This window comes from Silvimonas terrae (genome assembly GCF_014202765.1).
Classification (GTDB): domain Bacteria; phylum Pseudomonadota; class Gammaproteobacteria; order Burkholderiales; family Chitinibacteraceae; genus Silvimonas; species Silvimonas terrae.
In genome coordinates this window covers 623,735-680,669 of sequence record NZ_JACHHN010000001.1, presented here as the reverse complement: position 1 = coordinate 680,669, position 56,935 = coordinate 623,735, and the positions used below count along the sequence as shown (strand labels likewise).

At 58.7% G+C, this 56,935-nt stretch carries 54 protein-coding genes and 3 tRNA genes (1 of these 57 only partly in view); 23 read left to right on the top strand and 34 right to left on the bottom strand.

The annotated features are described in order from the left end of the window. The 9 genes from HNQ50_RS02775 to HNQ50_RS02735 form a co-directional block, all read right to left on the bottom strand. Positions 1 to 423: the 5' end (the start) of a peptidylprolyl isomerase gene (locus HNQ50_RS02775; RefSeq protein ID WP_184097311.1), read on the bottom strand. The gene continues 1,425 nt to the left of window position 1, outside the view; only the first 423 of its 1,848 coding nucleotides appear in the window; it begins with the start codon at positions 421 to 423; the stop codon falls past the left edge of the window. 141 nt (positions 424 to 564) lie between these two features. Beyond that, positions 565 to 641: transfer RNA gene (locus tag HNQ50_RS02770), tRNA-Asp, on the bottom strand. A gap of 63 nt (positions 642 to 704) precedes the next feature. Next, a tRNA-Val gene (locus tag HNQ50_RS02765) sits at positions 705 to 781 on the bottom strand. Between the two features lie 45 nt (positions 782 to 826). Further along, positions 827 to 1,099: an HU family DNA-binding protein gene (locus HNQ50_RS02760; RefSeq protein WP_184097309.1), complete on the bottom strand. Its 273-nt coding sequence runs from the start codon at positions 1,097 to 1,099 to the stop codon at positions 827 to 829. Positions 1,100 to 1,184: 85 nt separating this feature from the next. Then, positions 1,185 to 3,614 carry an endopeptidase La gene (lon, locus tag HNQ50_RS02755; protein ID WP_221302963.1) on the bottom strand — a complete coding sequence of 810 codons (2,430 nt, stop codon included), beginning with the start codon at positions 3,612 to 3,614 and terminating at the stop codon, positions 1,185 to 1,187. A gap of 222 nt (positions 3,615 to 3,836) precedes the next feature. After that, positions 3,837 to 5,129, bottom strand: coding sequence for an ATP-dependent Clp protease ATP-binding subunit ClpX (clpX, locus tag HNQ50_RS02750; RefSeq protein WP_184097307.1), 1,293 nt, complete (start codon positions 5,127 to 5,129; stop codon positions 3,837 to 3,839). 86 nt (positions 5,130 to 5,215) lie between these two features. Beyond that, positions 5,216 to 5,842 carry an ATP-dependent Clp endopeptidase proteolytic subunit ClpP gene (clpP, locus tag HNQ50_RS02745; RefSeq protein ID WP_184097305.1) on the bottom strand — a complete coding sequence of 209 codons (627 nt, stop codon included), beginning with the start codon at positions 5,840 to 5,842 and terminating at the stop codon, positions 5,216 to 5,218. Positions 5,843 to 5,909: 67 nt separating this feature from the next. After that, positions 5,910 to 7,223: a trigger factor gene (gene tig / locus HNQ50_RS02740; protein ID WP_184097303.1), complete on the bottom strand. Its 1,314-nt coding sequence runs from the start codon at positions 7,221 to 7,223 to the stop codon at positions 5,910 to 5,912. A 95-nt stretch (positions 7,224 to 7,318) separates the two neighbouring features. After that, positions 7,319 to 7,403, bottom strand: a tRNA-Leu gene (locus tag HNQ50_RS02735). Positions 7,404 to 7,654: 251 nt separating this feature from the next. On the opposite strand from HNQ50_RS02735, the gene gspL reads away from it, so the two are divergent. The 4 genes from gspL to HNQ50_RS02715 all read left to right on the top strand — a co-directional run bounded on the left by gspL (position 7,655) and on the right by HNQ50_RS02715 (position 10,354). After that, a complete protein-coding gene (gene gspL / locus HNQ50_RS02730; RefSeq protein ID WP_184097301.1) occupies positions 7,655 to 8,746 on the top strand; it encodes a type II secretion system protein GspL in 1,092 nt (363 codons plus the stop codon). Further along, a complete protein-coding gene (locus HNQ50_RS02725; protein WP_184097299.1) occupies positions 8,743 to 9,216 on the top strand; it encodes a type II secretion system protein M in 474 nt (157 codons plus the stop codon). Before gspL ends, HNQ50_RS02725 begins: the two co-directional genes overlap by 4 nt. Beyond that, positions 9,213 to 9,932, top strand: a complete 720-nt coding sequence (gene gspN / locus HNQ50_RS02720; protein WP_184097297.1) for a type II secretion system protein N — start codon at positions 9,213 to 9,215, stop codon at positions 9,930 to 9,932. The genes HNQ50_RS02725 and gspN overlap by 4 nt, the downstream gene beginning before the upstream one ends. 83 nt (positions 9,933 to 10,015) lie before the next feature. Continuing rightward, positions 10,016 to 10,354 (top strand): P-II family nitrogen regulator, encoded by a 339-nt coding sequence (locus HNQ50_RS02715; protein WP_184097295.1) that lies wholly within the window; start codon positions 10,016 to 10,018, stop codon positions 10,352 to 10,354. Between the two features lie 108 nt (positions 10,355 to 10,462). On the opposite strand, the gene HNQ50_RS02710 is transcribed toward HNQ50_RS02715, so the two are convergent. The 5 genes from HNQ50_RS02710 to HNQ50_RS02690 all read right to left on the bottom strand — a co-directional run bounded on the left by HNQ50_RS02710 (position 10,463) and on the right by HNQ50_RS02690 (position 18,255). Further along, positions 10,463 to 12,649, bottom strand: coding sequence for a primosomal protein N' (locus HNQ50_RS02710; RefSeq protein ID WP_184097293.1), 2,187 nt, complete (start codon positions 12,647 to 12,649; stop codon positions 10,463 to 10,465). A gap of 323 nt (positions 12,650 to 12,972) precedes the next feature. Then, a complete protein-coding gene (hemE, locus tag HNQ50_RS02705) occupies positions 12,973 to 14,040 on the bottom strand; it encodes a uroporphyrinogen decarboxylase (protein ID WP_184097291.1) in 1,068 nt (355 codons plus the stop codon). A gap of 28 nt (positions 14,041 to 14,068) precedes the next feature. Further along, on the bottom strand, positions 14,069 to 15,805 hold the full coding sequence (locus HNQ50_RS02700; protein WP_184097289.1) for an ABC transporter ATP-binding protein/permease: 1,737 nt from the start codon (positions 15,803 to 15,805) through the stop codon (positions 14,069 to 14,071). A gap of 168 nt (positions 15,806 to 15,973) precedes the next feature. Continuing rightward, entirely contained in the window at positions 15,974 to 16,450 is a 477-nt protein-coding gene (locus HNQ50_RS02695) for a hypothetical protein (protein ID WP_184097287.1), read from the bottom strand. 116 nt (positions 16,451 to 16,566) lie between these two features. Beyond that, positions 16,567 to 18,255 (bottom strand): glutamine--tRNA ligase/YqeY domain fusion protein, encoded by a 1,689-nt coding sequence (locus tag HNQ50_RS02690; RefSeq protein ID WP_184097285.1) that lies wholly within the window; start codon positions 18,253 to 18,255, stop codon positions 16,567 to 16,569. Positions 18,256 to 18,484: 229 nt separating this feature from the next. On the opposite strand from HNQ50_RS02690, the gene HNQ50_RS02685 reads away from it, so the two are divergent. The 3 genes from HNQ50_RS02685 (at position 18,485) to HNQ50_RS02675 (ending at position 20,941) form a co-directional block, all read left to right on the top strand. After that, positions 18,485 to 19,060, top strand: a complete 576-nt coding sequence (locus tag HNQ50_RS02685; protein ID WP_184097283.1) for a Yip1 family protein — start codon at positions 18,485 to 18,487, stop codon at positions 19,058 to 19,060. Positions 19,061 to 19,146: 86 nt separating this feature from the next. Further along, positions 19,147 to 20,058 (top strand): LysR family transcriptional regulator, encoded by a 912-nt coding sequence (locus HNQ50_RS02680; protein ID WP_221302962.1) that lies wholly within the window; start codon positions 19,147 to 19,149, stop codon positions 20,056 to 20,058. A 103-nt stretch (positions 20,059 to 20,161) separates the two neighbouring features. Then, positions 20,162 to 20,941, top strand: coding sequence for a class I SAM-dependent methyltransferase (locus tag HNQ50_RS02675; protein WP_221302961.1), 780 nt, complete (start codon positions 20,162 to 20,164; stop codon positions 20,939 to 20,941). A gap of 72 nt (positions 20,942 to 21,013) precedes the next feature. On the opposite strand, the gene HNQ50_RS02670 is transcribed toward HNQ50_RS02675, so the two are convergent. Continuing rightward, entirely contained in the window at positions 21,014 to 21,424 is a 411-nt protein-coding gene (locus HNQ50_RS02670) for a bleomycin resistance protein (RefSeq protein ID WP_184097281.1), read from the bottom strand. A gap of 142 nt (positions 21,425 to 21,566) precedes the next feature. Between HNQ50_RS02670 and HNQ50_RS02665 the strand changes: the two genes are divergently transcribed. The 6 genes from HNQ50_RS02665 (at position 21,567) to HNQ50_RS02640 (ending at position 27,043) form a co-directional block, all read left to right on the top strand. Next, positions 21,567 to 22,304: a dienelactone hydrolase family protein gene (locus tag HNQ50_RS02665; RefSeq protein WP_184097279.1), complete on the top strand. Its 738-nt coding sequence runs from the start codon at positions 21,567 to 21,569 to the stop codon at positions 22,302 to 22,304. Positions 22,305 to 22,449: 145 nt separating this feature from the next. Next, positions 22,450 to 23,322, top strand: coding sequence for a ZIP family metal transporter (locus HNQ50_RS02660; protein WP_184097277.1), 873 nt, complete (start codon positions 22,450 to 22,452; stop codon positions 23,320 to 23,322). A gap of 263 nt (positions 23,323 to 23,585) precedes the next feature. Further along, positions 23,586 to 24,197, top strand: coding sequence for a paraquat-inducible protein A (locus HNQ50_RS02655; RefSeq protein WP_184097275.1), 612 nt, complete (start codon positions 23,586 to 23,588; stop codon positions 24,195 to 24,197). Further along, on the top strand, positions 24,194 to 24,823 hold the full coding sequence (locus HNQ50_RS02650) for a paraquat-inducible protein A (RefSeq protein ID WP_184097273.1): 630 nt from the start codon (positions 24,194 to 24,196) through the stop codon (positions 24,821 to 24,823). The genes HNQ50_RS02655 and HNQ50_RS02650 overlap by 4 nt, the downstream gene beginning before the upstream one ends. Continuing rightward, positions 24,816 to 26,459, top strand: coding sequence for a PqiB family protein (locus HNQ50_RS02645; RefSeq protein ID WP_184097271.1), 1,644 nt, complete (start codon positions 24,816 to 24,818; stop codon positions 26,457 to 26,459). The genes HNQ50_RS02650 and HNQ50_RS02645 overlap by 8 nt, the downstream gene beginning before the upstream one ends. Then, entirely contained in the window at positions 26,456 to 27,043 is a 588-nt protein-coding gene (locus HNQ50_RS02640) for a PqiC family protein (RefSeq protein ID WP_184097269.1), read from the top strand. Before HNQ50_RS02645 ends, HNQ50_RS02640 begins: the two co-directional genes overlap by 4 nt. Before the next feature lie 75 nt (positions 27,044 to 27,118). Here the strand turns inward: HNQ50_RS02640 and HNQ50_RS02635 are convergent, their stop codons facing one another. Further along, complete coding sequence (locus HNQ50_RS02635; RefSeq protein WP_184097267.1) at positions 27,119 to 29,323, bottom strand: mechanosensitive ion channel family protein; 2,205 nt, start codon at positions 29,321 to 29,323, stop codon at positions 27,119 to 27,121. Positions 29,324 to 29,632: 309 nt separating this feature from the next. Here HNQ50_RS02635 and HNQ50_RS02630 point away from each other — a divergent pair, with 309 nt between their 5' ends. Both HNQ50_RS02630 and HNQ50_RS02625 read left to right on the top strand, forming a co-directional pair. Continuing rightward, positions 29,633 to 30,496 carry a tetratricopeptide repeat protein gene (locus HNQ50_RS02630; protein ID WP_184097266.1) on the top strand — a complete coding sequence of 288 codons (864 nt, stop codon included), beginning with the start codon at positions 29,633 to 29,635 and terminating at the stop codon, positions 30,494 to 30,496. A gap of 188 nt (positions 30,497 to 30,684) precedes the next feature. After that, entirely contained in the window at positions 30,685 to 31,188 is a 504-nt protein-coding gene (locus HNQ50_RS02625) for a GNAT family N-acetyltransferase (RefSeq protein ID WP_184097264.1), read from the top strand. Between the two features lie 538 nt (positions 31,189 to 31,726). Here HNQ50_RS02625 and HNQ50_RS02620 read toward each other — a convergent pair. Genes HNQ50_RS02620 through HNQ50_RS02610 form a run of 3 tightly spaced genes read right to left on the bottom strand, consistent with a single transcriptional unit; the run spans position 31,727 to position 34,463 of the window. Continuing rightward, a complete protein-coding gene (locus HNQ50_RS02620) occupies positions 31,727 to 32,314 on the bottom strand; it encodes a LutC/YkgG family protein (RefSeq protein WP_184097261.1) in 588 nt (195 codons plus the stop codon). After that, positions 32,311 to 33,717 (bottom strand): lactate utilization protein B, encoded by a 1,407-nt coding sequence (locus HNQ50_RS02615; protein WP_184097259.1) that lies wholly within the window; start codon positions 33,715 to 33,717, stop codon positions 32,311 to 32,313. Before HNQ50_RS02615 ends, HNQ50_RS02620 begins: the two co-directional genes overlap by 4 nt. Positions 33,718 to 33,719: 2 nt before the next feature. Next, entirely contained in the window at positions 33,720 to 34,463 is a 744-nt protein-coding gene (locus HNQ50_RS02610; RefSeq protein WP_184097257.1) for a (Fe-S)-binding protein, read from the bottom strand. A gap of 148 nt (positions 34,464 to 34,611) precedes the next feature. Here HNQ50_RS02610 and HNQ50_RS02605 point away from each other — a divergent pair, with 148 nt between their 5' ends. Further along, a complete protein-coding gene (locus tag HNQ50_RS02605) occupies positions 34,612 to 35,400 on the top strand; it encodes a mechanosensitive ion channel family protein (RefSeq protein ID WP_184097255.1) in 789 nt (262 codons plus the stop codon). An 84-nt stretch (positions 35,401 to 35,484) separates the two neighbouring features. Here HNQ50_RS02605 and rhaS read toward each other — a convergent pair whose 3' ends face one another. From rhaS to HNQ50_RS02555, 10 genes are all read right to left on the bottom strand, one after another. Then, positions 35,485 to 36,486 carry a rhamnose ABC transporter substrate-binding protein gene (gene rhaS / locus HNQ50_RS02600; protein ID WP_184097253.1) on the bottom strand — a complete coding sequence of 334 codons (1,002 nt, stop codon included), beginning with the start codon at positions 36,484 to 36,486 and terminating at the stop codon, positions 35,485 to 35,487. 646 nt (positions 36,487 to 37,132) lie between these two features. Further along, positions 37,133 to 38,134: an ABC transporter permease gene (locus HNQ50_RS02595; RefSeq protein ID WP_184097251.1), complete on the bottom strand. Its 1,002-nt coding sequence runs from the start codon at positions 38,132 to 38,134 to the stop codon at positions 37,133 to 37,135. 182 nt (positions 38,135 to 38,316) lie between these two features. After that, positions 38,317 to 39,372: an ABC transporter permease gene (locus HNQ50_RS02590; RefSeq protein WP_184097249.1), complete on the bottom strand. Its 1,056-nt coding sequence runs from the start codon at positions 39,370 to 39,372 to the stop codon at positions 38,317 to 38,319. Next, positions 39,369 to 40,895 carry a sugar ABC transporter ATP-binding protein gene (locus HNQ50_RS02585; RefSeq protein WP_184097247.1) on the bottom strand — a complete coding sequence of 509 codons (1,527 nt, stop codon included), beginning with the start codon at positions 40,893 to 40,895 and terminating at the stop codon, positions 39,369 to 39,371. Before HNQ50_RS02585 ends, HNQ50_RS02590 begins: the two co-directional genes overlap by 4 nt. Before the next feature lie 206 nt (positions 40,896 to 41,101). Further along, on the bottom strand, positions 41,102 to 41,995 hold the full coding sequence (locus HNQ50_RS02580; protein WP_221302960.1) for an amidohydrolase family protein: 894 nt from the start codon (positions 41,993 to 41,995) through the stop codon (positions 41,102 to 41,104). Between the two features lie 9 nt (positions 41,996 to 42,004). Further along, positions 42,005 to 42,319 carry an L-rhamnose mutarotase gene (gene rhaM, locus HNQ50_RS02575; protein WP_184097245.1) on the bottom strand — a complete coding sequence of 105 codons (315 nt, stop codon included), beginning with the start codon at positions 42,317 to 42,319 and terminating at the stop codon, positions 42,005 to 42,007. A 102-nt stretch (positions 42,320 to 42,421) separates the two neighbouring features. Next, a complete protein-coding gene (gene lra1, locus HNQ50_RS02570) occupies positions 42,422 to 43,174 on the bottom strand; it encodes an L-rhamnose 1-dehydrogenase Lra1 (RefSeq protein WP_184097243.1) in 753 nt (250 codons plus the stop codon). Between the two features lie 445 nt (positions 43,175 to 43,619). Beyond that, positions 43,620 to 44,804 carry an L-rhamnonate dehydratase gene (gene rhmD / locus HNQ50_RS02565; protein WP_184097241.1) on the bottom strand — a complete coding sequence of 395 codons (1,185 nt, stop codon included), beginning with the start codon at positions 44,802 to 44,804 and terminating at the stop codon, positions 43,620 to 43,622. Between the two features lie 138 nt (positions 44,805 to 44,942). Then, on the bottom strand, positions 44,943 to 45,695 hold the full coding sequence (locus HNQ50_RS02560; protein ID WP_184097239.1) for an SDR family NAD(P)-dependent oxidoreductase: 753 nt from the start codon (positions 45,693 to 45,695) through the stop codon (positions 44,943 to 44,945). Positions 45,696 to 45,710: 15 nt separating this feature from the next. Continuing rightward, positions 45,711 to 46,568: a fumarylacetoacetate hydrolase family protein gene (locus tag HNQ50_RS02555; protein ID WP_184097237.1), complete on the bottom strand. Its 858-nt coding sequence runs from the start codon at positions 46,566 to 46,568 to the stop codon at positions 45,711 to 45,713. 230 nt (positions 46,569 to 46,798) lie between these two features. On the opposite strand from HNQ50_RS02555, the gene HNQ50_RS02550 reads away from it, so the two are divergent. From HNQ50_RS02550 to HNQ50_RS02540, 3 genes are all read left to right on the top strand, one after another. Beyond that, positions 46,799 to 47,752, top strand: a complete 954-nt coding sequence (locus HNQ50_RS02550; RefSeq protein ID WP_184097235.1) for a LysR family transcriptional regulator — start codon at positions 46,799 to 46,801, stop codon at positions 47,750 to 47,752. A 125-nt stretch (positions 47,753 to 47,877) separates the two neighbouring features. Continuing rightward, positions 47,878 to 48,525, top strand: coding sequence for an alpha/beta hydrolase (locus HNQ50_RS02545; protein ID WP_184097233.1), 648 nt, complete (start codon positions 47,878 to 47,880; stop codon positions 48,523 to 48,525). 7 nt (positions 48,526 to 48,532) lie between these two features. Continuing rightward, entirely contained in the window at positions 48,533 to 49,195 is a 663-nt protein-coding gene (locus tag HNQ50_RS02540; RefSeq protein WP_184097231.1) for an energy-coupling factor ABC transporter permease, read from the top strand. A gap of 211 nt (positions 49,196 to 49,406) precedes the next feature. Here HNQ50_RS02540 and HNQ50_RS02535 read toward each other — a convergent pair whose 3' ends face one another. Then, positions 49,407 to 49,955, bottom strand: a complete 549-nt coding sequence (locus HNQ50_RS02535) for a DUF1415 domain-containing protein (RefSeq protein ID WP_221302959.1) — start codon at positions 49,953 to 49,955, stop codon at positions 49,407 to 49,409. 66 nt (positions 49,956 to 50,021) lie between these two features. Then, positions 50,022 to 50,495: a hotdog fold domain-containing protein gene (locus HNQ50_RS02530; protein ID WP_184097227.1), complete on the bottom strand. Its 474-nt coding sequence runs from the start codon at positions 50,493 to 50,495 to the stop codon at positions 50,022 to 50,024. 99 nt (positions 50,496 to 50,594) lie between these two features. On the opposite strand from HNQ50_RS02530, the gene HNQ50_RS02525 reads away from it, so the two are divergent. Beyond that, entirely contained in the window at positions 50,595 to 51,404 is an 810-nt protein-coding gene (locus HNQ50_RS02525) for an NAD-dependent protein deacylase (protein ID WP_308419126.1), read from the top strand. Between the two features lie 140 nt (positions 51,405 to 51,544). Here the strand turns inward: HNQ50_RS02525 and HNQ50_RS02520 are convergent, their stop codons facing one another. Continuing rightward, complete coding sequence (locus HNQ50_RS02520; protein ID WP_184097225.1) at positions 51,545 to 52,198, bottom strand: hypothetical protein; 654 nt, start codon at positions 52,196 to 52,198, stop codon at positions 51,545 to 51,547. Positions 52,199 to 52,437: 239 nt separating this feature from the next. Between HNQ50_RS02520 and HNQ50_RS02515 the strand changes: the two genes are divergently transcribed. Continuing rightward, positions 52,438 to 53,052 carry a heme-binding beta-barrel domain-containing protein gene (locus HNQ50_RS02515; protein ID WP_184097223.1) on the top strand — a complete coding sequence of 205 codons (615 nt, stop codon included), beginning with the start codon at positions 52,438 to 52,440 and terminating at the stop codon, positions 53,050 to 53,052. Positions 53,053 to 53,174: 122 nt separating this feature from the next. Here the strand turns inward: HNQ50_RS02515 and HNQ50_RS02510 are convergent, their stop codons facing one another. Together HNQ50_RS02510 and HNQ50_RS02505 are read right to left on the bottom strand one after the other, a co-directional pair. Beyond that, the gene (locus HNQ50_RS02510; RefSeq protein WP_184097221.1) at positions 53,175 to 53,579 is read right to left on the bottom strand and encodes an NUDIX hydrolase; all 405 of its coding nucleotides are present in this window, start codon (positions 53,577 to 53,579) and stop codon (positions 53,175 to 53,177) included. 51 nt (positions 53,580 to 53,630) lie between these two features. After that, positions 53,631 to 54,389, bottom strand: coding sequence for a FadR/GntR family transcriptional regulator (locus HNQ50_RS02505; protein WP_184097219.1), 759 nt, complete (start codon positions 54,387 to 54,389; stop codon positions 53,631 to 53,633). Between the two features lie 242 nt (positions 54,390 to 54,631). Here HNQ50_RS02505 and HNQ50_RS02500 point away from each other — a divergent pair, with 242 nt between their 5' ends. After that, complete coding sequence (locus HNQ50_RS02500) at positions 54,632 to 54,952, top strand: UxaA family hydrolase (protein ID WP_184097217.1); 321 nt, start codon at positions 54,632 to 54,634, stop codon at positions 54,950 to 54,952. After that, positions 54,936 to 56,162, top strand: coding sequence for a UxaA family hydrolase (locus tag HNQ50_RS02495; protein ID WP_184097215.1), 1,227 nt, complete (start codon positions 54,936 to 54,938; stop codon positions 56,160 to 56,162). The genes HNQ50_RS02500 and HNQ50_RS02495 overlap by 17 nt, the downstream gene beginning before the upstream one ends. The last annotated feature ends 773 nt before the right edge of the window (positions 56,163 to 56,935 follow it).

Here is a 56,935-nt window from a genome sequence, read left to right as displayed (position 1 = left end):
CAGATCACTGGAGACTTCCTGCTGGAAAGACGCCGGGGTTTTCTGGGAAGCAGCCAGCATTTCCTGATAACGCGCCGGGCTGAACTGCCCGTTGTCCTGGAATGCCGGAATAGTGGAAATCACTTCACGCAACTGGGCGGCGGAAGGTGTCAGACGCAGATCGGTGGCCTGATTCAACATCAGTTGACGACGGATCAGGCTTCTCAATACTTCAGGCTTCTGGTCGTCCGAAATAGCCTGACCACGCGTGGCAGCATCAATGTCCGCCTCAGTGATGGATTTGCCACCTACTTTGGCCAGCCAGTTGGGGCCACTTTCCATGGCGGTATAGCTGGACAGACCGAAACCGACGACCAAACCCAACGAAACCAGACCCAGTAGGAGCTGTACAGCCGTTTTATTTTTTTGTACCAGATCAAACATGAGATACCACGCTCCAAAAGAGATTCGCGCAACATGATGCCAGAACCTGCGTGATGCGTCTCGGGTCGTTGTGACAAACGTTTGACTTGTGCAGCCAAAAACAAAAAAGCCAAGCTTGCGCTTGGCTTTTTTGATTCAATCTGGCGGAGCGGACGGGACTCGAACCCGCGACCCCCGGCGTGACAGGCCGGTATTCTAACCAACTGAACTACCGCTCCAGAGAGACAGCGATTGTAGCATGCTTTTTGTATTTTGCAACAACTTTCATGCATCGCTATTTTTGGTGGGTAGTAGTGGATTCGAACCACCGACCTCCTGCGTGTGAAGCAGGCGCTCTAACCAACTGAGCTAACCACCCCCGGTCTTATGCCGCTTCGTTATTTACCTGAAGCAGCAAAGACAATCATTGTACTGCATCTTTCAGAGATTTACCAGCCCTGAATTTCGGTTGCTTTGCAGCAGCGATTTCAATGGTCTGGCCAGTACGCGGATTGCGACCGTTACGTGCCTCACGTTCGGCAACGTAGAAAGTGCCAAAGCCAACCAGCGTTACTTCATCGCCGCCTTGCAGGGCTTTGGAAACAGCTTCGATGGTGGCATCAAGCGCCTTGCCAGCAGCAGCCTTGGACAGGCCTGCGGATTCGGCGATAGCGTCGATCAGTTCGGATTTATTCACTTATGTGTCCCCTTTCGTTCTGGTTGGATAGGTCCGGTCAGCCGATTGCTTGAGCTTTATAGCAAGCGGCAAAAACACGTGTCAACTAGTGTTTGGTGGGCTGTGTGCCCGTTTCCACGCTTGGACGATCGCCGGCTTGCGCCACGATGCCTTCTGCGTTATCAGCTTTGCCAGCGTCCGATTCGGGCTGGCTTTCAAGTGCGTGCCCCAATACCTGGTCAAACCACTTGACCGGATGGATCGTGAGCCCCCGCTTGACGTTGTCAGGAATCTCGATCAGATCCTTGACGTTACCTTCCGGAATCAATACATGCTTGATTCCACCACGATGCGCTGCCAGCAGTTTTTCTTTCAAGCCACCAATGGGCAGGACCTCGCCACGCAGGGTGATTTCACCCGTCATGGCAACATCGCAACGCACCGGCACATTCGTCAGAATCGAGGTCATTGCAGTGGCAATGGCAATCCCGGCGGATGGACCGTCTTTTGGTGTTGCGCCTTCCGGCAAGTGAATGTGGATGTCATTCTTCTGGTAAAACTCGGGATCAATCCCCAACTGCGCCGCACGGCTGCGTACTACTGACAGCGCGGCCTGGATGGATTCCTGCATCACTTCACCCAGTTTACCTGTCTGAATAACCTTACCCTTGCCCGGCAACTTCACGGCTTCAATGGTCAGCAGTTCGCCACCCACTTCAGTCCATGCCAGACCCGTCACCTGCCCGACCTGGTTTTGCTGCTCGGCCATACCGTAGTCATAGCGACGCACACCCAGATATTTATCCAGATTTTTGGTGGTCACCTGTTGTTTTTTGTCAGATGGCTTGAGCAACAAGTTCTTGACCACCTTGCGGCAGATTTTGGCGATTTCCCGATCCAGACTACGCACGCCGGCTTCACGCGTGAAATAGCGCACGATGTCACGCACGGCAGAGTCCTGGATCACCAGTTCGCCTTCTTGCAAACCATTGGCTTTCATCTGCTTGGGTACAAGGTACTTGAGCGCGATGGCCACTTTTTCGTCTTCGGTGTAGCCAGACAGACGGATCACTTCCATCCGGTCCAGCAGCGCCGGCGGAATGTTCAGCGTGTTGGCCGTAGCCACAAACATCACGTCAGAAAGATCGTAATCGACTTCCAGATAGTGGTCGCTGAACGAGTTGTTCTGTTCCGGGTCGAGCACTTCGAGCAAGGCCGAAGACGGGTCGCCACGGAAATCAGCGCCCATCTTGTCCACTTCATCCAGCAAGAACAATGGGTTTTTTACCCCTGCCTTGGTCATGGATTGCAAAATCTTGCCAGGCATGGAGCCGATATAGGTACGGCGATGGCCACGAATCTCAGCCTCGTCTCGCATACCGCCCAGCGCCATACGCACGAACTTGCGGTTCGTGGCACGGGCGATCGACTCGCCCAAAGAGGTTTTACCCACGCCAGGAGGACCTACAAGGCACAGAATCGGGCCTTTGAGCTTCTCGACACGGCTTTGTACGGCGAGGTACTCAAGAATGCGTTCCTTGACCTTCTCAAGGCCGTAGTGCTCGGCATCAAGCACCTCATCGGCGGCCGCCACATCCTTGCTGATCTTGGTTTTTTTCTTCCAGGGCAAGGCCAGCATGGTGTCGATATAGTTGCGTACCACGGTGGCCTCGGCCGACATGGGCGACATCATGCGCAGCTTTTTGAGTTCGGCCTCAGCCTTCTCGCGCGCTTCCTTGGACATACCGGCGGCCTTGATGCGCTTTTCCAGCTCATCCAGATCCGCGTTTTCATCCAGTTCACCCAGTTCTTTCTGGATGGCTTTGACCTGCTCGTTGAGGTAATACTCGCGCTGGCTCTTTTCCATCTGGCGCTTGACGCGACCACGGATGCGCTTTTCTACCTGGAGGATATCGAGCTCGGTTTCCAGCTGCTTGAGCAGATGCTCCATGCGGCGCTTGACGTCACCCATTTCCAGCACGGCCTGCTTTTGATCAAGCTTGAGCGGCAAATGCGCGGCAATGGTGTCCGCAAGCCGACCGGCAATTTCAATGCCGGACAACGAGGTCAGCACCTCTGGCGGAATTTTCTTGTTCAGTTTGACGTACTGGTCAAACTGCGACAGCAGCGCACGGCGCATGGCTTCGGCCTCATGGCCTTCATCTTCGCCCGGCTCGTGCGGCAGCGCTTCGGCGCTGAAATAGCCGTCTTCATCCTTGAGGCTGAGCATATCGGCACGCTGCAGGCCTTCTACCAGCACCTTGACGGTACCATCGGGCAATTTAAGCAGCTGCAGCACGGTGGCAATCGTGCCTACCGGATAGATGTCCGCCATGGCAGGCTCATCTTTCTGCGCATTTTTCTGCGCCACGAGCAGGATATGGCGACCACCTTCCATGGCCGCTTCCAGCGCGCGAATAGACTTGGGACGGCCCACAAACAGCGGAATCACCATGTGCGGAAAGACGACGACGTCTCTGAGCGGCAACATGGGGAAACTGGCAACTTCAGCGGGCAATGCGTGGTTTTCTGACATTTTGAGAGCCCTGTGATGAGTGGGAACTGGATCAATAATGTGGCTTGCAGCGCTGAAATTCAACGCTTGCCAGCCATTTAGCCAGAGAAATCCGGCCGCCAGCACTCTTGAAGCGGCCTTGAAAGCAAAGTGCCAGACCGCTAAGGGTCTGGCAGCATTGAAGAAATGGCTGCACACCGGCTGGTGTGCAATCTTTTCAGAGCATGATCAAAAAATGACGTATCAGGCTGCAGCGGGCTCGGCAGGCTCTGCCGGAACACGTTGCGGCTGCGCACCTTCCAGAATCACCGACTCGTCCACCACCACGCGTGCAACGCCTTCCAGCGCTGGCAACTCGTACATGGTATCGAGCAAGGACGACTCCAGAATCGAGCGCAGACCCCGCGCGCCGGTCTTGCGTTCCATTGCTTTGCGGGCAATGGCTTGCAAGCCTTCCTGCGTGATGTCCAGCTTCACATCTTCCATCTCGAAGAGGCGCTGGTACTGCTTGACCAGTGCGTTCTTCGGTTCTGTCAGAATGTTAACCAGCGCAGCTTCATCCAGCTCATCCAGCGTGGCAATCACCGGCACACGACCCACAAATTCCGGGATCAGACCAAAGCGGATCAGGTCATCCGGCTCAACATCATGCAGCAACTTGCCTACGCTGCCCTGATCGTCTTTGCTGGCCACTTCTGCCCCAAAACCGATACCGCCCTTTTCCGAGCGATTGCGGATGATCTTCGCCAGGCCTTCAAATGCACCACCCACAATAAACAGGATGTTGGTGGTATCTACCTGCGGCATTTCGTGGTTCGGGTGCTTGCGGCCACCGTGCGGCGGCACCGACGCCACCGTGCCTTCGATCAGCTTCAACAATGCCTGCTGTACGCCTTCGCCAGACACATCACGGGTAATCGACGGGTTTTCGCTCTTGCGGGCGATCTTGTCGATTTCATCGATGTACACGATGCCGCGCTGGGCCTTCTCGATATCGTAGTCACATTGCTGCAACAGCTTGGCGATGATGTGCTCAACGTCTTCACCCACATAACCGGCTTCGGTCAGTGTAGTGGCGTCGGCAATCACAAATGGCACGTCCAGCTTCTTGGCCATGGTCTGTGCCAGCAACGTTTTGCCGGAGCCCGTCGGGCCGATCAGCAAAATGTTGGATTTGGACAGTTCCACTTCACCAGAGGCTTTTTCACCTTTGGTGGAAAGACGCTTGTAGTGGTTGTACACCGCCACGGCCAGAATCTTCTTGGCGCGCTCCTGACCGATCACGTATTGATCCAGCGTATCGCGGATCTCCGTGGGCAGCGGCAGGCGCTTGCCCGTCGGCGTTTGTGCCTCAAGGGCAGCGCCAATCTGCGCCGTCCCTTCTTCGGTGAGGATGTCGTTGCACAGTTCGATACACTCGTTGCAGATAAACACCTGCGGACCAGCGATCAGTTTGGTCACTTCATGCTGACTCTTGCCGCAAAACGAGCAATACAGCAGCTTTTCCTTGGATTTGTCTTTGGGCTTGTCAGTCATATCCCCCCCTCTTGGAAGAAGAGCGAGAAAAAAATAAAACCGCCAGCTTGTTTAAGACAGTCTGGCGGTCAGAATGGATTACCGGATCAGGCTGTGCCTGCCCGCTTCACCAACACTTCATCAATCAGACCGTAGGACTTGGACTCATCCGCGCTCATGAAATTATCGCGGTCCGTGTCACGTTCAATGGTTTCAAGAGACTGGCCAGTATGAAATGCCAGACGCTCGTTCAGTGTACGCTTGGTCTTCAGGAGTTCGCGAGCATGGATTTCGATATCCGACGCCTGACCCTGCAGCCCGCCAATCAGCGGCTGATGGATCATGATGCGTGAATGTGGCAGCGCAAAACGCTTGCCCTTCTCGCCTGCGGTCAGCAGGAAAGCACCCATACTTGCAGCCAGGCCCACGCACAAAGTGGAAACTGCCGGCTTGATGAACTGCATGGTGTCATAGATGGCAAGACCGGCCGTGACCGAGCCGCCAGGAGAATTGATATACAGCGAGATGTCCTTGTCCGGGTTTTCCGATTCAAGAAACAAGAGCTGGGCAACCACCAGGTTGGCGGTCTGATCGTTCACCGGACCGACCAGAAACACCACCCGTTCTTTCAACAGACGCGAGTAAATGTCGTAAGAACGCTCACCGCGGCCGCTTTGCTCAACAACCATCGGAATATATCCGAGGCCTTGGGGTTCAAATTCCGGTCGTTGCATGGTTTTCCTCTTCAGTTTGGGTATCCGCCGTCCTGGCCGGATACCCAAAACCGGGGATCCGGGCCGATCAGGCTTGTTGCTGTTGGCCCATCAGTTCTTCAAAGGTCACTGTCTTTTCAACAGTCTTGCCCTTCGATTGCACAAACGCGACGACGTTGTCTTCCAGCGCCATGGATTCCGGGCCGGCCAGACGTTCACGTTGTTCATAGTACCAGCCCACTACATCAGCCGGGTCTTCATAGTTCTGGGCCAGATCTTCGATGATGGCCTTGACCTGTTCCGGCTTGGCTTCAAGACCGTTGGACTTGACCACTTCTGCCAGTACCAGACCCAGATGAACGCGGCGACGTGCTTGTGCTTCGAACATTTGCGGGGAGAACGGTACCAATTTGGGATCGATACCACGCTGTTTCAAGTCGGCTTGTGCAGACTCGGCCAGACGACCGATTTCCAGGCCAACCAGCGACTTGGGCAATTCCAGCGGCGTGCTGTCAATCAGCGCACTCATGACGCTTTCCTTGGCACGCGCCTTCAGGCGGAAACGGACTTCGCGTTCCAGATTGGATTTGACTTCAGCGCGCATCTTGGCGATGTCACCGTCTTCAATACCCAGGCTCTTGGCGAATTCGGCATTCACTTCCGGCAGGATGGATTGCGCAACGTTCTTGAGCGTGATGGCGAACACGGCGGTTTTACCGGCCACGTCCTTGCCATGGTAATCAGCCGGGAAGTTCACTTCCACGTTTTTCGCTTCGTCTTCCTTCATGCCACGGATACCGGCTTCGAACTCGGGCAGCATCTGGCCCTTGCCCAGCAAGAATGCGTAGTTGTCGGAAGAACCGCCTTCAAACGGCTCACCATCAATGGTGCCCTTGAAGTCGATGATGACACGGTCTTCATCGGCGGCGGCGCGCTCAACGCGTTCGTAACGGGTACGCTGGCGACGCAGGATATCCAGGGTCTTGTCGATTTCGGCGTCGGACACATCCAGCACCGGCTTTTCGATTTCAACACCATCAAGGCTACCAACGACGACATCCGGATACACTTCAAACGTGGCGACAAACTCAAAATCGCCTTCGCCAGTTGCGCCTTCTTTCGGCTCAAAACGCGGGTAGCCAGCAACGCTCAGCTTTTGTTCTTGCACGGCTTCGCCGAACGAACGCTCAACGGTTTCGCCCATGACTTCTTCTTGCACACGAAAGCCATATTGTTGCGAAACGATGCTCATCGGGGCCTTGCCCGGACGGAAACCGTCGACACGGGCGGTCTTGGCGACGCGCTTCAGACGGGCGGAGACCTCTTGATTGATCCGGTCACGCGGTACGGAGAAGCTGAGGCGACGTTCGAGCGCACCCAGGGTTTCCAGTTGAGCTTGCATGTGTTGATCCATCCTTCACATTGATTCAGTACGGCCAACAAGCACCGCTTGGGCCAGGTCGACCCGGATAGCCCGGGCCTCTTTAAAAGAACTTGTGGTGCGAGCGGGGAGAATCGAACTCCCACGCCTTACAGCGCTGGAACCTAAATCCAGTGCGTCTACCAATTCCGCCACGCTCGCATAAAGAGAAACTGAATCTGCCAGAACAGCCATGCTGCCGGCATCGGGTGGTGATGCTCGCAGCACCAGCTCCCCGTAAATCCAGGTCAAACCGCGATTATAAAGGATATGTTGCACGAAAAACAAACGGGCGCCGCGCGGTTTTATTCGCCCAGGCGCTTTATGTCATACTTCCGGCCGGGTTATTCAGGTAAAAAGCACACCTGAACCTCTCCCCCGCACCCGTTTGCCCTGGACAAGTGATCGTATCCGTGAGCCTTGCTTTTCCCCACCCTGTTTTGCTGCGTGTGATTCTTGCAGGCGCAGCCTCTTCCGATACCCGTTTGCAATGGTGCGGCGTTGACGCAACAGGCCAGCTTCACGCTGGCCAGTCCAGCATCGCCCTGTTGCCTGCCGCTCCGGCCATAGAACTTGTGCTGATGCCTGCCGCGTATTCGACACATGTGCTCGATCTACCCCGGCAGTCGCCCCAGCGTTTGCGCGCACTGGTCCCGCATGCGCTGGATGACCGCATGCTGGGCGGCCAGCAGCGGCACTTTGCCATTGGCAGTGCGGGCGGTGGCCAGACCCGGGTGATTGCCTGTGACAAAAGCTGGCTACAGCAATGGCTGAGCCTGTTCGCCGCACAGAACCGCCCGGTTCGTGCCGCATGGGCGCTGGCCGATTTGCTGCAGCCAGAGACGCTCTGGCAACGCCTTGATACTGAAGAGGGTGTTTTGCTGGCGCGCCTGGATGAAAGCGTCTGGTTCGATTCAGCAGCCATTGCGGATCAATGGCTGGCGGACCAGCCCGTACAAAGCGCCCGTTGGCCAGATGTCTGCGGTGATAAACCACGGGCCGATGCCATCAACCTGTTGCAGGGCGAGCATGCCCCCAGACTAACGCTGCCGTTCAACCCCAAACTGTTCAAGCGCAGCGCAGTACTGATTGCCGCCTTGCTGGTAGTCATGACCCTTGGCAGTCTGAGCGACTGGTGGCAACTGCATCAACAAGCCACCGCGCTGCAGCGTGAACTACGCCAGACCTTTGCCGCGGCTTTCCCGGGTACGCCCATTGTTGATCCGGTATTGCAGCTGCAAAGCCAGTTGCAGGCAGCGGGTGCCACCCAGGGCGCGGGCGCTACGGGTGCAGACTTCACCGCCCTGCTGCAACGGATCGACGCTGTTGCATCGGGCACTCACCTGCATCGGCTGCAATTTGAAAATGGCCAGTTGCAGATGGAGCTGGCCAATAACGACGCCTCTGCCCTGCAACAAAAACTCAGCACCGCCGGTTTCAAGGTCGACCCACAACCGGGTGCAGTCGGCAGCACCATTCTGCGCATTCAAGGGGGTCAGAAATGAACCAGTATCTTGCTCGCGCACAGCAATTCTGGCTGGAACGCAACGCGCGTGAACGCGCCATGTTGAGCGCCTGCGCCGCTCTCATCCTGTTTGCCATTCTCTACACTGGCGTCTGGCAACCCCTGGTCACGCAGCGTGCAGCGCTGAATAAACGCGTACCACAACTGCAAGCCCAACTGGCGCAAATGCAGCACGATCTGCAGTTGCTGAAAGGGGGTGCGACAGTGGCCCGCAATGATGATCTGCGCCAGGCCGTCACCGCCAGCCTGCAACAACATGGACTGAAATCGGATCTGCAGGCCCTGCCGGACAACCGTATCCGCATTGATGCGCCGGAGGCTGATTTTTCACATGTGCTCGATTTTCTGGGCGCACTGCAACGAGAGACGGGTGCGCACGTCGTGAATTTTGACGCCAATGGTGCTCAGAATAACGGTGTTGTGCATTTTTCTGCGGTGGTGCAACGATGAAAGCCCATCTCAAACACCCGCTCTTGTGGTTTGGCATTGCCCTGTTTGTCGTGTTTGCCCTGGTTCGCTTGCCTGTGGTGCTGTTTGCCAGCGCCGTGCCTGCCCCCATCAAAACCGGTGACGTGACTGGCACGCTCTGGCAAGGCCGTATCGGCCAGTTGGGGCTGGATGATCAACTCTTGCTGCAGGATGTCCGCTGGACCTGGCAGCCCGCCGCCTTGTTGCATGGGCAGCTGGCCTGGCAACTGGACACGCGTGATGGCGATCAACCCGGCCAGGCGCGGGCGGTGCTGGGCCTGAGCGGCTGGAAACTGGAAGACGTCGCCCTGAACATGCCAGCAGCCCCGCTGTTTGCACAGGTCAAAATGCTCTCGCCATTCCGTCTGGGCGGCCGCTTGCAAGTGCGTGCTGCGCAACTGAGCGCGGGCCATCTGGACAAAATCAACATGCAGTTGAACGATGCCAGCGCCGTGGTCACGCCGCAAGCCAACCCGTTCGGCAATTATTTAATTACGATCAACCAGTCCGGCAATGCGCAAAGCTGGCAGATCACGCCGCAAGGCGGCCTGCTGGCCATCACCGGCAATGGACAGATCACGGACAATGGCCCAACCGGCTCACTGACCTTTACGCCAGCCAAAGGCAAAGAAGCACTGTTCAGTAGTCTGCTGGACCGCATGGGCAGCGGACATACCATCAAGCTGGGCGGCCAGTAAGTACACCCTGCTAGAATTGAGAGCGTGACCCCCGGTCACCTGACGACATCAACGCGGCGGCAACACGCCAACCAGGATAACCCATGAAAAAAATCGATGCGATCATCAAGCCATTCAAACTGGACGACGTGCGCGAAGCACTGTCTGACCTTGGTATTTCTGGTTTGACCGTGACCGAAGTCAAAGGCTTTGGTCGACAAAAAGGTCACACCGAACTGTATCGCGGTGCGGAATACGTGGTCGACTTTTTGCCCAAGATCAAGATTGAAGTTGTGTTGAGCGACGACAAACTGGACGCCGCCCTGGAAGCAATCCAGAACGCCGCCCGCACCGGCAAGATTGGCGACGGCAAGATTTTTGTTTACACCGTCGAACAAGCCATCCGCATCCGCACCGGTGAGCACGACGAGGATGCCATCTGATCGGCACACATGCTGATTTGATCGCACCAGCAAACAAAAAGCCCCGCACTGCGGGGTTTTTTTGTTGTGCATTGATCCGGCCGGATCACTGTTTGCGGAGTAGCCGCATCACACATCCACCGGGTCAACATCCAGCGCCCAGCGCACGCCTGGGTGTTTCTCTGCACCCAGTGTTTCAAGCATGTCCCGCAGTACCGCTTGCATGGCTGGGCGGCGTTGCGCGGAGATCAGCACCTGGGCTCGCTCCCAACCCGCTTTGCGCACCATGAGGGCGGGTACGGGTTGTGCCATGTGCAGGCCCGGAAACTCCCGCCAGCGCTCTCGAACCTCCCGCAGAAAACTTGTAGCACGTTGCAGGGTTTTGGCTTCGGCGCGCAGCATGGCCCAAGTGGAATACGGTGGCAGCAGGTTGGCCTTGCGCTCCTGGAGGGTTCTATCAGCAAACGCGGCGTAATCACCAGAGATCAGCATGGGATAGAACGGATCATCGTGATAACGCGTTTGCAGCAGTACTTTGCCAGGTTGACCGGCTCGGCCGGCGCGACCGGCCACTTGCAGCAGCAACGCGTATAACCGTTCCTGCGCGCGAAAATCCAGCGAGAACAAACCGGCGTCCGCGTTCAGCACCACCACCAGTTGCAGGTTGGCAAAGTCATGACCCTTGGCCATCATTTGCGTACCGACCAGTAGCCGCGCTTCACCCTTGTGAATTTGCTGCAGCATGGCATCAAGACTGCCTTTGCGCCGCGTATTGTCACGGTCAATGCGCAACGGTGGTGTGTCTGGGAAGAGATCGGCCAGCGTCTCTTCCAGCCGCTGCGTACCAAAGCCCAACGGTTGCAGATCCGCGTTACCACAATCCGGACAGTGCATGGGCGGCGGGCTTTCCCAGCCACAGTGGTGGCAACGCAGGCGGCGGTCTTCCCGGTGCAGCACAAGACGCGAGGTACAGCGTTTGCAACTGGCGATCCAGCCGCATTCGTGACAGGCCAGCACCGGCGCATAACCACGCCGGTTGATAAACACCAATACCTGGCCGCCCTGCCCGAGCGTTTCCCGAATGGCGGTGATGGCATTCTGGGTCAGACCATCAAACAGCCGTAATTGCTGGGTCGATAACAACTGGATTTGCGGCGCACGCGCGCCGGTGACGGCGCGTTGTTTCAATGTCAGCAGACGGTAGCGAGATTCCCGCATATTGCGCCAGCTTTCCATACTGGGCGTGGCACTGCCCAGAATGATGGGCACATTGGCCTGGCGTGCGCGATACACCGCTACATCCCGCGCGGAGTATCTGAAACCTTCTTGCTGGCGGTATGACAGATCGTGCTCCTCATCCACCACGATCAGTGCAAGGTTCGGCATGGGCGCAAAGACCGCGAGGCGCGTCCCCAGCACAATACGCGCGCGGCCTTGTGCGGCCAGCAGCCAGTTGCGCGTGCGCTCACCGTCAGCCAGACCACTATGCAGGGAAACCATCCGCTCTTGCGGAAAGCGGGCCTTGAAGCGGGCTTCCAGTTGTGGCGTCAGGTTGATTTCCGGGATCAGCACCAGCACCTGGCCGCCAGCGGCCAACCGTTGCTCGATGGCGCGCAGATACACTTCGGTCTTGCCACTGCCAGTCACCCCAAACAACAGGAATGGCGCGTAGCCGTGGGCCGCTTCCAGTTGCGTCAGCGCGGTCTGTTGCTCTTCGGTCAGTTCGGGGAGCGCCGGGGTAAGCGGTGCGCCGTGCAGCGCGGTGGGGGCGACGACCTCAACAACCCGGCCTTCTTCCAGCCAGGCTTTAAGCCAGCCGGTCGCACTGGGCGAAATGGCGCGGATTTCATCCAGGCTGCGCGGGGCAGCCAGCAGCGCAGCCAGTTCTTGCTGACGCCGCGCACGCGCCGGAACGTGCTGCAACAGCGCAGCGGCATCGGCTGCCGCATAGTAGGCCAGTTCTTTGCCGCCCTGCCAGGCTTGTGGCTGACGGAACGCACCGGGTAGCGCGGCGGCAATCACCTGCCCCAACGGCCAGGCGTAATAGTCTGAACAAAAACGGCACAGCGCCAGCACATTATTGGGCAGCGGCGGCATGTCATGGAGGACTTCATGCACCGTTTTGAGTTGCTCGACACTCAGACCCGCAGTGCCGGCAAATTGCGTATCGACCTGCACAATCACGCCACATAACAATTGGCGGCCAAAGGGCACGATAACCCGCAATCCGGGGACGGGTAATTCGCCTTCAAATCGATAATCAAATGTGCGCTGTAATGGCACATCCAGTGCAACTTGTAAGTAAACGTCCGGCATCAAGGCACCAAAATATGCCACGAAAAACTACCCACAGCTTCTGTGGATAACTTTGTGAAGAACTTGCGTGTAACTCTGTGAAACCCGCGTTACAACAAGATGTAGGCTGGATTGCCTATTTTTTAAACCAAAATAAAAATTGCTTAAAAATCAATAAGTTATCTTATTTGTATACTTTTGACACTGGATTGCCCACAGGGCTTGACAAAGCGGTTTGATCCCTGTTTTGCCGTGTGCATAAGTAAATACTACATCCATGTTGCACGCTTTTGCTTTCAAAGCCAGGTGTTTGATTTCAACGGAAACCAGGAATAAGCAAAGAATTACAAATGATAGGTTTTTGAAAGCTTATGCACGCTTTCCACCAATACGCTTACATTATCCGACGGAGTAAACTGACCAATGCCGTGACCCAGATTAAAGATATGGCCAGTACCCGTACCATATGCAGCCAGTAATCGCGCCACTTCTGCTTCAATGGCACTGGGTGATGCCATCAGTGCGACCGGATCAAAGTTACCTTGCAAGGCAACCTGACTGCCAACCCGCTGACGGGCCGCACCCAGGTCTACCGTCCAGTCCACCCCCAACGCGTCGCAACCGGTGGCCGCCATATCTTCCAGCCACAACCCGCCGCCTTTGGTAAACAGGATGACCGGCACCCGGCGCCCCTCTGCCTCGCGCTTCAGACCGGCCACCACGCGCTGCATGTAAGCCAGCGAGAACTCCTGGTATTTACCCGCGGCCAGCGCGCCACCCCAGGTATCAAAAATCATCAACGCTTGCGCGCCCGCGTCAACCTGAGCATTCAGGTAGTCGATGACGGTGCGGGCGTTGACGTCCAGGATGTGATGCAACAACTCAGGGCGGTCGTACAGCATGGTTTTGACGGTGCTGTAACTATCAGAACCACTGCCTTCAATCATGTAACAGGCCAGCGTAAACGGGCTGCCGGAAAAACCAATCAGCGGCACGCGGCCATCCAGCGCCTTGCGGATGCTGCTGACGGCGTCGAATACATATTGCAGTTCACTGCCCACGTCCGGCACGGCCAGCTTGCGAATGGCGGTTTCGTCGCGCAATGGGTGGGCAAAACGCGGGCCCTCGCCTTCGGCAAAGGACAAACCCAGGCCCATGGCATCCGGCACGGTCAGGATGTCAGAGAACAAAATGGCGGCATCCAGAGGAAAACGTTCCAGCGGTTGCAGCGTGACCTCGGTGGCGAGTTCTTTGGACTTGCACAGGTTGAGGAAAGAACCCGCCTGGGCGCGGGTGGCACGATATTCCGGCAGGTAGCGGCCAGCCTGGCGCATCAGCCACACTGGCGTGTATGGAACCGGTTCGCGCATCAGGGCGCGCAGGAAAACATCATTCTTCAGTGCAGTTGCCATGTCTCAACCTGTTGTGGTTACGCCGGGCTCAGGCCATTTGCCACACTCCCGGCGCCGTGCAGGATAACACCTTGTTGTGGTAGGGCCTTAATTCATTGCCATGGGCCACTGACACCACGATGCTCTGCGGCAAGCGTTCGATCAGTGCTTGATAAAAGGCCTGCTCACTGTGTGCATCCAGCGCGGAAGTGGCTTCATCCATCAGCAAGACTGCGGGCGGATTGAGCAATGCCCGCAGCAAGGCGACGCGTTGCTGCTCCCCCACACTGAGGATATGGGCCCACATTTCGCGCAGATCCAGATAAGACATCAGATGTGTGAGGCCTGCCAGCACCAGCAAGGGCGCAAGTTCGGCGTCGTCGTGGCGTGGGGGGCATGGATAATACATAGCCTCGCGCAGCGTGCCAAGCGGCAAATAAGGCCTTTGCGGCAAGAACAAGGTATTGCCGGTTTGCGGGTAAGCAAGCTGCCCCTGAGCATACGGCCAGATGCCGGCCAGCGCCCGGAGCAAGGTGGATTTACCTGAGCCGGAGCGCCCGGAAATCATCAGGCGGTCGCCGGGTTTGAGTGACCAGGCGACGTCTTGCAACAGGATTTCCCCATTGGGTTTGCAAACCATTTGCAGTTTGGCCTGCATATCCACGCCGCTGCGTGCCGGTTGCAAGCGTGGCATCACGGCGACTTGATCCAGCCCGGCCTGAAAGGTGGAAAGCCGGTCTACGACCGATTTCCAGCGCGCCCACTCGGTAAAATTGTTGGTGATGCTCGACATGGCGCTTTGCACCTGGGAAAACGCATCCGCAATCTGCATATAGACGCCCAGCGTGATCTGTTTGGCAAACACCCGTGGTGCCATGACCACCAGCGGAAACAGAATGGACAACTGCGTGTAGGAGCTGACATACAGCCCCAGTGATTTGCGCTTTTTCATCAGCAGCCAGAAATTGCTCATGACATGGCTAAAGCGTTGCGTCAGCACCGTGGTTTCCTGGCGCTCCCCTTTGTACATGGCCACGGCGTCTGCGTTCTCCCGCAGGCGCACCAGACCGTAGCGGAAATCCGCCTCGTAACGTTGCTGGAAAAAATTGAGCCGCACCAGCGGCACGCCGATCCAGAACGTCACGGCTGTACCCACAATCGCGTACAGCAACGCCACCCAGAACAGATAACCGGGAATGGTGAAATCGTGACCGGACAGCACCAGACGCAGCGGCCCGGTCAGCCCCCACAGCACAAACGAGAAGGTCACCAGCGTGCCCAGGTCATTGAGCGTGGTCAGGAACAGATTGAGCGAACCGGTGACAAACTCGTCAACGTCTTCCGCAATCCGCTGATCCGGGTTGTCGGTCTTATGGTCTGTCAGTTGCAGCCGGTAGAAATTTTGCTGATCGAGCCATTGCTCCAGCAAAGAGCGCGTGAGCCAGCGCCGCCAGATGATCTGCAGCATTTGCTGAAAATAGCTGTTATAGACCCCGACCAGAATCGTGGCGCCGGCCAGCCAGCAAAACTCCAGCACCAGCCGTTTGAAGGCGCCATAGTCTAGCGTTTGCAGCGCGTTATAGAGTTCGCCCTGCCAGGTGTTGTACCACTTGCTGATGTAGATGGACCCGCCCGTCAGCGCGAGGATCAGCGCCAGCAAACCCCAGGCTTGCCACCAGTGCTCGCGGTTCAGCCAGAACGGCCGGCATAAACGCCAGAAGTTGGCCATGAGATGCCGCGTGTTTTTAGAGGCCGAGACCGGCAACGTTGCGTGTTCATCTGTCATGCCTTGCCCCTGAGCGCCGCGATAGAAAATGCGGTCATGACAATGCAAACGACTGACGAGCAGGTCTGGTGCACCCGTATTGGCTGATACCGGGTATATATCGGCCCTTGGCCAGCGGCCACTCCAAAAGAAAAAGGCGCAGACCGCTCAGTCTGCGCCTTGTGGGGCTTACTCGCCGTCGGGCCGGGTTGCTTTGCAGGGGCGCTGGGTCCAGCCCCTGGCGTTATTGCATTGCCAGTCCTGACGCACCGCGCTGATAAACCAGGTTTTGGCGGCGTAATCAAGCACCAGGTGATAACGCAAGGCGCTACGGGCGTTTTCCAGCGCACCGTTCAGGGTGACGTCAATCTCGGCATGTTGCAGGTCTTTGCCACTGGCCCGCTGGCTGAGGGTGAGCTTGCTGTAATCAAACAGCCCGACCTCATTGCCGGCATGATCGCCAAGGAAACCAAACACCACCTGCACCGGCACTTCACCCACTCGGCCACGGTAGATGGTTTTGGGCAGCGGCAAGCGGGCGCTGGCATCCGCCGGTGCAGCGCTATCTGCGGCATCCGCATCCGTCGCGGATTGCACGGTGACATCTGCCGCGTGTGCGCCCGCAGCAGCAACCGCCAGCAACAGCGCCAGCAAAGTGCGTTTCATGGTCATCCCCCTTCTTTGGTTTTTGCGTTTTCTGGTTCTGGATAAACAAACTGCCGGGCCGGTTTTCTATGAACCGGGTCCGGCAGTCTCGTTACAGCACGGGCAATGCGGCCCGTTTATTCCTTGCTGGCCCAGGTATCGCGCAACGTCACGGTGCGATTGAACACCGGCTTGCCACCCGCAACATGATCTTTGCGATCAGTCACAAAGTAGCCCAGGCGTTCAAACTGGTAGCGTGTTTCCGGTGCGGCATCGCGCACGGCGGGTTCGACGTAACCGGTAATCACTTTGAGCGAGTTCGGGTTGATGAACTGTTTGAAGTCTACATATTCGCCATCCGCGCCACGCACGGCATCCGGACGGGCCTCGGTGAACAGGCGATCATACAGACGCACTTCAGCCTCAATGGCGTGGTGCGCGGCAATCCAGTGGATCACGCCCTTGACCTTGCGACCCACCGGGTTCTGGCCCAGCGTATCCGGGTCGATGGAACATTTGAGTTCCACGACATGGCCGTCCGCATCTTTGATCACCTCATCACATTTGATGACATACGAATAACGAAGACGAACCTCGGCCCCCAGCGTCAGGCGCTGCCACTTGGGCGGCGGCACTTCAGCGAAGTCTTCCCGCTCAATGTACAACTCGCGGCCGATCGGGATTTCACGCTCGCCCATGGCTTCGTGGTGCGGGTGGAACGGCGCACTGCGACTGCCGGTCACGCCTTCTTCAAAGTTGGTCAGCGTCACTTTGATCGGGTCCAGCACGGCAATGACGCGCGGGCTGGTTTCTTCCAGCGTTTCCCGGACAGCACCTTCCAGCGAGGCAAACTCGACCACGTTCGGGGTCTTGGAGACCCCGGCGCGTTGCGCAAACAGGCGCACGCCTTCCGGGCTGTAGCCACGCCGGCGCATGCCGCTGATGGTCGGCATGCGCGGGTCATCCCAACCCGTCATCAGTTTTTCGTCGACCAGCTGCTTGAGCTTGCGCTTGGAGGTCACCACGCTCAACAGTTCCAGCCGCGAGAATTCAATCTGTTGCGGGTGAGTCGGGATGGTGATGTTGTCCAGCACCCAGTCGTACAGCGGACGATGGTCTTCAAACTCCAGCGTACACAGCGAATGGGTAATGCCTTCCAGCGCATCAGAAATGCAATGCGTGTAGTCGTACATCGGGTAGATGCACCACTTGTCGCCAGTCTGGTGGTGGGTGGCACGGCGAATACGATAGATCACCGGATCACGCAGGTTGATGTTGCCCGACGTCATGTCGATTTTCAGACGCAGCGTCTTGCTGCCATCCGCAAACGCACCGTCACGCATCTGGCGGAACAGCGTCAGGTTTTCTTCCGGCGTGCGGGCGCGGTACGGGCTTTCTTTCCCGGGTTCGTTCAGGTTGCCGCGGTACTGGCGCATTTCTTCCGGCGTCAGATCGTCCACATAAGCTTTGCCGGCATTGATGAGTTCTTCGGCGTAGGCATACAACTGGTCGAAATAGTTCGACGCATACCGCACCTCGCCTTTCCACTCATAACCCAGCCAGCGCACATCTTCCTGGATGGCGTTGATGTATTCGTCTTCTTCTTTTTCCGGGTTGGTGTCGTCCATGCGCAGATTGCACTGGCCCTGATAATCCTGGGCAATGCCAAAGTTCAGGCAGATCGACTTGGCGTGACCCACGTGCAGATAGCCGTTGGGCTCAGGCGGAAAACGCGTGACCACTGCGGCGCGCTTGCCCGATGTCAGATCGGAATCGATGATGCTGCGGATGAAATTGCTGATAACCGGTGCGGCGTCGTTGCTCATGACCATACAGAAAGGAAGATCGAAAGAGACGATTGTAGCCGAAAACAGCGCAACAGCCGGTCATCGCGGCCCATGATCCGCTTCTGGCATGCAACAGAATGTGCACGCTTGCTGCTACCCGTCGGATTTTTCCCACGAAAACAGCATGAAAACAGAGCTTTATGCCGCAGTCATAGTCCAACAAAGGCGATGTTTTGCCCTGCGCAAAACCACATGCCAGATGGAGGACATGATGAAAATCTCTGCGTATTCACACATGCTGGTGTCAGATCACGCGGGCTGGGATGAATTACGCGCCCATCACCCCACGGCGCGTGGCACATTTTTCAAACTGGTTTTACCGCTCTCTGTCTTGCCTGCCGTGATGATCACGTGGGCAGGCATGATGCATGGCAGTTTTTATGCGCCGGATGCGCCATCCAGTTACTGGCTGATCACGGCCCTGGTGTTCTTCGCCGCAGAGCTCATCTCTGTACGCGGCATGACCTGGGTCATTGATCTGTTATCCCGCCAGTTGACCAGCAAACCCGACCACGACAGTAGCTACTTGCTGGCCACGCTGGCTGCCGTACCTTTGTGGCTCTCCTCGCTGACCCTGTTTGTCCCGGTGGTCGCCTTCAACCTGTTGTGTGGCGTGCTGGGGCTGGCCATTGCCTGCATGCTGTTGTACCACGGCATTCCGGCCATGCTGGGCCATGCGCGGGACGAAGACACGCGCGACATGACCTGGCTGACCCTGTGGATTGGCGCTGGTGCGTGGGCCATTCTTGGCGTGATCGCTGCATTACCGGTGATTATCCGCTGATGCTTTTGGCACACGGCGGATGAACCTGTTAGCCTGCGTTTTCCTGTTTCCGGACGCCGTCCGGGCAGTACAACGCAGGCGCAGGCATGTCTACCCGCTTCCCGATCCGCTTTGACTGGAAAGACCTCGAACTGATTCTGGCGCTGGCCGAAACCGGCAGCATTGCCGCAGCGGCAGAACGCAATCATCTGGTGCCCTCTGCGGTCAGCAAGCGCCTGTCTGATCTGGAAAAACAGTTTGGTGCCGCGCTGGTAGAACGCCACGCACGCGGCGTGCGCCTGACGCCGGCCGGCGAAGCCTTGCGTTCCCGCGCCGGCCATCTGCTGGATCAGGCCCGTCATGTACAGGATGAACTGCATGACTACGCCAGCGGCATGACCGGACATGTCCGTTTGTTTGCCAATATCTCGGCCATTGTGGAGTTTCTGCCACGGGCGCTGGTGGCCTTTCGCGAGTTATATCCAGGAATCCGGGTTGAATTGCAGGAACAGGTCAGCGCCGATGTCGCCCAGGCCGTGCAGGCCGGCGTGGCCGATCTGGGCATTGTGAGCGAACTGCCCCATCTGCCGGCGCTCACTTTCACGCCCTTTCGGCAGGATGAACTGCAGCTGGTGGTCCCCGCCGGCCACCCGCTGGCGACGCGAACCCATCTGGCGTTTATTGAAGCGCTGGATTACCCGCTGGTGGGTTTGCATGCCAACAGTACGCTGCACGAGCGACTGACCCGCGAGGCCGCCCGGGTGGGCCATGACCTGCGCCCGCTGGTACAGGTCACCAGCTTTGATGCGGTGTGCGCCATGGTGGCAGCGGGTTTGGGGGTCGGTGTCGTGCCCCGTGGCGCCACCACGCCCTATGTGCAATCACTGGGCTTGGTCGGGCTGACACTCACCGATCACTGGGCACAGCGCCAGCTTTGTCTGTGTACGCGAGCGGGTGAAACCGGCTCGCCCGCGGCACAAAAACTGTTTGCCCATTTGCGCCAGACCAGCGACGTCTAGTTGACCAGGCATCACCAAAAGTGATGCCTTCATCGCCATCCTTCAATTTTTGATCAAGCCCTGATGCGGCATAGTGTTCCTCACACCCCACATCGAGGAGCCCATGATGGCACGCTGGAACCCGCAAGATTACGCCCGTAACTCGTCAGGTCAGGAACGCTGGGCCACCGAGCTGATTGCCCAGTTGGGTCTCAAGCCAGATGACTCCGTACTGGACGTCGGCTGTGGCGATGGTCGTCACACCGCTGCCATTGCGCAGCACGTGCCGCAAGGCCACGTCCTGGGCACGGATTACTCCCCGGAGATGATCGCCCATGCCGCCGTAGCGCATGCCGATCATGCCAATCTGGCGTTTGAAGTCGCCAATGCCGCCGCGCTGCCCTATCAGGCGCAGTTTTCCGTGGTGTTTTCCAATGCGGCCATCCACTGGGTCCCCGGCCCGCATGACGGCGTGCTCAAAGGCATTGCGGCAGCGCTTAAACCAGGCGGCCACGCTTTGCTGCAATTGGGTGGACACGGCAATGGCGTCAGCGTGATTGCCGCATTTGATGAGGTCCGCGCACGGCCGCAGTGGGCACCGTATTTTGCCGGTTTCCGTTTTCCCTACGGCTTTCATACGGTCGCAGATTACCGCAGTTGGGCTGCAGCCGCCGGACTGGAGGTCATCGACGCGCAACTGATTCCCAAGACCATGGAATATCCGGATCGCGCGGCACTTACCGGCTGGTTCCGCACCGCCTGGCTGCCGTTTATCGAGCCAGTACCAGCGGAACAGCAAACCGCGTATCTGGAAGAAATGACGGATGCGTGGGTAGCGGCCAACCCCGGCGCATTTCATGTGGGCATGATGCGCCTGCAGGTCAGCCTTGCCAAACCGGCTTGACGCCGGCGGCATTCAAGCGGGTAGTCGTTATTGTCAAAACAAAAAAACAAAAGCAAAACCCGGCGCGGCCGGTCAATCCATCCGCGCCGTGGCTCGCTCCTTGCCAGCTTGCGACATGCGTACGGCAGACCGGATACGCGTTGGCTCCCCAAAGCGCAGCAAATTGCCGTGCGGATCAATCACAATCATCTCTTTCATGTGCCAGGGTTGCTGCACAGGCGTGCGCACCTTGAGCCCCATGGACTGAAACGATTTGTGTAAGGCCCCTATGTCTTCGGTATGCACATAGCATGCCGTGTGTTCAGCGACGTAGCGTTCGCTGCATAACCAGAAATGCAACTCCACCTCATCACGCCCCACGATGAGATAGTCATCGGCCCAGTGCAGCGACTCAAAACCCAGTTTGTTGCAGTAAAAATCCAGTGTTACTTCAAAATCAAGCGATGCCAGAATTGGCACCATGCTCTGGATTGTTGCGGTCATCGCATTCTCCCTCAATGACAACAATCCCCCCAACAGTGATCCGTGTCCGACTTGCCGGTTCCGGTCTGGTCATTTCATGGAATAATCCGTCTGACCTTTGTGCGCCAGCTTTTTTCGCCAGACGCAACCAGACGGAGCCCCCATGCTGATCCAGAGCCAGATTACAGACCTTGCCACGCCCACCGGCACCATGCGTACTTATGTGCACCGGCCCAACGCGGCAGGTTCCTTCCCGGCCATTCTTTTTTATTCGGAGATTTTCCAGCAAACCGCGCCCATTGAAAGGGCTGCCCGCTATCTTGCGGGTCACGGGTTTGCAGTACTCGTTCCCGAAGTATTCCACGAACTGAACCCGATTGGCACTGTTCTGGGGTACGACGACGATGGAAAAAATAAAGGCAACGCCGATAAGGCGGCCAAAACGGTGACTGATTACGACACCGACAACCAGGCCATGATCGGCTGGTTGCAGCAACAGGATTGGTATAACGGGCACCTGGGCGCAATGGGTTTTTGCATAGGCGGTCATCTGGCGTTCCGGGCGGCAGTCCAGCCCCAGGTGAAAGCAACGGCCTGCTTCTATGCCACTGATCTGCATACGCAAACCATCCCCAACGCACCAGGCCAGCACACCATGGAACGCCTCGCGGATATCAAGGGTGAAATGCTCATGATCTGGGGCAAGCAAGACCCGCATGTACCGGCACCGGGCCGCGCCCAGGTTTACAACGCCATGAGTCAGGCCGGGCTGAATTTTACCTGGCATGAAGTCAACGGCCAGCACGCCTTTATGCGCGATGAGGGAGACCGCTTCGATCCGCAACTGGCCACTCTGGGTTACCAACTGGCGTTTGATCTGTTCCAGCGCAACCTGCGTTAAGTGCCGCTGTTTCGATAGTCACACCAAGATATTCCAGGTTTATTGATAGATACCTTCTATCGGTAAATTTGGAATATTTCATTTCCACAAATGAGAATGATTCTTGATAATGGGTTCATGGCACAACGCCAGTACAGGACCCATCATGACGACGCTGATTCTCAACCTTGGTGAACAACTCTCCACCCCCAATCAGGGGCCGACTGCGCACCGCTACGTCCGGTTTGCCTTGGCAGCCTTGGTGATCGGTGCCGTCTTTTTTGGCTTTACCCGTCATAGCCTGGCCGCTGGCTGGATCGCCGGTGGCAGCGTGGCACTGGCCACCGCCATTGGCGCCCTGCCCGTCGCCTTTGCCCGCCGCATGCCGGAAAACCTGGCCAGCGGCTTGATGATGGTCGGTGGCGGCATCATGGCAACGGTCACCCTGGGCAGTGTGTTGCCAGAAGCGCACGAGGGGCTGACCAGAAGCATGACCTCCGCTGTGGCCTTGTCCAGCCTGGCGGTGATCGTGGGGCTGGGGGCCTGGGGCTTTGCTTCCTGGCAAGCCAGCGCCCACAAGCTGGCGGCCAAAAGCGGTGCAGAAGCAGAGCGGTTTGGTCTGTTGTTGTTCGCCCTCGCCATGACTTTGCAAAATCTCCCGGAGGGGATTGCAGCCGGTGTTTCGATGGCGGGCTCCGCTCACGGCAGTGCACTCACCTTCGGGATCAGCTTGCAGGACATCCCGGAAGGCTTTGCGGTGGCCACGGCTTTGTTGCGCGCCGGAGCATCCCCCGCCAAAGCCGCACTCGGCGGTATGGCCAGCGGGCTGGTGGAACTGGTCGGGGCCTTGATCGGTGCCGCTGCACTGGGGATCTCTGCTACCTTGTTGCCGGTCTTGCTGGCGCTCGCCGCCGGGGCCATGTTGTGGGTCATCGGCCGGGAAATGGGTCCACGCTTGCTGGGCAAGCCGGGCGTGTTGCAGGCCTGCTTTGCCACCGGCTTGATGATTGCCGTGGGGTTCAACTTCTTGCCAGGCTAATCAGGCCGGCCCTTCACCAAAACCCGAAAGAGCACCCATTGCGGTGCTCTTTCGGGTTTTGTGTATCCCGCACCGGCTTTCACGATTTGCCATGCTGGCCCAGGGTCAATTACAAAGTTGCAAGCTGAATTCCTGAAACAGGCGCTATATTGATTGAAAGCTGATATACCGCACCGAGAACAACACGATTGGTCATTTCAGGTTATTGTGCGGGCTCCGTTGCCCTGCCCTTGTTTTATGTGAGCCCTGTATGTTGAGCCCGTATGACTCATGAGCATCTGATTGCGTGTCACGAATGTGATCTATTGCTGCGTCCGCCAGAACTGGAACCCGGTGGCGTGGCACGCTGTCCGCGTTGCGGCGCGACTTTGTTCAAATCGGCCCACCGTAGCCAGGAACGCGCCCTGGCGTTTACCGTCAGCGCGATCATTCTGTTGCTGCTGGCCAACTTCTTTCCCATCATGGGTTTGCAGATTGGCGGCAGCTATGTGTCCTGCACGCTCTCCAGCGCCGCCCTTATGCTGTATCACGAAGGCATGCAAGAACTGGGCATACTGGTCCTGATCACCACCGTCATTGTGCCGACGGTGCAAATGCTGATCATGCTGTATGTCCTGCTCCCCCTGTCGCTGGGTTATTTGCCACCCCGTATTCCGGACATGCTGCGCATGCTTAACATCTTGCGGCCCTGGAGCATGGTGGAAGTCTTCATGCTGGGCATTCTGGTCTCGCTCACCAAGCTGGCGGCCATGGCCACGGTCATTCCGGGGATTGCGCTCTGGTCGTTTGCCGTGCTGATGGTGCTGATGACCGCCGCCATGTCCAGCTTTAATCCGCGCCAGATCTGGCTACAACTGCCTCTGGAAAACCCATGACGCCCCGCCCTGTTTCTGCTGCAGATGAAGATCTGCTGAACTGTCACAGTTGCGGCCTGTTGAGCAAGAACGTGCGCAATGCGCATGACCGCTGCCCACGTTGTGGCGCGCATCTGCATATGCGCAAACCCAATAGCCTGACCCGTACCTGGGCGCTGCTGATTGCCGCCTTTTTGTTGTATATCCCGGCCAATATCCTGCCTGTCATGCATACCGCCTCCATCATTTATGAGGAGGACGACACCATCATGAGCGGTGTGGTTTATCTGTGGACCTCCGGCTCCTGGCCGCTCGCCATCCTGGTTTTTTGCGCCAGTGTCACCGTCCCGCTGGCCAAGCTGATGGCGCTGGCTACGCTGGCGTTTACGGCCCAGCGCAAATCCACCTGGCGCCAGCAAGAGCGAACCAGACTGCACCGATTGGTCGAGTTTGTCGGCCGCTGGTCCATGCTTGATATTTTTGTGGTGACGCTCATGGTGGGGCTGGTGCATTTCCAGTCGCTGGCCACCATTTCGGCCGGGCCCGGCGCGGTGGCATTTGCTTCCGTCGTCGTCCTGACCATGTTTGCCGCCATGTCTTTTGATCCACGCCTGATTTGGGACCCTGAGCAAAAACAAGATGACTGATCAGACACAAACTCCCGCACCACAAAACGACGATATCCCCACCGCCAAGGCCTTGCCCAAACGGCGCTTGCCCTCGCTGATCTGGTTGATCCCCATTGTGGCGGCGCTGGCAGGGGGCTGGATTGCCGTCCACGCCATCATGCAGCGCGGGCCAACCATCACCATCCGCTTTGACACGGCGGAAGGGCTGGAGGCCGGCAAGACCAAGATCAAATACAAGGATGTGGACATCGGCAACGTCACCGGGGTGGTGTTGACCGAGGATCGGCAACACATCAAGGTGACGGCGCAACTGGCGCATGGCACGGATGACTTGCTGGGTGGCAAGACCAAGTTCTGGGTGGTGCGCCCGCGTGTCGCAGGGGGCACTGTCAGTGGCTTGTCCACCCTTTTGTCCGGGGCCTTTATCGGGATAGACCCCGCGCGCCAGTCTGACGACCAGCGCGATTTTGTTGGCCTTGAACAAGCGCCCGTCGTTACTGCCGGCCAGGCCGGGCGCGAGTTCATCCTCAAGGCGCAGGACATGGGCTCGATTGACGTGGGTACACCCGTGTTCTTCCGCCGGGTGCAGGTGGGCGAGGTGTCTTCCTACACGCTCGACAAAGATGGCAAGGGCGTCACCGTCAAAGCCTTTGTCCACGCACCGTATGATCAATACGTCACCAACAACACCCGGTTCTGGCACGCCAGCGGGGTAGATGTATCGCTGGATGCCAACGGCCTGCGCTTCGAGACCCAATCGCTGGCGTCGATTGCCATCGGCGGGATTGCCTTCCAGGCCCCGCCGGATCAACCGGTTGCTGAAGCAGCCCCGCCGGATACCAAGTTCACGCTGGCCGAAGACCGCAATACCGCCATGAAGGAAGCCGACCGCGCGCGGGCACCGTTCGTGCTGTATTTCCGTGAATCGCTGCGCGGCCTGTCGGTCGGTGCGCCGGTGGATTTCCGCGGCATCATCATTGGCGAAGTCAAAGCCATCAATTTCGAGCTTTCCAAAGAGAAACACGAAATCCTGATGCCGGTCACCATTGACCTCTACCCGGATCGCCTGCAAGGCCGCCTGCGCCAGGGCGACAAAGACCTGGATACCCCGGCCGAAAAGGTCCGCACGCTCAACGCCATGGTGGCACATGGCCTGCGTGCCCAACTGCGTACCGGCAACCTGATCACCGGCCAGTTGTATATCGCACTTGATTTTGTTCCTGGCGCCAGCAAGGCAGATATTGACTGGAAGCAATTCCCGCCTGCCTTGCCAACCATCCCGGGTAGCCTGACGCAGTTGCAGGACACCGCGCTGTCGATTGCCAAAAAGCTGGATGCGCTGCCGATTGAATCCATGGGCAAGAACGCCGATCAGGCCCTGCGCAACGCCAACAAGGTGCTGGATAACGCAGACGCCCTGGTCAACCGGTTGAAGGACGAGGTTGCACCCGAGGCGCAAAACACCCTCAAACAAGCACAGGACGCCATCAACCAGGCCAAGCAGACGCTTTCGCCAGATGCCCCGATACAGCACAACATGAACGACACCTTGCAAGAGGTCTCCAAAGCGGCGCAAGCGTTCCGTGACCTGTCCGACTATCTCAGCCGCCACCCGGATGCCTTGCTCCGTGGCCAGAAGGAAGATGCCAAATGATCCGCTCCGCCCTCTCTCTTGCCTTTGCCGCCACCGCGCTGACGCTGGCTGGTTGCGGCTCGGCGCCGCCGGAACACTATTACGCACTGAACCCGGTGGCCGCACCCGCCGGGGTGGCTCCCTCCAGCTTGTCCATTGCGGTCGCCGTGGTTGCTATTCCGCCAGCGGTAGACCGGCCCCAGTTTGTCATCAACCAGCCGGACAACAGCCTGAGCTTGCTGGAGCAACAACGCTGGGCCGCACCGCTCAAGGATCAGATTCCGGCCACGCTGGCGGCAAACCTCTCACGCATGCTGGGGACTCCCAACGTCACCACCTGGCCGCAGCTACCGCTGCCCGGCACGACCTGGACCATTAGCGTGAGCGTGCAACGCTTTGAATCCTGGCAAGATCAGAAAGCCGTGCTGGAAGCCACCTGGCAAGTGCTGGACAAAGCCAACACGCCAGTCAAGAGCGGCCGCAGCGCATTTGAGGAGCCGGTACAGGGGACGGGTTATGCCGCCATGGCCATGGCACATGAACGCGCGCTGGGCAAGCTGGCGGCAGACATTGCGGCAGCCGTTCCGGCCACGCCCACCCGATAATTCGGCCGCCTGGGCTGCGTAAAAAAACCGGCACCCTGGAGTGCCGGTTTTTTGTTGGCCCAACCCTGAACGGGCTCAGGCTGCCGAGGCGTCCGGCCGGGGTGGTCCTTCCAGTATCTGGCTGGGGGTACGCTCAGGCAGATCCAGACTGCCATTCACACGGATATCCATTTGCGGATACGGCATGCTGATCCCGGCGCGATCCAGATTCTTTTTCAGGCGCAGGTTATACGCCCGTGCGACATCCCACTGTTGCAAGGGGCGGGTGCGGAACCGGGCCCGGACGACCACGGCGCTGGCGTCAAATCGCTCCAGCCCTTGTACTTCCAGCGGGGCCAGTAACAGATGCCGCCACGACACATCATGGCTAAGTTCGCGGCCGGTATCGCGCATGATCTGCAGCACTTTGTCGATATCCGCCTCATAGGGCACGCTGATATCGAACACGGCGTAGGCAAAATCCCGCCCCATGTTCTTGATAACCTTGATCTGGCTGAATGGCACCGAATGCACCGCCCCCTGCACATCCCGGATGCGCACGGTGCGGATGGTCAGCCCTTCTACCGTGCCCACATGGCCGCCAGCATCAATGGTGTCGCCCACGGCAATGGTGTCTTCGACCAGAATGAACACGCCGGTGATCAGATCTTGCACCAGTGCTTGCGCCCCGAAACCGACCGCCAGACCGATGACGCCGGCGCCAGCCAGCAAGGGGTTCACGTTGATGCCCAGGTTTGCCAGCGACAGGATGGTGGCAATGATCAGCATGACCACCAGCAGCGCATTGCGGAACAAGGGCAACAAGGTGCGGGCGCGGTTGGATATCCGGTCCCCACGCTTGAAACCGCGTTTGCCGGCAATGCGCTCTTCCATCACGGCGTCGAGCACGATCCACACAATCCACATCACAAACAGGGTGGTGGCTATGCTGAAAAACACCTGCCCCATGCGCCGGCCGCCCACGCTTATTTTGGCGACATCGGCCAGCGAGTGATGCCAGGTGTGCAAGATCAGTTCAAAGAACAAGAACCAGCACGCCACGTTCAGCAGCATGAAGACAAACTGCAGCATGCGTCTTACATAAGCTGATCGGCGCGCGGCATGCCCTGGGTGATGCAAGCGCGACTGATATCGACGGTGAATCAGCATGCTGACAAACGCGGCCAGCACCAGCCACACCACCGTGCGGACCGCCTGATCCGTCAGTGCACCATTGCGCCCCGCGCTCCCCCAGATGCCAATCCCGGCCACGACGGCCATCATCAGCACCGGCCATTGCCAGACCACTGATGCAAACTGCAGGATTTCGCTGGCCGTGTGATATTTCTGCCGGAACGCAAACGGGTTATTGCGGATCAAATGCGCGACAGGCCGCCGGAAACGGATGGAAAACACCGCCAGCAACACGACGTTGACCAGATGACTGAGGGTAATAAAGAAAAAACAGAAATTCATCCCCAATGCCAGCTGGGTGCGCACGTCTCCGGCCGCATCATTGAGCGCCGCCATGGCACCAAACAGGATCAACCAGCGCGGGCTATGGCGCAGCAACACTCTCACGGCAGGGCGGCGATGCCCGTTACCGCACAAAGAAAAGAACGCCAGCGCCAGTGATGCAAACAGCGCGCCACACAACACACACCACGCCGACAAAAAGGCCAGCGCGCCGCCGACCGAATGCGACCAGTCGCTGGTGAAATAGATCGTCAGTACCAGCGCCAGCGCCCACGGCGCGATCGTCCGTGCTGCATACATCAGCAAGGTAACGGTGGAGGGGTCAATCGGCAGATCCCGGGCGATGCCATAGCGCCGCAACAGACGCTGCACGCAAAAGTGAATGATGAACGCCGTCGCCGCCCACACTCCCAGCCCACCCAGGAACCCCAACGCCACTCGCCCGCCCTTGCCCGGCGTTGCTTCGACATGAGAGGTGAAGTCCCACGTGGCGTTGCGCAGCAACTGGGTCCAGGCAATCTGATTGGTCAGAATCAGGTCTGTCTGTACGCCCATCCAGCGGGCCAACCCTGTCACCTGACCCAACAGTCCGTTGTTTTGTTGGGCCTGCGCCTCCTGGGCCACGGCACTGGCCACGGTACGCATGCGTTTCAGTTCGGCCACCAGCGCATCGCGGCGCTGGTCGTCTTCCAGCGTGGTAATCACGTTATCGAGCGAAGCCGCAAACGCCACCGCGGAGGCGGCACTGGCTGGCGGCGCGTCAGGCTTGGTCGTCAGGCCGGGAATGGCCACCGCCAGCGCGGGCGTTGTCAGTCCGATCAACACAAGGCAGCACCACAGCCGGCACCAGCGGCTTAGAACACATGCGACGTACGTCAATGTAAACCCTCGAACATGGGGGTGAAAAAAAGCCCGGCGCCCCGATATAGGCGATACAGCACGCAACATATGCAGGATAGCCTGGCCACAGGATTCAGGCAGAACGGCACAGCAGTGACCGGCGACACAGGGAGTACCCTGCTTAAGCCCTGTTTAAGCAGCGCCGTTGATACTGCCCATGAAAACCCGGACATGTGACGCCACGGCGTCACTTTGAAACGGGACTGGCAACATTGCCGACCAAGGAGAAACACCATGCGCTGGATAGCAAGTCTGTTTTTTGCATTGGCAACTACCCTCGCCTTTGCCCTGCCCACAGAGCAGGACGTCGAGGCTGCGGTCAAACAGGGCAATTTTGCCCAGGCCCAGACCATGCTGGCTGAAGTTGTAGCCGCCAAACCGGATAACGCCAAGGCGCACTACATTTATGCAGAGGTCCTGGCACACAACGGCCAGTTTGCCGACGCCACCAATGAGGCGCTGAAAGCCAAAACCATCGACCCGCAAATCCACTTCACCAGCCCGGAGAAATTCCGCAAGTTTGAAGCGCAGTTGCTTAACTCAGCCCAGCCTGCCGCACCAGCAGCCACAACGCGCGCGGTCACCGCGCCGCAAGCCATGCCCGTGCAACGCAGTGGCGGCTTTGGCTGGACCGGCATCATCATTCTGGTCGTAGCCGGCTTTGGCGTGTTGATCTGGCTGACCACCCGCCGTCGTGAACCGGCCGTGTTTACCGGCAATGGCGGCCCGGCCCGGCCCTATGGCGCTCCGGCGGGTTACAACTACGGAACCCCGGTCGGCAACGGCCCGGTCGTGGTCAATCAAGGTGGCAGTGGTATTGGCGCTGGCCTGATGGGCGCTGCGGGCGGTTTTGCTGCCGGCATGCTGGTGGAAGAAATGCTGGATCACCGCAATGGTGGTTTGGGCGGCCGTTCAGAGATTGTGGAGAACAACACCTATATCTATGAAAATGGCACCGGCAGCGGCAATGTCGATCAGCAACTGGAAACCCAGCCTGTTGATTTTGGTAACGGCAGCAGTTGGGACAACAGTGACAGTGGCGGTGGCGGGTTCTCTGACAGCGCCATGGACATTGGTAACGACGACAACAACTGGTGACGGTGCGGGTGAATCATCGCCATGTATGAAAGGCCGGTCTGATGACCGGCTTTTTTTTATGGCTGGCGCCGCGATCTGATGCGTCCAGCGGACCAGAAACGCCATTGCGCACCGACTTTGTGTCTTGCTGTGTGTACCTTTAAGGCAAGACCAGGGCAAAATTGCTCATCTTCTATTCAGGACCCCTGATGCACATCCGTCGCCTGACCCCTGTCGATGCCCAGCTTTACCGTTCTTTACGGCTGGCCGCGCTGGCCGACTCGCCCACGTCTTTCATGCCTACCGTGCAGGAAGAAATCATCACCCTGACCCCGCTGGAGCTGGAAAAACGCCTGGCGCCAGATGGGCATAACCAGGTGCTGGGCGCATTTGAAGACGACGAACTGGTGGGGATTATCGGCATGGTGCAGGATCACCGCCGCAAACTGGCGCACAAGGTGTTGCTGGTCGGTGTTTTCGTCAACGCCCAGGCACGCGGCAAGGGTTACGCCACGGCGCTGATGAACGCCGCCATCAATACGGCACGCGCGTGGGAAGGTGTACGGCAGGTTCTGCTCAACGTGCGCTCTGACAATGCCCGGGCGAAGCATTTGTACTCGAAACTGGGGTTCAAGTTGTACGGGCGGGAGCCGGATGCGATCCTGGTGGATGGCACGTTTTATGATGAAGAGTTGATGATTTTGATGTTGTAACGGGGGCGCAGCAGCAGCTTATGCGTACCACTCGTCATTCCGGCCTTGAGCCGGAATCCAGCGACGATGCCTGCATGCACTTCAGGGTGGATTCGGAGCGCAGCGACAATCCACCGTAGGCAGCCCGCTGGGCTGCGGACTGGATTCCCGCCTCAGTGGGGGCCCGCCGAGGGGAATGACGAAGTGGTGGGGCAAGATGAAACATTCTTGCAAACAGATGGTTTGCGGGGTTGCTGTTGCTTTTGACGTTGCTTTTGACGTTGCTGTTGCTTTTGACGTGCCTCCCCTCCGGCGGCGCCGAGCATCGCAGCAAGGCGCGGGGTTTCGGCGGAGGGGTGTTTGAGCCCGCAGGGCGAGTTCCCGCAGCCAGCCGAGCCTTGCGAGAAGCGCAGGGAATTCGCGCAGCGAACGCCGTCGCAGGGGTCGCCTTTCTTTGGTTACTTTCTTTGGCGAAGCAAAGAAAGTAACGTGCCCCCGCCACCGCGGGTATCAAATGCCTTTCAAACCCGCGCCGAAGGCGCTAACACGCGGTTGCGATTCAGCGAGGTGTAGCCAACGCCACAACCGTCAACGTCCTCACCCCCTGCGCCCCCCGGATCAACACCCCCTCAATATCCGCCGTCGCAGATGGCCCCGTCACCAGCGCGCAATAGCGCGCATCTGCAAATGCTGCCTGCCGATACGCATGATGCAGATTCGGCAAGATTGCGGCCGGGTCCAGCAGCACCACCAGATGCTGCGCCAGGTAACCCAGCGAGTTCACGCCGTATTCTGCCTCGGATAACCAGACCGATCCCGTCTCTGCCACCGCAAAGCGCGCCCGCACGATGCCGACATCCACGTTCTCCAGCGCGCGTGGGTCGGTGACCGTCGCTATGCGCAAGGTGCCCATGGTCTCCGGCACAGCGCTGCACACCACCTGGGCACCAGCAAAACGTTGCCCCAGCCAGGCATCCAGCCCTTCCGCCGGCGCATCAACCCACTGCCCGCCCATGCGCGCCAGGCTGGCCTTGAACTGATCCAGCACGGGCGGCAAGCCCTCATCAAACAGCGGGACTTCTGGCAAGGGCTCCGGCACGCGGCCGGCGGCGCGCAGTTTGCTCAGGATCGCATCGCGGCTGCTCATGCTTCTGTCTCCGGCTTGCGGTTGGCGGCATACCACTGGTGGAAGGTTTGTTTGGGCGGCTCGGGCAGTTCTCGCTGTTTACCCCAGGCGTTGAAGGGGTTGTACAGGAACGCCCGTGGCAGCTTGGCCAGCGCTTTGCCTGCACCGCTGCTCCAGGCCCGGTAGCGTTTGGGATCAGCCAGCAACTTGCCGGCCAGCTTCATGCTTTCTTTCTTCACAAACGAGACTTGCCCCTGCTCCACCACAATCTGCCGCCATTTGTAGATTTGCTCGTGGATATTGATCTTCACCGGGCAAACGTTGCTGCAACTGCCATTGAGCGTGCTGGCAAAGGGCAGCGCGCTGTATTTTTTCAGGTCAAACGTGGGATTGATGATGGCGCCAATCGGCCCGGCGTAGACACCGCCATAGCTCAAGCCGCCGCTGCGCCGGTACACCGGGCAGGTGTTCATGCACGCGCCGCAGCGAATGCATTTGAGCGAGTACCAGAAGTCATCCATCGCCAGGCGGTCGCTGCGACCGTTATCGACCAGAATAAAGTGGGACTCCCCGCCGGCGCGCGGTGCGCGAAAATGTGAGGTGTACTGGGTGATCGGCGAGCCCAGCGCGCTGCGCGACAGCATGCGGATGAACACGCCCAGGTGTTCCATCTTCGGGATCAGTTTTTCGATACCGATACTGGCGATATACAGCGGCGGCACATTGCCGGAGAGGTCCGCGTTGCCTTCATTGGTGCAGGTCACCACCGTGCCGGTTTCGGCCACGGCAAAGTTGCAGCCGGTCATGCCGGCACCGGCCTTGATGAAATACGGGCGCGTGTCCTGACGCATACCTTCGGCCAGGTAATGCGGGTCCGCGTTATGGCGATCGGTGCCGATGGTATCGGCAAACACCTCAGCCACATCTTTGGCAAGCTTGTGTACCGCCGGCACGACGATATGCGTGGGTGGTTCGTCATCCAGTTGCTGGATGCGCTCGCCCAGGTCGGTTTCCACCACCGTGATACCGCGCTCTTCCAGGTACGGGCGCATATTGCATTCTTCGGTGAGCATGGATTTGGATTTGACCAGCGTCTCCACGCCGCGCGCCGCGAGGATTTCATGCACGATGCGGTTATGTTCGGCCGCATCTTTGGCCCAGTGCACGGTCACGCCGTTGGCGGTGGCATTGCGTTCAAACTCTTCCAGGTAATCGGCCAGGTGCGTCAGGGTGTGGCTTTTGATCGCGGAGGCCAGTTCGCGCAGTTGTTCCCACTCCGGGATGCCGTGGGCTTCTTTGTCACGCAGTTCGCGCAGCGTCCACAGGCGTTTGTCATGGAAGGCAATATGCGGCTCATCCGCAATAAACTGGCGCGAACCTTTGACATGGTCGACTTTCTTGTCGGTAAAAATATCGTTTGCCATGATCAGCCCCGCGCGCCGTTCAGTATCTGTGCAATGTGGATGAACTTCAGTGGCATCCCCAAGCGTTCCGCGCAGCCTTTCTGGTGCATCAGACAAGACATATCGGCCGACACGACGTACTCCGCCCCGGCCCCCGCGTGGTCGCGCACTTTGTCGTAGCCCATACGGGCGGAGACCGGTTCTTCGGTCACGCAGAAGGTGCCGCCAAAGCCGCAGCATTCATCCGGCCGTTTGGGGACGACAAACTCGATCCCCTTTACACCACGCAGCAAATCCAGCGGTTTGGACCAGGGTGGGACGTTCAGCTCCGTCGTGCTGGCATGACCCAGGCGGCGCAAGGTGCCGCAGCTATTGTGCAGGCCCACCTTGTGGGGAAACTCTGCCCACGGAAAATCGGTGAGCTTGAGCACATCGTGCAAGAACTCGACCAGTTCATAGGTTGAAGCACGGACTTTGCGCGTGGCGCTGTCCTGCGCAACGGCGGTGAGGTGATCACGCACGTGGTGCACGCAACTGCCGCTGGGCGAGACCACATAGTCATAGTCGGCAAAATTCTGCACGAACAACGCCTCCGTACCACGGGCATCGGTCTCGCAACCACTGTTACCCATGGGCTGGCCGCAACAGGTCTGGTTGAACGGGTAGACCACGGTACAGCCGGTTTTTTCCAGTAACTCCAGGGTGGCGATGCCCACCTCCGGGAAGAAGGCATCGATGAAACAGGGTATGAACAACGCAACTTGCATGTATGAGCCCCATTCTGGCTGTCGCCATGTCAGCGAAAGCCGGATTTTTCATGCCGCCCGGAACAGACATTGCCCCGGTCAGTCGTACCAAGGTTAAGACAAACAACAATACGGCGATCCGGGCCGTGTTGAGAACAAGGAGAAACCCATGCCCACTACGCAATACACCTGGAACTGGCTGGTTCAGCACACTCTGGATTTCGGGCTGGATACCGTCCTGGCTGCAGTCATTCTGATTGTCGGCTGGTGGTTATCCAACCGCATCAGCGCGCTGGTCATGCGCTCTTTGAGCCGCACCAGCGCAGATGCCACGATCCGGCCGGTACTCGCCAGCATTATCGAATGGTCCGTACGCCTGTTGGCGCTGACCGCCGCCCTGGACCGCTTTGGCGTGCGCACGACCAGCATTGTGGCGGCGCTGGGCGCGGCCGGTCTGGCGATTGGTCTGGCGCTGCAAGGCACACTGCAAAATATCGCCGCTGGTTTCATGATCTTGCTGCTGCGCCCCTTCAAGGTCGGTGATTACATCGAAGGCGCGGGGGTGATTGCCGGTACGGTCAAGGAAATCAGCCTGTTTTACACGCGACTTAACAAAGCCGATGGCCAGGGCATGTTTGTGCCCAACAGCCAGTTGTGGAGCAGCGCCATTACCAACTACAGCGCCAACAGCACACGCCGGATTGAAGCGCACCTGGTGGTGCCGCATACAGAAGTCGCCAACGCCATTGCACATCTGCGCATGCTGATCGATTCGGATAACCGCATCCTCACGGACCCCGCCCCAAATGTCGTGGTGTCTGACTTCACCGACGTGGGTACGCGCATCACCGTCTACGCCTGGACGCAAAATGCAGACTTCCTGAGTGTAAAGAGTGAGTTGCTGGGACAGGTGCCGCCAGAGTTGAAAAAAACCGTGGTCATTACGCAGCGCGCCTGACGCGCGCCGCTGCCGGCATGACCCCGCCCAGGTGGCGTCATGCCAGTGCGTAATGACCCGGTTGATCAAGCCGTCAATCAGCCATCAGAAGTTGAAGTTGTCGATGTTGGAAGCATCAAACGTGGTCGGTGGTCCAAGGATTACCTCGCCGCTCTTGCCCACGGTGCGCTTGCCCAGCTTGCCCGCCTCAAAGGTATCGCCTTCCTTGCCAGTGATGGTGCCAGAGGCCAGGTTAGCTGCGGCATAAGCGGCCAGATAGCCCAGTGCACCCGGATCCCACAACTGGAACGCCTTCACCGTGCCATTCTTCACAAATGCGCGCATCTGGTTCGGCGTACCCAGCCCGGTCACTACAAAAGTGCCCTTCTTGGGGGACGTCGAGATATAACGCGCGGCGGCAGAGATGCCCACGGTCGTCGGTGCCACAATGGCCTTCAGGTTCGGATAGGCTTGCAACAAACCCTGGGTTTCGACGAAGGATTTCTGGTCATCGTCATTGCCATAAGCCACTTTCACCAGTTTGATCTTGGCGTATTCCGGCTTTTTCAGTTCTTCTTCCATCCACTTGATCCAGGTGTTCTGGTTCGTGGCGTTGGGCGTAGCCGACAGCACGGCAAACTCGCCCTCGCCGCCAATCAGTTTGGACAAGAGCTGGATCTGACCACGGCCAATGGATTCGCTATCGGCCTGGTTGATGAACAGCGTCCGGCCTTCCGGAGCGGTATCCGAGTCAAATGTCACCACCTTGATACCTTGCGCCTGGGCCTTTTTCAGGTATGGCACCACGGCGTTGGCGTCATTGGCGGCGATGACGATGGCGTTCTGCTTTTGCGTGATCAGCGTGTTGATGTACGACACCTGCGACGACGCACCCGCATCCGACGGGCCAACGACCTTGCCTACGCCGCCCATTTCCTTGATGGCTTCCAGACCGCCGTTATCAGCGATCACTTCGTAGGGGTTGTTGATCTGTTTGGGCAAGAAGGCAATCTTCAGGTCTTTCTTGATCCCCGCGCCCATTGCTGTGGCAGACAGCAGTGCCGCAAGCAGTACCGGCATGGCCAGTAACTTGATGTTTCTGTGCATGAGTCGACTCCTCGTCAGTGTATCTGGTCGGTGGTTTGACCGTGGTTTTTGGGTACAGCACATGTCGGCTCTTGTGGAGCCAATTTCGGGTTTATTGCGGTTTGCATTGGGCCTTGATGCCTTTGGGAGTGGGCGTTCAGGGCTTTTCAACTGCTTTTGAACTGCTTGGTTAGCGCCTGCCGTCAAAAACAACCCCAAACCCGCAAACCGTCTGTTTGCAAGAATGGATTGGTTACCCTTTCACTACCTCGTCATTCCGGCCTTGAGCCGGAATCCAGCCTGCAGCCCACCGGGCTGCTTACGGTGGATTGTCGCTACGCTCCGAATCCACCCTACAAAACCCTCGTTCAGACGATTTGGCCGTTGCCGTTGCCGTTGCCGTTGCCGTTGCCGTTGCCGTTGCCGTTGGTGTTGCCGTTGCCTTTGCCGTTGCCGTTGCTTTTGACTTTCTCCCCCGTAAAAGCCCAGCGCCGAAGGAGAGAGGGAGACCTTAGGCTCCCGACCGACTGAGGGCAGCCCGGAGGGCCGCAAGGCTGGGGTCGCCTTTCTTTGGTTCCTTTCTTTGGCGAAGCAAAGAAAGGAACGTGGGCCCGGCACCCCGGGTATCAAATGCCTTTTACCCCCGTGCCGAAGGCACTAACTCCACTCACCGTGCCGCCACAGCCTTCGCTGCCATCACCCGCTTGATCCGTGCCGCCCGCAAGCGCTCGGCAATATTGGGCACCAGCACAGAGGACAGCAGCAGCAGCCCCGTCACAATCGTCAACACCTCGCTCGACACGTCGTACAGCGTCAGCGCGTTCTTCAACACGCCAATGATCAAGAGCGACAACAACACCCCCACCAGCGAGCCTTTGCCGCCGAAAATACTCACCCCGCCAAACAGCACCGCCGCCACGACAGAGAGTTCAAACCCTTCGCCGTTATCGCCCCGCGCGCTGGAAAATCGCAGGGTGTAGATGATTCCGGCCAGTGCGCTCATGAACCCGGACAAGACAAACAGCTTGATCTTGGTGCGGGCGACATCCACGCCTGAGAAATGCGCGGCAGTCTGGTTGCTGCCAATGGCGTACAGGCTGCGGCCAAAGGCGGTGGATTGCAGCAGCACAGTGAAGCCAATGGCTGCAATGATCACCAGGATAAACGGCTGGGGCAGAAAGCTCTCACCGACGGTGCTGATGCCAAACGTGGTCCAGTTGGCCGGGAAGTCTGCAATGGCCTGATCCCCCAGCAACAGGTAAGAGAACCCGCGAAACATGGCCAGGGTGCCGATGGTGATCGCCAGCGAGGGCAAACCCAGCCGCACAATCACCAGACCATTGAACAGGCCTGCCAACACGCCGGCGGCCAGCACCAGCACCACCACCAGCGGCATGGGCAGGCCCATATGCCAGAGCACGCCCATCAAGGCGCTGGACATGCCCATGACCGAAGCCACAGAGAGGTCGATTTCCGCCGCGACAATGATCAAGGTCATGGGCAAGGCCATGAGGGCGATCTCGGTAAAGTCTGCCAGCAGGTTGGAGATGTTGGCCGTGCCCAGGAACTCGGCCGACAAGCCGCGCCCCAGGCCAAGCGACATGACCAGTACAACGCAGAGCATGGCTTCCCAGGTAAAGCGCAGGTTCAGTTTTGGCGGTGTGGCCATGGGTGTTTCCTTTTTTTGCTGCACTTCAAAAATCAGCTAGTTCATTCCGGAGCGAGTCACCCGTAGCCCGGATGGAGCCGGAGGCGGGAATCCGGGGCGGCGCTGCAAAAAGGTTCTTGCCTGCATTGCCCCCCGGATTCCCGGCCCCCAGGGCCTCCATCCGGGCTACGAAGTACCTGATATCAACCCAGTTCCCGCTTCTTCATCGACCACCTGGCCATGCGCCGGGACAACAGCGTGTCGCTGACAATCGCCAGCACAATCAAGCCGCCCTGGATCGCCAGTTGCCAGAAAGACGACACGCGCAGAACCACCAGCGAGATGTTGATCACGCCCAGTAACAAGGCACCCAGTGTGGCTCCCCATACGTTGCCGACACCGCCGGTAATGGCCACGCTACCGACCACGGCGGCGGCCACCACTTGCAACTCGATCCCCTTGCCGGTGCTGGCATCCACGGTGCCAAAACGCGCCAGCCACAACACACCGGCCAGCCCCGCCAAAGCGCCCGACAACAAGAAACCCGTAAACACGCGGCGATGGACGCGGATGCCGGCCAGCGTGGCGGCTTCCGGGTTAGAACCGATGGCGTAGAACTCCCGCCCTCCACGGAAAAACTTGAGGTAGTAACCCACGCCCGCCAGGACCACGGCGGCGATGATCACCAGGATGGGCAGGCCCAGTACGTTGCCGGTGGCAATGTGGGAGAACCCATCCGGCAAACTGGTGGCGTTGATCTGCCCGCCGTGTACCCAGGCGTAATCAATGCCGCGAAAGATGTAGAGCGTCGAGAGCGTGGCCACCAGTGAGGGCACGCGGCCAAAGGTCACCAATGCACCGTTGACGCAACCCGCTGCCAGGCCAATCAGCACCCCGGCAACAATCGCCAACGGCACCGGCAAGCCCGGTATGGCCATGAACAGGCTGCCCACCGCGTAAGCCGTGACCCCCAGCGTGGAGCTGACCGAGAGGTCGATATGACGCATCAACATCACCACCGTCATACCTGCGGTGAGGATGGCGGTGATCGCCACGTTCAGTAGAACGTCCCGCGCGTTATGCCAACTGAGGAAGGCCGGCTCCGCCAGGCCTGTACCGACAATCAGCAGCAACAGCACCACCAGCAATGTGCTTTCCCGGTTGCGGGCCAGCACCAGAAACCAGTGCTGGCGCTCCGGCGCGGGTTGGGTGGTGACGGCGATACCTGGGCTGTGTTGGCTCATGAAGGTTGTACTCATGCTGCTTTCCTGGAGGCGGGATCAGTCTGGCCCAGCGCAGCGGCCATAATGCGTTCTTCGTTGGCCTCTACCCGCGGGATATCCGCAGTAATACGGCCTTCATGCATGACCAGCACACGGTCAGCCATGCCCAGCACCTCCGGCAGTTCACTGGAGATCATCAGTACGGCCATGCCCTCTTTCACAAGGTCGGCCAGGGTCTGGTAGACCTCGGCTTTGGCACCCACATCAATCCCGCGCGTCGGTTCATCAATGATCAGCACGCGGGGATGGGTTGCCAGCCATTTGCCCAGCACCACCTTTTGCTGGTTGCCCCCTGACAGCGTGCCGGCCGGGGCATCCACGGTGTGGGCCTTGAGTTTGAGTTTGCTACCCCACTGGCTGGCCAGTTCGCGCTCGGCCTTGCCGGAGATCAGCCCGAAGCGCACCAGCTTGTTCAACACGGTGAGCGAGGTATTGCGGGCAATCGGCATGTCCAGCGCCAGACCTTGCTGACGGCGGTCTTCCGGCACCAGTGCGACACCCGCCCGCACGGCAGTGGCCGGTTTACCCAGTTTGAGCTTGTGCCCCATCACGTGGACCTCGCCACTATCTACCGGGTCAACCCCGAAGATGGCGCGGGCGACTTCGCTACGGCCTGCCCCCACCAGACCGGACAGCGCGACAATCTCGCCCTGGCGCACGTCAAACGAGATATCGCGAAATACGCCGGTCCGAGACAAGCGACGTACTGACAAACCGATCTCACCCGGGGTGACATCTGCTTTGGGGTAATAGGTGGATAGATCGCGTCCCACCATGCGGGCGACGATGCTGTCGTGATCCATCTCGCAGGTCTGCGCGAAATACACCGCCGCGCCATCGCGCATGATGGTGATGCGTTGGGTCAGACGGAATACTTCTTCCAGCCGATGGGTAATGAACAGGATGGCGACATTGGCGGTACGCAGGCGCTCGGCAATGGCAAACAGACGCTCAACTTCCGGGCGCGACAGGGCTGCCGTGGGCTCGTCCATGATCAGCACGTTGGCGTTGAGCGACAGCGCCTTGGCGATCTCGACCACTTGCTGGTCAGCAATCGACAAACCCTGAACCCGTTGCGTGGCTTTGAGCGACACCCCCAGCGACACCAGCATTTCCTGGGTCCAGCGGTTCATTTCGTCGTAGCGGATACGGCCAAGGCGATCAAGCGGTTGCCGCCCCATATAGATGTTCTCGGCAATCGAGAGATCGGCAAACAGCGTGGGTTCCTGATAGATGACCGCAATGCCGGCCTCCAGCGCGTCAGACGGCCGGGCAAAGTGCCGTTGCACCCCGTCGATGACCAGCGTGCCGGTATCGGGTTTGTGGACGCCAGCCAGAATCTTCACCAGCGTGGATTTGCCCGCGCCGTTCTCACCCAGCAGGGCGTGCACCTCGCCGGGATACAAGGCAAGGCAGCCATTGAGCAGCGCCTGGACTTCACCAAAAGCCTTGCTCGCGCCACGCAGTTCCAGCCGGGGCGAAAGGGGTTGATCGCTCATTGCATGGTCCTTATCTTCACACCGTCATTCCGGCCTTGAGCCGGAATCCAGGCGGCCACCAAAAGTGGCCTGGTTTGCAAGAACACACGTGTCAGCGCCTGCGGCGCAAATGTTTAGAACTGGATTCCGGCTTTCGCCGCAATGACGAGGCCGTGGATAGCGAGCAGCAGTTTCATTCCCGCTCCGCCTCGTCCCAATCCTCTTGCCTACAAGCGGTAAACCCGCTCGGCATTCATCCGGAACAACTGTGCTTTTTCAGAATCACTCGCCCCGCCAACAATCTGTGCAAACGCCTGCCACACCGCCGGGTAGTTGCTGTAGAGCTTGTCGACCGGAAAATTGGAAGCAAACATGCACCGATCGGTCCCGAACGTATCAATCACCTGCAATACGTAGGGCCGCAGGCTTTCCACCGTCCAATGGTGGTCAAACATCCCCAGCCCGCTGATCTTCACCGTCATGTTGGGCAGTGTCGCCAACAGCGCCAGGCCATCGCGCCAGGCGGTCCAGCCTGCCACGTGGTCCCGATCCACAAACATGCCGGCGTGGTTGAGCACAAAGCTCACGTCCGGGTTGTCCCGGGCCAGCACCGCGGCAGCGTGCATTTGCGCCGGATATAACTGCATGTCAAAACTCAAGCCATATTTGGCCAGTAACCTGAAATTGCGTTGCCACGTCGGGTCTTGCATGAAATGGCGGCCAACGTAGTCATACAGCGGCTTGGCATGTACGTTCAGAATCTGGCGGATACCGCGCATGGCGCGGCTTTCACATTGCGCAGCCAGCAAAGCCTCGACATCGGGCTGGCTGAAATCGGCGTAACCCACAATGCCGATCTTGAGCGCACCGGCTTCATCCGCCTGCGCCTGCACCCACCGTGTTTCCGCCAGCGGGTCTGCGGCGATGGCTTCAATGTGGACGGCCTTTAGCACCTGTACGGCGTCGCCGGCATCGGCCAGCAAATCAGCCGGCGCATACCGTTTTTTTACGGGGGTGACATCCCCGTTGAAACCCACCGCATCGCTTTCCATCCACGGGTAGCGCAGCGTGCCTGGGGCCCAGAGGTGGACATGTGGGTCAACCACTTGCAACGTCGTCATATCAGCGCCCTACTCCAGGTAAAACACAGGCGTCAGCGCCCATTGCTGCGGTTTGTGATCGGGCTCGGTTGCCATGATGTCGGCCATGTAATCCCACCAGCGGCGCATGACCGGCAACTGCGGCAGGTCGGCCATATGGTGGTCGTCGGTGGCTTTGAGCACGGCAAACAGCGCGTTCGTGGCTTCATCCAGAAATATGCGGTAATCGCTGATTCCGGCTGCCTTGAGCGCCACCACCAACTCCGGCCAGATTTCGTCATGCCGGCGCTGGTATTCGGCGGCCTTGCCCGGGTGAAGCTGCATGCGAAAAGCGTGGGTTTGCATGATTGCTATCCAGATATTGATCTGATTACAAAGCGGCACTGGCAAGGCGCCACGGGCGCAGACAGTACAGGCAAGACCGGGCAGCGCTGCTTTGTGGGCAGATCACTGGAGATTCACAAAAAGACCACCATCAACCAGCAACGACGCACCGGTGACATAGGCCGCCATATCCGACGCCAGGAACACCACTGCGCCGCCAATGTCTTCCGGCTGGCCCATGCGGCCCAGCGGAATGCGTTTGTTGAAGTACGCCACCTTTTCCGGGTCGGACAGATCGTCCTTGTTGATGTCGGTCAGAATCGTGCCCGGCATCACCGAGTTACAGCGGATGCCATATTTGCCCAGCGCAATGGCCGTGGATTGCATCAGCGAATGCACGCCCGCCTTGGTGGGGGTGTAGTGGGTTTGAAACTCTCCGCCGACCAGCGCACTGATGGAACTGATGGCGATGATCGAACCGCCTCGCCCCTGGTCTTTCATGCGGTTGGCGACGGCTTGCGTCACATAGAACGCGCCGTGCAGATTGACTTCCATGGTGCGCTGGAACGTCTCCAGCGGCATGTCGAGGAATGCATGGAACGGGCAAATGCCGGCGTTGCTGACCAGTACATCGACACCACCAAAATGATCCACTGCCGCTTGCACCAACAACTGCGCGGTGTGTGGATCGGCCACATCGCCTTTCACCGCCACGGCGCCACGGCCCAGGGCTTTGATTTCGGCCATGGTTTCATCAGCATGGCTGTGATGGCTGATCACCACATTGGCGCCGTGCTGCGCACAAGCCACCGCCACGGCGCGGCCAATACCACGTGAGCCCCCGGTAACGATGACGGTTTTATCTTTTAACAACATGGTTGGTGTTCTCCAGTTGCTGCATGTTGGTTGGGGTACAGAGGCAACGGTTAGAACCGCACCCTGTGCATTCCGCTATTTCGTCATTCCTGCGAAGCAGGAATCCAGTCCGCCCACCGCCGGTCGGCTTTGTACGCAAGAACAACAAGGTCAGCACCTGCGGCGCGGTTGTTTAGAGCTGGATTCCGGCTCAAGGGGGCCGCCGAGGACCGGAATGACGAGTCGGGGGTATGCCTGCCTCCCCCTCCTCACTCCATGCATCCCTCTACTTCGTCATTCCTGCGAAAGCAGGAATCCAGTCCGCCCACCGCCGGTGGGCTTTGTACGCAAGAACAACAAGGTCAGCACCTGCGGCGCGGTTGTTTGGAGCTGGATTCCGGCTCAAGGGGGCCGCCGAGGACCGGAATGACGAGTCGGGGGTATGCCAGTCTCCCCTCCTCACTCCTCAGTGCTCGTATGGCCGCACCAGCTTGCATTCCGGGTTCAAACGCACGCCAAAGCCCGGTTTATCGAGCGCAGAAGCCGCAATCCGCCCATTCACCGGCACCGGTTCATCCAGCAGCAGCGGGTTGAACATCGGCACCACTTGATCCGCCTTGGGCGCCATCATCAAAAACTCGGCAAACGGGCTGTTATGGCGGGTAATCACAAAGTGATAGCTATAAACGGACGAGCCATGCGGCACCACCAGCACGTTATGGGCGTCGGCCAACGCAGAAATCTTGATCAGTTCGGTGACGCCACCGCACCAGCCCACATCCGGCTGGATGATGTCGCAGCAGCCCATTTCCATCAGCAGACGGAAACCCCAGCGGGTGGCTTCGTGCTCGCCCGTGGTCACCAGCATGCCTTTAGGCACGTTGCGGCGTAGTTCGGCGTAGCCCCAGTAATCGTCTGGCGGCAGCGCTTCTTCAATCCATTTCAGACCGTATTGGTGTGCTTTGGTCGCCAGCCGGGTGGCGTAGTTGGTATCCAGGCTCATCCAGCAATCGAGCATCAACCAGAAGTCGTCGCCCACGCGGTGACGCATGTCTTCGATCATGGCCAGATTCTTTTTCAGGCCTTCTTCGCCTTCGGCCGGGCCGTGATGCAGCGGCATCTTGCCGCCAATAAATCCCATCTCTTTGGCAAGGTCGGGTCGGGCGCCTGTGGCATAAAACTGCAGTTGATCGCGCACCGGGCCGCCCAGTAACTGGTGCACGGGCTCACCACGCACCTTGGCCAGCAAATCCCACAAGGCCAGATCCACCCCGCTGATGGTGTTGATCACCACGCCCTTGCGGCCGTAATACAGGGTGGCGTTGAACATCTGGTCCCACATCTTTTCAATGTCGGTGACTTTCTGGCCTTCGATAAACCGCGCGAGGTGTTTTTCCACGATGTACGCGCCAATCTCACCGGCCGTAGTCACGGCAAAGCCCACCGTGCCGTCACTGGCTTCAATCTCCACCACCAGGGTGCCCAGCACATTGATGCCAAACGACTGGCGGCTCTGGCGGTATTGCTCATACTTGCTCATCGGCGTGGCAATGTGGTCATCAATCCAGTGGCCGCCGCCCTGGTCGTGGTAATCCGCCCCGCCGCCGCGCACGGTATAGGCGCGGATTTGCTTGATCACTGGCACGTTCATTACACATCCTCTCAAGTTGGCGAGAAGTCGACAAAACCCAGTGAAACGGTGCTGGCAAGGCGCACGAAACGCAGACAGTACGTGCAGTACGGCAAGTGAGTGCAACGCAGCCAGCAGGGTTTGATCGGCTTCTCCCTATCAATAAGTGGCACGGCCACCGGAGATATCGATCACCCCGCCCGTGGTAAACGAGCAATCTTCAGAACTCAGCCAGCCAATCAGCGCGGCCACTTCGTTTACCTGCAAGAAACGCCCCATAGGGATTTTGCTGAGCATGTAATCGATGTGTTGCTGGCTCATCTGATCAAAAATCTCGGTCTTGGCTGCCGCGGGCGTAATGCAATTGACGATCACATTTTTAGTCGCCAACTCTTTGCCCAACGATTTGGTGAAACCAATCAGACCGGCCTTGGAGGCGCTGTAGTGTGATGCCGTCGGATTGCCCTCTTTCCCGGCGACCGAGGCCACATTGACGATGCGGCCATAACCGTTTTCCAGCATTTTGGGGATCACGGCGTGGCACACCAGGAACGGCGCCACCAGGTTAACTTCAATCACCCGTGCCCAGCCTTTGGGGTCCAGCTCCCAGGTCAGGCCGTTGCCGCCGGTAATGCCGGCGTTATTGACCAGAATGTCGATCTTGCCATGGGCGGCAACCGTGGCAGACGCAGCGGCATTGACGGCGGCCGCATCGGTCAGATCCAGCGCGTGCACGCTGACTTTGCCCAGTTTTGAGAGCGCTGCGGCGGCTTGATCCAGCCGGGCAGCATCAATATCCCACAGCGCCACGCTAGCGCCCGATTGCAACATGCGTTCCGCCGCTGCGTAGCCAATGCCGCGCGCACCGCCGGTAATGATGGCTACACGGCCCTTCAGATCGAGTTGATTCATGATGGTCCCGATGCGTTATGCCGCTGTGCCCTTGGCCGGCACAGTCAACTGTTGTTGTTCGCCCAGGCCTGCAATGCCCAGTTTCATGGTCTGACCGGCATGCAGATACACCGGCGGCTTCTGACCCAGGCCCACGCCCGGCGGGGTGCCGGTGGCGATCACATCACCCGGTTGCAAGGTCATGAACTGGCTGATGTATGAGACCAGCGTGGCGACGTCAAAAATCATGGTGCGGGTGCTGCCGTTCTGGTACCGGTGGCCATCCACATCCAGCCACATGGCCAGGTTTTGCGGGTCCGCCACCTCATCGGCCGTCACCAGCCAGGGGCCGATCGGGGCGAAGGTATCGTGCCCCTTGCCTTTGTCCCACTGCCCGCCCCGTTCCAGCTGGAAAGCGCGTTCAGACACGTCATTGACCACGCAGTAACCGGCGATGTAATCGAGTGCGGATTCTTTCCCGACATACTTGGCGGTCTTGCCAATCACCACACCCAGTTCTACTTCCCAATCGGTTTTCTCGCCGCCGCGCGGAATTTCCACATGGTCATTGGGGCCACAGATCGCGCTGGTCGGCTTCATGAACAGAATGGGTTCGGTGGGGATCGCCATATTGGATTCTTTGGCGTGGTCGCTGTAATTGAGCCCCACGCAAATCACCTTGCCCACGCCAGCCACACATGGACCAATCCGCGCACCGGCCGGTGCAGTCGGCAGCGTGTCGGTTTTAACGTCGCGCAGTTTGGCCAGATTGGCGGGCAGCAACGTCGCGCCAGCAATGTCATCCACTACGGAAGACAAATCCCGGATCACGCCAGAGGCATCGACAAGGCCCGGTTTTTCGTGGCCGGCAGGGCCAAAACGCAGCAGTTTCATGCAGTTCTCCTGTGCCGCACAAAGCGCCAAAAGGAAGGCGTTTTTGTGTAGTGGCTTTGCAATGGCTACATTTTTATCGCGCTCAGAAATACCTGACTAATGCAAATCTGGTTATATTCGATAACTACAGGTTATTGATTGTGATGTATGTGCGATTGCAACAATCAAATCAACACATTGATTTACATCACATTAATTACACAAAAACGTTTCCGGAATGGTGCAACGCAATGCTTAAACAATACTTTTATCAATCGTTATTGCACCGCTTGCGCTACAAACATTTGTTCCTTTTGGTGGCCCTGGCGGACCATGGCAACCTGCATCAGGCCGCCGAAACCCTGGCCATGTCACAACCTGCGGCGACGCGCATGCTGCAAGAGGTGGAGGCCTTTCTGGATTGCACCCTGTTTGAACGCCAGGCGCGCGGCGTGAAACCGACCGAAGTCGGCGAAGAAATCATCCGTTTCGCCCGTACCACGCTGGGCGGTTTGCAGCGCACGGCAGACAGCCTGCAGTTATGGCAGCAAGGCGGCTTTGGGCAACTGATCATCGGCACCATCATGGGTGCCGCGCCAGATCTGGTGGCGCAATCGGTGGCCGAACTGAAAACCCGCAAACCGCTACTGCGCATCCGCATCAAGGGCGAAACCAGTGATCAACTGGTGGAATTGCTGGAGCAAGGCCGCGTGGATTTCGCCATTGGCCGCTTTTCTGAACTCAGCCAGCACAACTGGCTGGATTTTGAACCCTTGGGTAACGAGGTCATGAAAGTGGTCGTCCGCAGCGGCCATGCGCTGGCCGGGCGAGAAACGGTCACGCTGGCCGAACTGGCCAACTGGCCCTGGGTATTGCAGCCTTTGGCCAGTCCTGCCCGCCAGGTGCTGGAACGCGAGTTTGAGCACAACCATAGCGCCACGCCGCAGAATACGGTGGAGTGCGACTCCATCTTTGCCACCCTGCAACTGGTGCAACGGAGCGATGCGGTCACCGCGCTGGCCGAACCGGTCTTGCGGGATCACCTCTGGGCAAAACTGCTCATCGCTTTGCCACTGACCATTGGACAGAATCTGGCGCCATACGGGTTGTTAACGCGCAAAGGTGAGACGTTGTCCGGGATCGGGCTGGAGTTTGTGGAGATTGTGCGGCGGATAGCGTTGAATGCACGGGTGATGGGGGTGTAGTTCTTATCCGGGATACGTGCCATTTCCCCGCATGGGGGCACCCACCCATGGCAATGAGCATGTAGCGGGGCCGCCGCCAGGCTAAAATACCTCACTCTCACCTCGTCGCCGGCACACGCAAACCCATGAACTCGCCCCGCAAAGCCCCCACCTTCGAAACCATCAGCATTGCTGGCCCGGCCGGGCAACTGGAATGCCTGAAACTGGAATCCGCCCTGCCCGAAACCCGGGGCATTGCGCTGGTGGCCCACCCCAACCCGCTGGAAGGGGGCACGTTTACCAACAAGATCGTCACCACACTCGCCAAAACGCTGTCCCGTCTTGGGTACGTGGCGTACTGCCCCAACCTGCGCGGCGTGGGTAACTCTGAAGGCGCGCACGCCTACGGCAAGGAAGAACCCAACGACATGGCCGCAGTGCTGGCCCATGCGCGGACAGAAAACCCGGGCATAGCGGGATTGGTGCTGGCGGGATTCTCTTTTGGCACCTACGTGCAATCGCAATTTCGCCTGCGACTGGCGGACCATGAAGTCGAAGGCATGATACTGATCGGCCCTTCAGTCACCCGCCAGGCTTTTCCTGATGTGCCGGCTGACACCATCATTATTCATGGTGAGCAAGACGAGGTGGTCGATCTGCACCGTGTGTTTGACTGGGCGCGTCCGCAACAACTGCCGGTCATTGTCGTCCCCGGCGTAGGGCATTTCTTTCATGGACGGTTGACCCAACTGGCCGATCTGGTCGATCGCGAATGGCGTATTCGCCTGCTGTGATGCGCGCATGAACCTCGTCGCCGCCCATTTTCCGCCATCCTGGCTCATCACGGCGTGGATCATCGCCGGCGGCCTTATGCTCCGCGCGGCGCTGCGGGTGCCATGGTTCAAACTGCCACAAGCCGACATGACTTGCTGGTTTGGCGGCACGGTAGCCGTGCTGGTAGCGTGGCAAATGAAAGCCAGCCTGCAGCCGGGGCTGGCTTTTCATTTGATTGGTGCGGTGGCGTTGACCTTGATTGCCGGTCCGGATCGCGCGCGCTTGGGGTTGGCGGTCGCGTTGGCGGCAGATATTTATGACGGTCACGGCAACTGGGCCAGCATGGGTTTGTCCTGGCTGATTGTCGCCGCCGTACCCACCACACTGACCTGGCAGTTGCTGCGTTTTGCGCAAAAGAAAATGCCGCTTAATTATTTCACTTACATCTTCGTGAACAGTTTTGCGGCGGGTGCAGTGTCGATGTGGCTGGTGGGCTTGCTGACGTGTGCGCTGTTGGCGCTAGCCGGGGCCTATGACTTTGCTTTTCTGGTGGATGAACAACTGCCGTATTACTTTTTGATGGGCTGGCCAGAGGCATTTACCACAGGCATCGTCATGACCCTGCTGGTGGTGTATTTCCCGCAATGGGTGGCGACGTTTGATGATGCCTTGTATTTGAAGGATAAGTAGCCGGGTGGTGGGTGGTGTGTGAATCCGGACGAGTGCCGCGCAGCCACCATTTTATGCACACCAGTTCTTCATCATTTCGGCAATCACGTAGGGTGGATTCGGAGCGATAGCGACAATCCACCAGCGTACCGGTGGATTGCTGCGCGAATCCACCCTACGGGGCTGGTATGCCGGTTGCAACTTTTTTTGCATACCACAACATCGTCATTCCTCACCCTTCACTCATCAACTTCTGCCACCCTTCCAGCCCAATCCGCCGCATGGTTTCCATATTGCGTTCAAAGATCACGGATGCATCCGGAAACGCTGCCACAGCCCGTTCAATGCTGGCCTCCCGGATCAGGTGAAGAATCGGGTATGGCGCGCGGTTGGTGTAGTTCTCGATATCGTCCGCAGCAGTTCCGGCAAACTGGTATTGCGGGTGAAAACTGGCCAGTTGGTATTTACCGCGAAACCCCATTATGTCGACCAGCGCGTCCGCCTGATGGATGAAATCGTTAAAGTCGAGAAAATCCGCAAACGCCTGGGGAAAAATCAACAGCGTGGTATCCACCTGAGCCGGATCAGCGTCGTTGAGTTCCAGCAGCGCCATTTCCAGATCGCCCTCCCCCACTTCGGCCGTTGTGGCCTCGCTGATCACGTAGCGGATCTGCTGTTTGACATGCACGGCCTTGGCAAACGGGCACAGGTTCAGGCCAATGATGGCGCGTTCGAGCCAGCGGCGGGTGTCATCAAGAATGCGTTGGTCGTGGGCGGTCATGGTGGGCGGCATCCGGTTTGCAGCCGGCCATTTTACCCTGTCCCGCCCGCCAGTCTGCCGATCCGGTCAAGCTTTCTTTGCCGAGACCCACATGGTGACCGTGGCCAGCAGCACGATCTGGTCGTTGGTATCGAGTACTTCTACCTGCACGGGCAGGTTGATCCCGCTACCCCAATCGGCCGGTGTATCCAGAGTGGCAATGGCGCGCAGGCTGGTTTCAGCCTTCTTCACGTACTCAACCGTCATGCCCTTGGGAATCCAGCGGTGGCTGGGCGGAATAGTCACGTCGGTCATGGTGCCGGCGGCCAGTTCCGCCATATTGCACATGGCAATGGCGTGCACGGTGCCGATGTGGTTTTGCACCTTGCGGCGTTTTTTGATGGAGACCTGGGCACGGCCGGCCTGCAACACGTCAAAGCGCGGACGGATGGAGGCAAAGTACGGTGCCTTGAAACACACCAGGCGGGAAAACAGCCACTTGCCGGCGGGCAGGCCAGAGAGTTTTTGCCACATGTTCAAAAGTGCGTTGGGGCGAGCCATGATCGTGCCTTGTTGTGATTTATGGGCGCAGCATTTCACACATCGGGCCGGCTGACCAATTGGGGGGCGGCCTTAGCCTGGCGTTTGAAATTGACCGCCGTGCGTTTGCAGCACGGCGCCGTTTTGGCACACTGGCGTTTTTGCCTGCCCGCCGCCATGGAAACCATTGACCATCTTGCCCGCATGATCAACAACGCCAGGCACATTGCCGTGCTTTCCGGCGCCGGGATGAGCACGGAATCGGGCATTCCGGATTTTCGCTCCGCCAACGGCCTGTTTACCCAGAACCGCAGTTTTGCCGAGGTGGTGTCGATTGATTACTTTCTGGATTGCCCCGATGGCTTCTGGGATGCGTTTCGCGACATTTTCAAACTGAAGATGGCTGGCCAGTACGAACCCAATGCCGGGCATCGTTTTCTGGCGTGGCTGGAGCAACAAGGCAAGCGTATCAGCGTGCTGACGCAGAATATCGACGGCTTGCATCACAAAGCGGGTAGTACCGAAGTACTGGAAATGCATGGCAGCCTGATGGGGGCCAGTTGTTTGTCCTGCGGTACGCAACATGATCTGGCCTGGGTGCAACAACACGCCGTACCGCTATGCCGCAAGTGCCAACAGGTGATCAAGCCGGATGTGGTGCTGTACGGCGAAGCGGTGCCACTGATTGAGCGGGCGTTTGATCTGGCCGTGAACGCCGATCTGGTGCTGGTGATGGGGTCATCGCTGGAGGTGGGGCCGGTGAACATGATCCCGGTAGAAGCAGCGCGCTATAACGTGCCCTGCGCCTTGATCAATCTGTCGGATACCCGGCTGGACCGGTTCTTTGAGGTCATTATCCGCGCGCCCATTGGGGAGACTTGCCAGGCATTGCAACAACAATTGGGCGAAACCGGTGTAGCAGGATCGTAGCCCGGATGAAGCCAAAGGCGGGAATCCTGGGTTTGCGCCGCATGCAATATGATGCCCCGCCATCCCACAGATCATGCCCGCAGCGCAAGACCAATTCTTGCCGGTATCGCCCCCCGAATTCTCGCTGCGCTTCATCCGGGCTACGGGGTTACGAGATCCAGCAACAAATGGCTCGCCACACCCGGTAAATGCTGCTGCAACGCCGTTCGCACCCGTAATACGTGCGACAAACCGATCACCACCACCAGCCGCCCTGGCTGGGCCGCGACCTCTGCCACCCGTTCCACCACCGACTGATTGATGCGTAGCGCCCGCTGACGGTAAAAGCGGGCCAACGTCGCAAACGGGCCGGTACACCAGTCGTAAAAGCTGATCCATTGCCCGGCCATCTCTAACGCTGTTGGGGCGTTCATGGCAAAGAGATCGTTCCCTGCCAGGAAGGGGGCCAGTTGCGCATTGTAGCTGGCGTAAAAAGCCTGGCCCGCTGGCGGCAAGTCGGCCCCGCCCAGTTGTGCGGACAAGCTTTGCTGTTCTGCCAGGATAGCGGCAACCCGCGTGGCATCCCCCTCTCCCAGCCAGTCAAAACCGTGTGCGATGCCCGCGTAGTCTTGGGCCAGTTGCACCATTTCTGGCGCATAGCGACCCGGATAAGCGTCGGCTTGCGCCAGATCAGCCTGGCGGATTTCCAGCAACAAACGCGCTGGCTGCAACTGCTGCAGTACGCCAGTCAGTTGTCGTACCATCAGGTTATGCGTATCAGGTAGATGGTTGGTGCCAATCAGAAAAACCTGCATGACGCCCCCCAAGGCGAAATCTAATCATCCCAATCATCCAGTCTGGCAGAAAGTACGCCTTGCATGCCATGCAGCAATACCGGCATAGCACCAGGCTATTTCCATCATCGTAAAAATCAATTGGCTACCGATTTGCGGGGGTGATGTGTATCAACATTGCCCCCTCGCCTTCCGCCTGATGATACCCGGCATCCCCTGCAGGCCTTGCCGGGGTACTTTCTCTCAGGAAACACAAACCAATGAAACTACACTCAATCATGCTGGCGACCGCCCTGGCCGCAGGGGCAGCAGGGACCATCCATGCTAAAGAGGCAGCCAATCCGCTGACGGCGTTAATTGGCGTGTGGGAAGGCGATAAGGGAACTGACGTGGCGCCCGCGCAGAAAAGTACCGGCAAAGCCGGCACTGCGGCAGCCAGCCCCTATTTTGAAAGAATGGAAATTGCAGCAGGCCCCGGCGTAACCAACGCCAGCGAGCAAGACCTGGTGTCTGTCACCATCCGCCAACGGGTTTATCGCAAATCGGACAAACAGCAGTTTCACGACCAGATGGGCTATCTGATCTGGGATCAGAAAAACAGCCGCCTCATTTATTCCTTCTGTATTCCACGCGGGGTTTGCGCCAGTGCGGAGGGCAAATATGACAAACCTGGCGAATTCAATCTGGGCACCAAGTCTGCCTTTGCCGAAACAGACTTTATGAAAAAGAACGCCAAAACCAATAGTGTTGCCATCACTATGAAATTGGCTGCGGATGGCACCTTGAGTTATTCAGAGGTGACCGCCCTGACGATCTACGGCAAGCCATTTACGCATGTGGATGCCAGTACCCTGAAAAAAGTGGCTGGCAACTGATACCACCGCTGAGACCACCAGGGTGTGGACAAACAAAAAGACCTTCGCCTGCACGAAGGTCTTTTTGTTTCATACCCGGCGATCCGGTTTCGTGACCGGGGTACGAGGCGCCCGACCAACCCTCAGGCATCTGCCGCGCACAAGGTTTTGAGCAGCGGGCCGTCCTCCAGCAAGGGCGCCAGGGGCACGTCAAACGGCCCCGCCAGAGGAAGCCAGCGATATTCGTCAATCTCTGCCGCCAGTTCGATGGTGCCGGTGATTTCGCCAATAAAGGTATCCGCCCGCACACGCCGCCCCGCCTCATTGGCAGCAACGCCTTCGAAGGAACCCAGCGGGCGCAGACTGGCGACATCCACCGTGCATTGCAACTCTTCGGCAATCTCCCGCGCCAGGCATTGCACCGCGGTTTCACCGGCCTCCGGCTTGCCACCAGGCAACATAAAACGCTGCGTGCCGCGCTTGCGCACGCACAGCATCAGACCGTTCCGGATCACGGCGATGATGGCTACATCAATCACATCAGACACACCAGACAACCCACAAAGGCAAGGCCCGCAGGATAACGCGGGCCATGGCAGCTAGTCATCCGCATCCACCGTGCCCTGGCCTGGCACGCCAGACAATCCGCGCAAGAAGGCCTTGCGCACGTCGCTCAAGTGCCGGCGCATGGCGGTACGGGCAGCGGTGCTGTCACGCTGGATGATGGCATCCAGAATGCGTCGGTGATCCTGGCTGGTGTCTTCAAACAACCGTTGCGTCACAAAGTGATCTTCAAAACGGGCGAACACCGGGCTGGCGCGTTGATCCCACAACTGGGCGATCAGATGCACCAACGCCTGGTTGCCGCTCATCTCGGCAATTTTCATGTGAAACCGACGATCGGCAGGCTGGATATGATGCAAACGCCGGTGTTCATCGGCAATTTCGCCCAGCATGGCTTCCAGAATGTCGATATCCGGCTGTGTGGCGCGCTTTGCCGCCAGCGCGGCGGTTTCGCATTCCACCAGAATGCGGGCTTCCAGCAACTCCAGCGGGCCAACATCAGTCCAGCCATTTTGCTGCGATGCGTCAGCCAGCAAGGTGGCGGCGGTGGTAGCGGGTTTATCCAGTACCGTGACCCCGTTGCCCACTTTGACCGACACCCGTCCTTCTACTTCCAGCGCAATCAGCGCCTCCCGCACCGAGGCCCGGCTCACGCCCAGTTGTTCTGCCAGTTCGCGCTCTGCGGGCAACAAACTGCCGGGCGGAAACTGACCACTGTCGATATGCCGCAGGATTAATTCTGCAATTTGCCGATACAACCGCCTGGATTCAATCTGCGGCAGCCGGTTTGTCATAGTCCACCCCTGTGTCTGGCTTTTTCTGCCATTAAATCATTGCGATGCAGCACGATGTAGCCCGTGGATTTTCACTACAAAATACTTGACATGCCGTCGGACTGATACCACTCTTTGGCTCAATGGTCTGACCAATGGACCTTTGAGCCAAGTATACAACGGATGTAGCCGATTTATCGCTGACCGGCAAACTGGAGATACAACGTGGCACTGCATTGGCACTACCCAACGGGCACTCCGGCATGAGCACAGAAACCGATCGCCGCCTTTTGCTGATTGGCCCGCAAGACAACTGCCTGATCGTTTGTGCGCCGCTGGCCGCTGGCGAATCCGTGCTGGTAGAAGGTGTGCCCGTCACCTTGCCGCAGGCCGTTGCCATTGGCCACAAGCTGGCGCGCACCGCCATCGCGACCGGCCAGAAAGTGCTGCGTTATGGCGCCATTATTGGCAGCGCTACCCAACCGATTGCCCAGGGCGAACATATTCACACGCACAACCTGGCCAGTGATTACCTGCCCACCTACACGCTTGAGGAAGGTCAGAGTTATGTCCACCAACACTGAACGCGCCGCCCCTTTGCAAGGCTGGTTACGCAGCGATGGCCGCAAAGGCATCCGCAATGTGGTGGCCGTGGCTTACCTGGTGGAGTGCGCCCATTTTGTCGCCAGCGAGATCACCCAGCATTTTCGTGGACAGCCAGTGCATTTGATTGGCTTTCCCGGCTGTTACCCGAATGCCTATGCCGACAAGGTCATGCGCCAGTTGGCCACGCACCCCAATGTTGGCGCGGTGCTGCTGGTGTCTTTGGGTTGCGAGAGTTTCGACAAGCGCGGGCTGGAGACGCATATCGCCGACACGGATCGGCCCGTGCATACGCTCACCATTCAGGACAAAGGCGGCACGCGCAGCACCATTGCCCAGGGCGTGGAGTGGGTGCAATGGGCCGTCGAACAACTGGCAGAGCAACCGCGTGTAGCCATGCAGTGGGACGAACTGGTGGTCGCCACCATTTGCGGCGGTTCTGATGGCACCAGCGGCATTACCGCCAACCCGGCCGTGGGACGCGCCTTTGACCGGCTCATTGATGAAGGCGCGGCCTGCATTTTTGAAGAAACCGGCGAACTGGTGGGCTGCGAATTTCACATGAAGCGTCGCGCTGCCACGCCAGAACTGGGCGATGAGATTGTCCGCACCGTCGCCAAGGCCGCGCGCTATTACGCCACGCTGGGTCACGGTAGTTTTGCGCCAGGCAATGCCGATGGCGGGCTGACCACGCAGGAAGAAAAATCCCTGGGCGCTTACGCCAAGAGTGGGGATTCGCAAATTGTCGGGCTGATCAAGCCGGGCGATGTTCCCCCCACCGGCGGGCTGTATCTGCTGGACGTGGTGCCGGATGGCGAGGTGCGTTTTGGCTTTCCGAATATCTCTGACAACGCCGAGATTGTGGAGCTGATGGCGTGTGGCGCGCACATCACCCTCTTTACCACCGGGCGCGGATCGGTCGTCGGCTCTGCCATTGCCCCGGTGATCAAGATTTGCGCCAATCCGCAGACGTATGCGCGGCTGGCTGAGGACATGGATGTGAACGCGGGCCGTTTGCTGAACGGCGAAGCCACGCTGGATGAACTGGGCGCGGAGATTGTCACGCTGGTGCATGAGGTGGCTAACGGTGCGCCGAGTAAATCTGAAGCGTTGGGGCACCAGGAATTCATTCTGACTTACAAGCAGTTTGAGCCGCTGGGGCCGGCGTGTTTGCCGATTCGGGGTGTTTGAAGAGGCGTTGTGTTTGTTGGTTCACGCCTTGGGCGCGACTCGCTGCTAGCCGAATGCTGGCCGTAGGGTGGATTTGGAGTGGCAGCGACAATCCACCATTGCGGTGTTTGCAAGTATGGGTTGCTGGCTTGGTGACTGGCTCGTCATTCCGGCGAACGCCGGAATCCAGTGGGGGGCCGTTTTGGCCCCGTTCTCTGGCGAGAACCTGTGTGTAGCCCGGATGGAGCCGCAGGCGGGAATCCGGGGTGGCGATATTTGCAAGTATGGGTTGCTGGCTTGGTGACTGGTTCGTCATTCCGGCGAACGCCGGAATCCAGTGGGGGGCCGTAGCGGCCCCGTTCTCTGGCGAGAACCAGTGTGTAGCCCGGATGGAGCCGCAGGCGGGAATCCGGGGTGGCGATATTTGCAAGTATGGGTTTCTGGTCTGGTGACTGGTTCGTCATTCCGGCGAACGCCGAAATCCAGTGGGGGGCCGTTTTGGCCCCGTTCTCTGGCGAGAATCATTGTGTAGCCCGGATGGAGCCGAAGGCGGGAATCCGGGGTGGCGATATTTGCAAGTATGGGTTGCTGGTCTGGTGACGGGTTCGTCATTCCGGCGAACGCCGAAATCCAGTGGGGGGCCGTTTTGGCCCCGTTCTCTGGCGAGAACCAGTGTGTAGCCCGGATGGAGCGGTAGCGGGAATCCGGGGTGGCGATATTTGCAAGTATGGGTTGCTGGTCTGGTGACGGGTTCGTCATTCCGGCGAACGCCGAAATCCAGTGGGGGGCCGTTT

Coding starts and splice junctions, on each gene's coding strand:
- lon (WP_221302963.1), bottom strand. CDS start 3,614: ATGTCAGAAAACCACGCATTGCCCGCTGAAGTTGCCAGTTTCCCCATG.
- clpX (WP_184097307.1), bottom strand. CDS start 5,129: ATGACTGACAAGCCCAAAGACAAATCCAAGGAAAAGCTGCTGTATTGC.
- clpP (WP_184097305.1), bottom strand. CDS start 5,842: ATGCAACGACCGGAATTTGAACCCCAAGGCCTCGGATATATTCCGATG.
- tig (WP_184097303.1), bottom strand. CDS start 7,223: ATGCAAGCTCAACTGGAAACCCTGGGTGCGCTCGAACGTCGCCTCAGC.
- HNQ50_RS02725 (WP_184097299.1), top strand. CDS start 8,743: ATGAACCAGTATCTTGCTCGCGCACAGCAATTCTGGCTGGAACGCAAC.
- gspN (WP_184097297.1), top strand. CDS start 9,213: ATGAAAGCCCATCTCAAACACCCGCTCTTGTGGTTTGGCATTGCCCTG.
- HNQ50_RS02715 (WP_184097295.1), top strand. CDS start 10,016: ATGAAAAAAATCGATGCGATCATCAAGCCATTCAAACTGGACGACGTG.
- HNQ50_RS02710 (WP_184097293.1), bottom strand. CDS start 12,649: ATGCCGGACGTTTACTTACAAGTTGCACTGGATGTGCCATTACAGCGC.
- hemE (WP_184097291.1), bottom strand. CDS start 14,040: ATGGCAACTGCACTGAAGAATGATGTTTTCCTGCGCGCCCTGATGCGC.
- HNQ50_RS02700 (WP_184097289.1), bottom strand. CDS start 15,805: ATGACAGATGAACACGCAACGTTGCCGGTCTCGGCCTCTAAAAACACG.
- HNQ50_RS02695 (WP_184097287.1), bottom strand. CDS start 16,450: ATGAAACGCACTTTGCTGGCGCTGTTGCTGGCGGTTGCTGCTGCGGGC.
- HNQ50_RS02690 (WP_184097285.1), bottom strand. CDS start 18,255: ATGAGCAACGACGCCGCACCGGTTATCAGCAATTTCATCCGCAGCATC.
- HNQ50_RS02685 (WP_184097283.1), top strand. CDS start 18,485: ATGATGAAAATCTCTGCGTATTCACACATGCTGGTGTCAGATCACGCG.
- HNQ50_RS02680 (WP_221302962.1), top strand. CDS start 19,147: ATGTCTACCCGCTTCCCGATCCGCTTTGACTGGAAAGACCTCGAACTG.
- HNQ50_RS02675 (WP_221302961.1), top strand. CDS start 20,162: ATGATGGCACGCTGGAACCCGCAAGATTACGCCCGTAACTCGTCAGGT.
- HNQ50_RS02670 (WP_184097281.1), bottom strand. CDS start 21,424: ATGACCGCAACAATCCAGAGCATGGTGCCAATTCTGGCATCGCTTGAT.
- HNQ50_RS02665 (WP_184097279.1), top strand. CDS start 21,567: ATGCTGATCCAGAGCCAGATTACAGACCTTGCCACGCCCACCGGCACC.
- HNQ50_RS02660 (WP_184097277.1), top strand. CDS start 22,450: ATGACGACGCTGATTCTCAACCTTGGTGAACAACTCTCCACCCCCAAT.
- HNQ50_RS02655 (WP_184097275.1), top strand. CDS start 23,586: ATGACTCATGAGCATCTGATTGCGTGTCACGAATGTGATCTATTGCTG.
- HNQ50_RS02650 (WP_184097273.1), top strand. CDS start 24,194: ATGACGCCCCGCCCTGTTTCTGCTGCAGATGAAGATCTGCTGAACTGT.
- HNQ50_RS02645 (WP_184097271.1), top strand. CDS start 24,816: ATGACTGATCAGACACAAACTCCCGCACCACAAAACGACGATATCCCC.
- HNQ50_RS02640 (WP_184097269.1), top strand. CDS start 26,456: ATGATCCGCTCCGCCCTCTCTCTTGCCTTTGCCGCCACCGCGCTGACG.
- HNQ50_RS02630 (WP_184097266.1), top strand. CDS start 29,633: ATGCGCTGGATAGCAAGTCTGTTTTTTGCATTGGCAACTACCCTCGCC.
- HNQ50_RS02625 (WP_184097264.1), top strand. CDS start 30,685: ATGCACATCCGTCGCCTGACCCCTGTCGATGCCCAGCTTTACCGTTCT.
- HNQ50_RS02620 (WP_184097261.1), bottom strand. CDS start 32,314: ATGAGCAGCCGCGATGCGATCCTGAGCAAACTGCGCGCCGCCGGCCGC.
- HNQ50_RS02615 (WP_184097259.1), bottom strand. CDS start 33,717: ATGGCAAACGATATTTTTACCGACAAGAAAGTCGACCATGTCAAAGGT.
- HNQ50_RS02610 (WP_184097257.1), bottom strand. CDS start 34,463: ATGCAAGTTGCGTTGTTCATACCCTGTTTCATCGATGCCTTCTTCCCG.
- HNQ50_RS02605 (WP_184097255.1), top strand. CDS start 34,612: ATGCCCACTACGCAATACACCTGGAACTGGCTGGTTCAGCACACTCTG.
- rhaS (WP_184097253.1), bottom strand. CDS start 36,486: ATGCACAGAAACATCAAGTTACTGGCCATGCCGGTACTGCTTGCGGCA.
- HNQ50_RS02595 (WP_184097251.1), bottom strand. CDS start 38,134: ATGGCCACACCGCCAAAACTGAACCTGCGCTTTACCTGGGAAGCCATG.
- HNQ50_RS02590 (WP_184097249.1), bottom strand. CDS start 39,372: ATGAGTACAACCTTCATGAGCCAACACAGCCCAGGTATCGCCGTCACC.
- HNQ50_RS02585 (WP_184097247.1), bottom strand. CDS start 40,895: ATGAGCGATCAACCCCTTTCGCCCCGGCTGGAACTGCGTGGCGCGAGC.
- HNQ50_RS02580 (WP_221302960.1), bottom strand. CDS start 41,995: ATGACGACGTTGCAAGTGGTTGACCCACATGTCCACCTCTGGGCCCCA.
- rhaM (WP_184097245.1), bottom strand. CDS start 42,319: ATGCAAACCCACGCTTTTCGCATGCAGCTTCACCCGGGCAAGGCCGCC.
- lra1 (WP_184097243.1), bottom strand. CDS start 43,174: ATGTTGTTAAAAGATAAAACCGTCATCGTTACCGGGGGCTCACGTGGT.
- rhmD (WP_184097241.1), bottom strand. CDS start 44,804: ATGAACGTGCCAGTGATCAAGCAAATCCGCGCCTATACCGTGCGCGGC.
- HNQ50_RS02560 (WP_184097239.1), bottom strand. CDS start 45,695: ATGAATCAACTCGATCTGAAGGGCCGTGTAGCCATCATTACCGGCGGT.
- HNQ50_RS02555 (WP_184097237.1), bottom strand. CDS start 46,568: ATGAAACTGCTGCGTTTTGGCCCTGCCGGCCACGAAAAACCGGGCCTT.
- HNQ50_RS02550 (WP_184097235.1), top strand. CDS start 46,799: ATGCTTAAACAATACTTTTATCAATCGTTATTGCACCGCTTGCGCTAC.
- HNQ50_RS02545 (WP_184097233.1), top strand. CDS start 47,878: ATGAACTCGCCCCGCAAAGCCCCCACCTTCGAAACCATCAGCATTGCT.
- HNQ50_RS02540 (WP_184097231.1), top strand. CDS start 48,533: ATGAACCTCGTCGCCGCCCATTTTCCGCCATCCTGGCTCATCACGGCG.
- HNQ50_RS02535 (WP_221302959.1), bottom strand. CDS start 49,955: ATGACCGCCCACGACCAACGCATTCTTGATGACACCCGCCGCTGGCTC.
- HNQ50_RS02530 (WP_184097227.1), bottom strand. CDS start 50,495: ATGGCTCGCCCCAACGCACTTTTGAACATGTGGCAAAAACTCTCTGGC.
- HNQ50_RS02520 (WP_184097225.1), bottom strand. CDS start 52,198: ATGCAGGTTTTTCTGATTGGCACCAACCATCTACCTGATACGCATAAC.
- HNQ50_RS02515 (WP_184097223.1), top strand. CDS start 52,438: ATGAAACTACACTCAATCATGCTGGCGACCGCCCTGGCCGCAGGGGCA.
- HNQ50_RS02505 (WP_184097219.1), bottom strand. CDS start 54,389: ATGACAAACCGGCTGCCGCAGATTGAATCCAGGCGGTTGTATCGGCAA.
- HNQ50_RS02500 (WP_184097217.1), top strand. CDS start 54,632: ATGAGCACAGAAACCGATCGCCGCCTTTTGCTGATTGGCCCGCAAGAC.
- HNQ50_RS02495 (WP_184097215.1), top strand. CDS start 54,936: ATGTCCACCAACACTGAACGCGCCGCCCCTTTGCAAGGCTGGTTACGC.